We start from the raw sequence: 45,103 nt of genomic DNA on the forward strand, positions 1-45,103 counted from the left end.
AGTGCGGCTAACCCGGCGTCCTGCCGGGTTACCCACGGATTCAAGCCTGCGTTCGGCCAGCGTGGTTTAACGGGGCGCCTGAGATCAAGATCAAAAGCAGATCAAGATCAAAAGCGACTCGCTTCGCATCGTGGTTACTGTTGGGCGCTGCTGAGTTGTGTAGGTACCTATGGCCATCGGGGGCAAGCCCCCCTCCCACAATTGGATCTCATTGGCATGCGGCAATCGATCAAGCCCGCAACGACAGCGGCGGCACAAAACTCTCAAGCTCATCTTCCACTGCCTCGATGATGCGCTCGACATCGGCAGCGTTCATCACGGTGGCGCAGGGAATGCCGGCGATGGCGATCAGTGTCTCGCCGCTGGTGCGATCAAACAGGCGGGCCACCATGCTGCCGGGGGCGTCCATGCTCCCTTCGAAGCCCATCGGATGAAAATGCCAACGCATCAGTTGGCATGCATTGGGAAAGGTCACTTTGTTCATATTGCCCACCTTGTTCATTGAGCGCTTCCTTTAGCTCGCGGCAGGGGCCAGGACCGTCAATAGTCCTGGTGTCGAGCAGTAAAAATAGCATTCGTTCGCAAGGGGAACGCGACTTTTTCAAGTCCGTTCGGCGGTTCTTTGATCTGGATCATGTCCTGCCGGTCGCCAGGCTGGCGAGAGGCGCCACGGCATGGGCGACACGTCGTTGCAAATCAACTGAACGTCATGACTCATCCGCTAACTGAATCAGCTCTGGGGAAGCGGGAGGGCCTAGAGTGAGCAGGCGTTGCAGGTAATGTCCCAGGCGCGGTGGCACGATGAATTGTTCGGTGTGATTGATTTCCTCGACGCTCCACCAGCGCATCTCCTTGACCACGGCTTTCTCTTCGTCGGTCTGATGCTGTGTCGTGAAGTCGACGCGGGTAGCCCGATAGAGCAGAAAGGACTCATCCAGAAGAACCGGCGTGCCATTACGCATCAATGTATGTTTTCCCGTCCACACCAGGCGCCCTTGGGACAGTTCTTCGGGGCGGTATCCCGCTTCCTCGAACAGCTCACGTTGTGCGGCGTCTTGAAGGCTTTCGTCCGGCTTGATTCCGCCACCCAGGGTGCACCAGAAGGTCCGGTCAGGCAGGGTCACCTGCATCAGTAGAATTTGATCATGTGGATTGAGCAGAAGGGCCCGGACATTCTTTCGGCAGGGCAGATCACAGGGGGCCATGCAGGTGTTCCTTTTTGATCTCGGCGTTCAACCCTAATGGAGCGTTCGCTGATATACGAGGTATACCTGACATTGATTATCTTCAATCCCCGTCAAGTTGGCCCGTGTCCCGGCATCCGGGGGCAGACCAGTGCTACTTTAATCTGCAGGTAGTGGCTCATTAATATTGCTTATGCCACGGTGTCAATATATTGGATCCATTATTCAAGTACGGCGCTGAGTTAAAGCGCTTTAGCGCTATTTAATATTTAAATAACGCTGGGCTTAGATTAGGCGTGCAATCAGCAAGCGCGCCCAATAAATGCTGCGCGAGACTTCCTGATGTTGAACCTGCATCACCTTTTCATCAGTGAAATATGTGTAGACGAAAGATTTCAAGTTGTGTCAGTTTTCTTACGCCTTCAAAAGAGGTGAGTGATAGGACTATCCTCGCCCGCGAGGTTCCTATCGAACAAAGACTGATGCACTTGCAAACAAGGAAGTACGTTTATGTCAAAAGTAAAAGACAAGGCTATTGTATCTGCCGCGCAAGCCAGCACTGCTTACTCGCAAATCGATAGCTTCAGCCATTTGTATGACCGTGGCGGCAACCTCACGGTCAATGGCAAACCGTCCTACAGCGTGGACCAGGCAGCCACCCAACTGCTGCGGGATGGCGCCGCGTACCGGGACTTTGATGGCAACGGCAAGATCGATCTGACCTACACCTTCCTCACCTCGGCTACCCAGAGCACCATGAACAAACATGGCATCTCGGGCTTCAGCCAATTCAACGCCCAGCAGAAAGCACAGGCCGCGCTGGCCATGCAATCCTGGTCGGATGTGGCCAACGTGACCTTTACCGAAAAGGCCTCCGGCGGCGACGGGCATATGACCTTCGGCAACTACAGCGGTGGCCAGGACGGCGCGGCGGCGTTCGCTTACCTGCCCGGCACCGGCGCAGGCTACGATGGCACCTCGTGGTACCTGACCAACAACAGCTACACGCAGAACAAGGCGCCGGACCTGAACAACTATGGCCGGCAGACCCTGACCCACGAAATCGGTCACACCCTGGGCCTGGCTCACCCTGGCGACTACAACGCCGGGAACGGCAACCCAAGCTATAAAGACGCGACCTATGGACAGGACACGCGTGGCTATAGCCTCATGAGTTACTGGAGCGAGAGCAACACCAACCAGAACTTCAGCAAGGGCGGGGTCGAGGCTTATGCTTCCGGTCCGCTGATCGACGACATTGCCGCGATCCAGAAGCTCTACGGTGCCAACCTCAACACCCGCGCCGGTGACACCACCTACGGTTTCAACTCCAACACCGGGCGTGATTTCCTCAGCGCCACATCCAATGCCGACAAGCTGGTGTTCTCGGTATGGGACGGTGGCGGCAACGACACCCTGGACTTCTCCGGCTTTACTCAGAACCAGAAGATCAACCTCAATGCGACCTCGTTCTCCGACGTTGGCGGCCTGGTGGGCAACGTGTCCATTGCCAAGGGCGTTACCATCGAGAACGCGTTCGGCGGCGCGGGCAATGACCTGATCATTGGTAACCAGGCGGCCAACCTGATCAAGGGCGGGGCCGGCAACGACCTCATCTACGGCGGTGGCGGTGCGGACCAACTGTGGGGCGGCGCGGGCAGCGATACATTCGTGTACGGTGCCAGTTCCGACTCCAAGCCAGGGGCCGCAGACAAGATCTTTGACTTCACCTCGGGTTCGGACAAGATCGACCTGTCCGGTATCACCAAGGGTGCGGGCGTGACCTTCGTCAATGCGTTTACCGGGCATGTCGGCGACGCAGTTCTGTCCTACGCCTCAGGTACCAACCTGGGTACGTTGGCGGTGGACTTCTCCGGGCACGGCGTGGCGGATTTCCTCGTCACCACCGTTGGCCAGGCGGCTGCCAGCGACATCGTGGCGTGATGTAAAGCGCGGCGCGCAGGCGCCGCGTTCCAGGATGGAGCCAGACGATGCAGCGTTTTTCCAAGTGGTTGACCCTTTTGATCGTGTCGGCAGGAGCCCATGTAATGGCGAGCAGTCTTGTTTTACCCAGCACCGCGCAATTGGCGGGGCATTGGCAGTTGCACCAGGGTGACCAGGTGTGCGCGCTGGACCTGCAAGAGCAGGCCAACCGCCTGGGCGGCGATGTAGCGTGCGTAGCGCAATGGCTGGGTGAAAAGCCCCTGACCTGGTCGCCCACTCCGGACGGTATCTGGCTGATGAATGCCGAAGGCAGCGGGATCACGCACTTGAACCGCCAAGCGGAAGGCGAGTATGAGGGGCGCACTAAATCCGGTGCGGTAGTTGCATTGCGACGCACGCCTTAGTTTCCAGTTATAAGCTTATAACTTCATTTGTTAGTTGGCCGCGCCTTAATCAGGGGTTGGGCAACTATTGCGCGTTATCCGGGTTCAGGGAAGATAAGAAGATATGGCCAAGCCCCAAGCTGTTGCGCCCTTGTTCAAGGCGCTGGGTGAATACAAGAGCATCTTGATCAGCATTGGCTGTTTTACCGCCTTGATTAACCTGTTGATGCTGGTGCCATCGATTTATATGCTGCAAGTGTACGACCGCGTGCTGTCCTCCCAGAATGAAACGACGCTGGTGATGTTGACGCTGATGGTCGTCGGGTTCTTTGCCTTTATTGGCCTGTTGGAAGTGATCCGCAGTTTTGTGGTGATCCGCATCGGCAGCCAATTGGAGCGACGTTTCAACTTGCGCGTCTACCAGGCCGCGTTCGAACGCAACCTGCAACGCGGGCAGGGGCATGCAGGGCAATCCCTGGGCGATCTGACCCACATTCGCCAGTTCATTACGGGGCCTGCGCTGTTCGCGTTTTTCGACGCGCCCTGGTTTCCCATCTACCTGTTCGTGATTTTCCTGTTCAACGTGTGGCTTGGCGTACTGGCCACGGCGGGCGCGGTGCTGCTGATCGGCCTGGCCTGCCTGAATGAGTACCTGACCAAAAAGCCGCTGGGTGACGCCAGCGGTTTTTCCCAGCAGTCGACGCAGTTGGCCACCAGCCATTTGCACAATGCCGAAACCATCCAGGCCATGGGCATGCTCGGTGCGCTGCGCCAGCGCTGGTTCGCGGTGCATTCGCAGTTCCTCGGCTTGCAGAACCAGGCCAGCGACACCGGCTCGGTGATCACCTCCCTGAGCAAATCCTTGCGGCTGTGCCTGCAGTCCCTGGTATTGGGGTTGGGCGCCTTTTTGGTGATCAAGGGCGATATGACTGCCGGGATGATGATCGCCGGCTCCATTCTGATGGGCCGGGTCCTCAGCCCCATCGACCAGTTGATCGCGGTATGGAAACAATGGAGCTCGGCCAAGCTGGCCTACCAGCGCCTTGACGAATTGCTGCGTGAGTTCCCCCCGGAAGGCGAGCAGATGGCCTTGCCTGCGCCCAAGGGCCAGGTCAGTTTCGAGCAGGTCAGCGCCGGCCCGCCCGGTCGACGCCTGGCGACCCTGCACCACGTCAGCTTCAACCTGGGCGCCGGCGAAGTGCTGGGCGTGCTGGGCGCTTCGGGCTCGGGCAAGTCCACCCTGGCCCGGGTGCTGGTGGGGGTATGGCCGACCCTGGCCGGCACCGTGCGCCTGGACGGCGCGGATATTCACCGCTGGGACCGCAATGACCTTGGCCCCCATATCGGCTACCTGCCCCAGGACATCGAACTGTTCAGCGGCAGCATCGCCGACAACATCGCGCGCTTTCGCGAAGCCGACCCGGAACAGGTAGTGAAGGCGGCGCAACAGGCCGGCGTGCATGAATTGATCCTGCGCCTGCCCCAGGGCTACGACACCGTACTGGGCGACAACGGCGGCGGCCTGTCCGGCGGGCAGAAGCAACGCGTGGCCCTGGCGCGCGCCTTGTACGGCGGGCCGCGCCTGATCGTGCTGGATGAGCCCAACTCCAACCTCGACACCGTCGGCGAAGCGGCACTGGCCAGCGCCATCATGCAGTTGAAGGCCCAGGGCAGCAGCGTGGTGCTGGTGACGCACCGTTCCTCCGCCTTGGCCCAGGCCGACAAGTTGCTGGTGCTCAGCGAAGGCCAGCTGCAGGCGTTCGGACCGAGCCAGGACGTGCTGCGCGCGTTGTCCGGCCAGCACGAGGCACCGAGGGAAAAAACCGGCGGTAGGAGCGAGCTGGCTCGCGAAAGTCGTCAACGATGACGCGCTCCGATTGGATACCCACAGTGCCTGTGCGCTTTTCGCGAGCAAGCTCGCTCCTACACGTTTTGCGTCAAGCAGTAAGGATACGTGCATGATTTACGAACAACACGACGCGCGCTTCTTCGTGCGCATGGGCTGGCTGCTGACCGTGGTCGGCGCCGGCGGGTTTTTCCTCTGGGCCAGCCTGGCGCCGCTGGATCAAGGCATTCCGGTGCAGGGCACGGTGGTGGTGTCGGGCAAGCGCAAGGCCGTGCAGACCCTCAGCCCCGGCGTGGTCAGCCGGATTCTGGTGCGCGAAGGCGAGGTGGTGAAACAAGGCCAGCCGCTGTTTCGCCTCGACCAGACCCAGCACCAGGCCGACGTGCAATCGCTGCAAGCCCAGTACCGTATGGCCTGGGCCAGCGCCGCACGCTGGCAGAGTGAACGTGACAATCTGCCCGGCGTCAGCTTCCCCGCGCAACTGAGCGACAACCCCGACCCGGCCCTGGCGCTGGTACTTGAAGGCCAGCGCCAACTGTTCAGCAGCCGCCGCGAAGCCTTTGCCCGTGAGCAGGCCGGCATTCGGGCGAGCATCGACGGCGCCACGTCGCAGTTGGGCGGCATGCGCCGTGCCCGCAGCGACCTGACCGCCCAGGCGCAATCCCTGCGTGACCAACTGAGCAACCTGCAACCGCTGGCCGACAACGGCTACATCCCGCGTAACCGCCTGATGGACTACCAGCGCCAGTTGTCCCAGGTGCAGCAGGACCTGGCGCAGAACGCCGGCGAGAGTGGCCGCATCGAGCAGGGTATTGTCGAGTCGCGCCTCAAATTGCAGCAGCACAGCGAGGAATACCAGAAGGAAGTGCGCAGCCAATTGGCCGACGCGCAGCTGCGCAGCCTGACCCTGGAGCAGCAACTCACCTCCGCCGGGTTCGACCTGCAGCACAGCGAAATCAACGCGCCGGCCGATGGCATCGCGGTCAACCTCGGCGTACACACCGAGGGCGCCGTGGTGCGGGCGGGGGAAACGTTGCTGGAGATCGTGCCGCAAGGCACGCGCCTGGAGGTGGAAGGGCATTTGCCGGTGCACCTGGTGGACAAGGTCGGCACGCACTTGCCGGTGGACATCCTCTTCACCGCCTTCAACCAGAGCCGCACCCCGCGCGTGCCGGGGGAGGTGAGCCTGATTTCCGCCGACCAGATGCTCGATGAAAAGACTGGTGCGCCTTATTACGTGCTGCGCACCACCGTCAGCGAGGCGGCGCTGGAAACACTCCACGGCCTGGTGATCAAGCCGGGCATGCCCGCCGAGATGTTCGTGCGCACCGGCGAGCGCTCGTTGCTCAATTATCTGTTCAAGCCGCTGCTGGACCGCGCCGGCTCCGCGTTGACCGAGGAATGAACATGAAGCCTGTGTTCATCGCCTTGCTGTTCACTTGCGCCAGTGCCCACGCCGCCATGGGCCCGTTCGATGTGTACGAGCAGGCCCTGCGCAATGACCCGGTGTTCCTCGGCGCGATCAAGGAGCGCGATGCCGGCCTGGAAAACCGCACCATCGGCCGCGCCGGCTTGCTGCCGAGGCTGTCGTACAACTACAACAAGGGCCGCAACAATTCCGAAGCGCACCTGCCCGACGGCCGTGGCGGCAGCTATCGCGACGACCGCAACTACAACAGCTACGGTTCCACCTTCAGCCTGCAACAGCCGCTGTTCGACTACGAAGCCTACGCCAACTACCGCAAGGGCGTGGCCCAGGCGCTGTTCGCCGACGAGAGCTTTCGCGACAAGAGCCAGGCCCTGCTGGTGCGGGTGTTGAGCTATTACACCCAGGCGTTGTTCGCCCAGGACCAGATCGACATCGCCCGCGCCAAGAAGAAAGCGTTCGAGCAGCAGTTCCAGCAGAACGAACACTTGTTCAAGGCGGGCGAGGGCACGCGCACGGACATCCTGGAAGCTGAATCGCGCTATGAACTGGCCACCGCCGAAGAGATCCAGGCCCTGGATGAGCAGGATGCTTCCCTGCGCGAACTGGGCGCGCTGATCGGTGTGCAAAGCGTCAATATCGACGACCTCGCACCGCTGAACCAGAGCTTCGCCGCATTCAGCCTGAGCCCGGCCAACTACGCCACCTGGCACGAACTGGCATTGACCAACAACCCGGTGCTGGCCTCGCAGCGCCAGTCCCTGGAAGTGGCGCGCTATGAAGTGGAGCGCAACCGCGCCGGGCACTTGCCGAAAATTACCGCCTATGCCAGTTCGCGCAAGCAGGAATCGGACAGCGGCAACACCTACAACCAGCGCTACGACACCAACACCATCGGCGTCGAAGTCAGCCTGCCGCTGTATGCCGGCGGCGCTATTTCGGCCTCCACGCGCCAGGCCAGCCGCGCCATGGAGCAGGCCGAGTACGAACTGGAAGGCAAGACCCGCGAAACCCTGATCGAACTGCGCCGCCAGTTCAGTGCGTGCCTGTCGGGGGTGAGCAAGCTGCGCGCCTATCAGAAGGCCCTGGCCTCGGCCGAGGCACTGGTGGTGTCGACCAAGCAAAGCATCCTCGGCGGCGAGCGGGTCAACCTCGATGCGTTGAACGCCGAGCAACAGCTCTACAGCACCCGCCGCGACCTGGCCCAGGCGCGGTACGACTACCTGATGGCCTGGACCAAATTGCATTACTACGCGGGCAACCTGCGCGACACCGACCTGGCCAAGGTGGACGAAGCCTTCGGCCCGGAGCGAACGCGGTAGAGGCACGACATAACAATAAAACAGGAGTGTACGGATGATCACCGATTCACCACGGTTCAAACCCTTCACCGCAGGCTCATTGCTGCTGTTGTCCGTTGCGGCGCAGGCGCAATACACCGAGACCGGCCAAGCGGGTAACCCCGCCAGTTGGCGTTCCGCTGAATACCAGAGCGATTGGGGCCTGGGGCGCATGAAGGCCGATGAAGCCTATGCCGCCGGAATCAGCGGCAAGGGCGTGAAAATCGGCGCGCTGGATTCGGGGTTCGATGCCAATCACCCCGAGGCGTCCAAAGAGCGCTTCCACCCGGTCACCGCCAGCGGCACGTACGTCGATGGCAGTGCCTTCAGCACCACGGGCGCGCTCAACCTGAACAACGACTCCCACGGTACGCACGTCACCGGCACCATGGGCGCGGCGCGCGACGGCGTGGGCATGCATGGGGTGGCGTACAACGCACAGGTCTATGTCGGCAACACCAACGCCAACGACAGCTTCCTGTTCGGCCCGACCCCGGACCCCAAGTATTTCAAGACGGTGTACAGCGCCCTGGTGGATTCCGGCGTGCGCGCCATCAACAACAGTTGGGGCAGCCAACCCAAGGACGTCAGCTACCAGACCCTCGGTGACCTGCACGCGGCCTACGCCCAGCACTACAACCGCGGTACCTGGCTGGACGCGGCGGCGGATGTGGCCAAGGCCGGCGTGATCAACGTGTTCAGCGCCGGCAACAGCGGCTATGCGAATGCCAGCGTGCGCTCGGCGCTGCCGTACTTCCAGCCGGAACTGGAAGGTCACTGGCTGGCGGTGTCGGGGCTGGATAAGGCCAACAACCAGAAGTACAACAAGTGCGGCATCGCCAAATACTGGTGCATCTCTACTCCGGGTGCGCTGATCAACAGCACCATCCCGGACGGTGGTTATGGGGTGAAATCCGGCACCTCGATGTCCGCGCCCCATGCCACCGGCGCCTTGGCGCTGGTGATGGAGCGCTATCCCTACATGACCAACGAACAGGCGCTGCAGGTACTGTTGACCACCGCTACGCAACTGGACGGCTCAATCACCCAGGCCCCCAACGCTATCGTCGGCTGGGGCGTGCCGGATCTGGGCCGGGCGATGCACGGGCCGGGGCAGTTGCTCGGCGCGATGAACGTGAACCTCGCGGCCGGGCAGGGCGATGTGTGGAGTAACGGCATCTCCGACCAGGCCTTGCTCCAGCGCCAGGCCGAAGACCGCGCCGAGCACAGCGCCTGGCAGCAAACCCTGCTCGACAAGGGCTGGCAGAACGGCCTGAGCGCCAGCGCCAGCCAGCAGGACCAGACCGACTACGCCGTGGGCAGCGCGCGTGATCAGGCAGCGGCGAACCGCGTGTACCAAGGCAGCCTGATCAAATCCGGCGCGGGCAGCCTGGTACTCAGCGGCGACAGCACCTATCGCGGTCCAACCCTGGTCAACGGCGGCCTGCTGGCGGTGAACGGCGCGTTGACCTCGGCCGTAACGGTCAATGACAGCGGCACCCTCGGCGGCTCCGGGCGGATCGGTGCGCTGTCGGTCAACAGCGGCGGGCGCGTGGCGCCGGGTAACTCGGTGGGCACCTTGCAGGTGGCCGGGGATGTGAACCTGGGCGCAGGCTCCACCTATGCAGTTGAACTCACCCCCACCCGTAGCGACCGCATCGTCGCCGGCGGCAAGGCCGTGCTGGGGGGCGGTACGGTCACCCTGGCCCTGGAAAACAGCCCGACATTATTAAGCCAGAGCCAGGCCCAGAGCCTGATCGGCCGGCAATACTCGATTCTCGAGGCGGCCGGCGGTATCCAGGGCCAGTTCGGCCAGGTGCTGCCGAACTATCTGTTCCTCGGCGGCACGCTGGATTACGCCGCCAACGGCGTGCAACTGGCGGTGGGGCGCAATGACGCCAGCTTCGCCAGCGTCGCCGCCACCCGCAACCAGCGCGCCGTCGCCACGGCCGCCGAGCAGTTGGGGGCCGGCAACCCGGTGTACGAAAGCCTGCTGCAGTCGGACTCCATAGCCACGGCGCAACAGGGCTTGCAGCAACTGTCCGGTGAAATCTACCCGGCCGTGGGCGCGATGTTGATCAACGATAGCCGCCAACTGCGCGACGCGGTGGGCGAGCGCCTGCGCCATGTGCCGGTGGCCGGTGAACGCAACCTGTGGTTCAAGGCCCTGGGCGCCTGGGGCAAGTCCGACACGCGCGGTGAAACGGCGGGTTCCACCACCTCCCTCGGCGGCTTGCTGGCGGGTGTCGACGGCGCACTGGACGAACAGACCCGCGTCGGTGTGGTCGCCGGCTACAGCGACAGCTCATTGAACATGGGCGGCGGCACCCATTCCTCGGCGTCCATCGACAGCTATCACTTCGGCGCCTATGCCGGGCGTGAGCTGGGCGACTGGCGCCTGAGTGTCGGCGGCGCCTACAGCTGGCATCGCGGCGATGTGAAGCGTGACCTGCAATACGGCGAGGTCAGCGGCAAGCAAAAGACCAAGCTGGAGGCGCGCACCGCCCAGCTGTTCACCGAAGCGGCGTACCGCATTCACCTGCAACCGCTGGCACTGGAACCCTTCGCCAACCTGGCCTACGTGCACCTGGACAGTGACGCGTTCCACGAAAAAGGCGCGGCCGCGGCCCTGGAGCGCGGCGATGACCGACGTGATGCGGTGCTCGGCACCCTTGGCGTGCGCGCACTGAAAACCCTGGCGTTGAACGACCACCAGCAACTGGAACTGTCCGGCTCGCTGGGCTGGCAACACAGCCTGACGGCGGTGGAGTCCGAGGAACACCTGGCGTTTGTCGCCGGCGGGCCGTCCTTTGCCGTGCGCAGCGCACCGTTGCTGCGCGACGCGGCGTTGGTGGGGCTGCAGGCGAGCCTGGCGCTGAGCCCGTCGACACGGGTCAACCTGGATTACAACGGCCAATTGGGCGGGCGCGAGAAAACCCAGGGCGTGGGGCTGAGCCTGAACTGGCAGTTCTAAAGGCACGCCACAGAACAAATGTGGGAGGGGGCTTGCCCCCGATGAGGGTGGGTCAGCCGGTACATCCGGCGACTGACACTCCGCTATCGGGGGCAAGCCCCCTCCCACAGGGAAAGTGATTCACCTACTGGCAATAAGAAAACTAAGGAAGGTCACCGTGAAAAAACGCAAGTCAGGGTTCACCATTGCCCTCCACACAGGGCCGGGCTATCCGCTCAAGGCGTTGAGCCGCGTGCCATACGGCGCGTTGCTGTGCTGCCTGGCCAGCGGCCTCGCAAGCATGCAAACCGCCCAGGCCGCACCCTATGTGGAAACCGGCAAGCCGGGCGATGCCGCCAGTTGGCGCAGCAACGAGTTCAAGGCCGACTGGGGCCTGGGCGCCGTGCACGCCGACACCGCGTATGCCGCCGGCTACACCGGCAAGGGCGTCAAGCTGGGCATTTTCGATCAGCCGGTGTACGCCCAGCATCCGGAGTTCGCTAGCCCGGGCAAAGTGGTGACGATCGTCACCGAGGGCATCCGCCAGTACACCGACCCGTACATCCCGGTGAAGGCCGGTGATGCGTTTCGCTATGACGGCACGCCGTCCCTGGGCTCCAACGGCAAGCTGGGCAACCACGGCACCCATGTCGGCGGCATTGCGGCGGGTAACCGCGACGGCGGGCCGATGCATGGCGTGGCGTTCAACGCGCAAATCATCAGCGCCGAAAACGGCGACCCGGGCCCGGAAGACGGGATCATCCTGGGCAACGATGGCGCGGTGTACAAAGCCGGTTGGGATGCGCTGGTCGCCAGCGGCGCGCGCATTATCAACAACAGCTGGGGCATCGGCATCGGCGATCAGTACGCCAAGGGCGGGCGCGATCCGGCGTTCCCCAACTTCACGGTCAATGAAGCCCAGGCGCAGTTCAACAACATCCGGCCGATCCTCGGCACGATTGCCGGTGGTGCCTATCAAGGTGCGATCGACGCGGCCCGCAGCGGTGTACTGACCATCTTTGCCGCCGGTAACGACTACAACCGCAACAACCCGGATGCGATCTCGGGCCTGGCGTATTTCGTGCCGCAGATTGCGCCGAACTGGCTGTCGGTGGCGGCCCTGCAGCAGAACCCGGACACCACGAGCGCCAACCCCTACGTGATCAGCACCTTCTCCTCGCGCTGTGGCTATGCGGCGAGTTTCTGCGTAGCGGCGCCGGGTACGAAGATTTTCAGTTCGATCATCAACGGCACCAACCTGGACAACCTCACCAACGACTACGCCAACTTCAACGGCACCTCCATGGCCGCGCCCCATGTGGCCGGCAGTGCGGCGGTGCTGATGGAGCGCTTCCCGTACATGAGTGGCGACCAGATATCCACGCTGCTCAAGACCACCGCCACCGACCTTGGCGCGCCGGGCATCGACTCGCTGTATGGCTGGGGCATGATCAACCTGGGCAAGGCGGTCAACGGTCCGGGGATGTTCGTTACCGCCGAGGATATTCCGGCCGAGTTCCGCATCGACGGCGCCTATGGCAGTGGCCAGTTCGTCGCCGACCTGCCGGGCATTGGCGCGGTGGTGGATGCCGGCAAACCGACCCAGCGCGTGTGCAACGACATCCATTGCGGGCTGGATGTGTGGAGCAATGACATCGCCGGGCATGGCGGCCTGACCAAGCAGGGCGTTGGCACCCTGGTGCTGACCGGCGCCAACACCTACAGCGGCCCGACCCTGGTCAACCAGGGCTTGCTGGCGATCAACGGCTCGCTCACCTCCGACGTGACCGTCAGCCAGAGCGGCGTGGTCGGTGGCTCGGGGCGTATCGGCTCGCTGACCGCGAGAAGCGGCGGCACTGTGGCGCCGGGCAACTCCATCGGCACGCTGAACGTAGCGGGCAATGTCACCTTCGATGCAGGCTCGACTTATGCGGTGGAATTGTCGCCCACCCGCAGCGACCGCATCGTCGCCGGCGGCACCGCCACGCTCAATGGCGGTACCGTGACCCTGGCCCTGGAAAACAGCCCGACCTTGCTCAGCGCGACCCAGGCGCAAAGCCTGATCGGTCGCCAGTACAACATCCTGCAAGCGGCGGGCGGTGTCACCGGCCGCTTCGGTGCGGTACTGCCGGACTACCTGTTCATCGGCGGCACGTTGAACTATGCGGCGGGCGGTGTGCAGCTGGATGTGGCTCGCACCAACAGCTTCGCCAGCGTGGCCGCGACGCCGAACCAGCGCGCCGTCGCCGCAGCCGCCGAGCAATTGGGCGCGGGCAACGGCGTGTATGAAAGCCTGCTGCTGGCCCCGACGGCGGCCTCGGCACAGGGCGCGTTCCAGCAACTGAGTGGCGAAGTCTATCCAGCCCTGGAGACTGCATTGGTCAATGACAGCCGCTACGTGCGCGAAGCGGTCGGCGAGCGCCTGCGCAACGGTGAAATGGGCGCGACCAGCCAGGCCATCGACAGCCGTGGCAATGTGTGGGTAAAAGCGCTGGGGGCCTGGGGCAAGACCGACAGCCGCAGCGACACGGCCGGCTACACCACGTCCATCGGCGGCATGCTGGCCGGCGTGGACGGTGCCCTCGACGACGCAACGCGCATCGGCCTGGTGGCCGGCTACAGCGATACGTCGCTGAACATGGGCAGCGACACCCATAGTCGTGCCTCGGTCGACAGCTACCACTTCGGCGCCTATGCCGGGCATGAAATCGGCGCCTGGCGCCTGAGTGGCGGCGCAACCTACAGCTGGCACCGCGCCGATGTGAAGCGTGATCTGCAATACGGCGACGTCAGCGGCAAGCAGAAAGCCAAGGTCGATGCCCACAGCACCCAGATGTTCACCGAGGCGGCGTACCGCATCAACCTGCAACCCCTGGCGCTTGAGCCATTCGCCAACCTGGCCTACGTGCACCTGGACACCGACAGCTTCAAAGAGAAGGGCGATGCCGCTGCGCTGAAAAGTGGCGACGACAGCCGCGACCTGGTGCTGAGCACCCTGGGTGTGCGTGCCTTGAAAACCTTCAACGTCAATGATCATCAGCAACTGGAAGTGTCCGGCACCCTGGGCTGGCAGCACAACCTGAGCAGCACGGACGCCGAGCAGCACCTGGCGTTTGCCTCCGGCGGCCCTTCGTTCGCGGTGGAAAGCGCGCCGATGGTGCGCGATGCCGCCCTGGTCGGGGCACGGGTGAGCCTGGCGTTGAGCAAGGATGCGCGGGTGAACTTCGACTACAACGGTTTGCTGGCCAGCAAGGAGAAAGTGCATGGCGTCGGTTTGAGCCTGGACTGGGCGTTCTGACGCGTTAAAAACCACTGTAGGAGCGAGCTTGCTCGCGAAAAACTCAAGTGCGGCGCGGTTGTTCAGGTAGAGCGCGTCATCGTTGACGATCTTCGCGAGCAAGCTCGCTCCTACAGGTGGTAATGGACAAAAGGTGTTTTCGCTTTCTCGACAAATCCAACAACAGAGAGGCAGTGCCATGGGTATCTTTGACTATAAAAACCTCGGGACCGAGGGCTCCAAGACGTTGTTCGCCGATGCGATGGCGATCACGCTGTATGCTTATCACAACCTGGATAATGGCTACGCCGTGGGGTATCAGCACAACGGCCTGGGCCTGGGTTTACCGGCCACGCTGGTGCAGGCCCTGCTGGGCAGTACCGATTCCCAAGGGGTCATTCCCGGCATTCCGTGGAACCCGGACTCGGAAAAAGCCGCCCTCGACGCGGTGCAGCAAGCCGGCTGGACGCCGATCAGCGCCAGCAGCCTCGGCTACACCGGCAAGGTCGACGCCCGGGGGACGTTTTTCGGCGAAAAGCCCGGCTACACCACGGCCCAGGTCGAAGTGCTGGGCAAGTACGATGACGCAGGCAAATTGCTGGAAATCGGTATCGGTTTTCGCGGCACGTCCGGGCCGCGGGAACACCTGATCAGCGATTCAATCGGCGATGTCATCAGCGACCTGCTCGCCGCGTTCGGTCCCAAGGACTACGCGAAAAACTACGTCGGCGAAGCCTTCGGCGGCTTGCTCAAGAACGTTGCCGAGTTTGCCGGTGCCCACGGCCTCAGCGGCCAGGATGTGCTGGTCAGCGGTCACAGCCTCGGAGGGCTGGCGGTCAACAGCATGGCCGACTTGAGCGACAGCAAATGGTCGGGCTTCTACAAGGACGCCAACTATGTGGCCTATGCCTCGCCAACCCAGAGTGGCGGTGACAAGGTGCTGAACGTGGGCTACGAAAATGACCCGGTGTTCCGTGCGCTGGATGGCGCATCGTTCAACCTGTCGTCCCTGGGCGTGCACGACAAACCCCATGAGTCCACCACCGACAATATCGTCAGCTTCAACGACCACTACGCGTCATCGCTGTGGAACGTGCTGCCGTTTTCCATCCTCAACCTGCCGACCTGGGTGTCACACTTGCCCACCGGCTACGGCGATGGCATGACGCGCATTCTCGACTCCGGCTTCTATGAGCAGATGACCCGCGACTCCACAGTGATCGTCGCCAATCTGTCCGACCCCGCGCGGGCCACCACCTGGGTGCAAGACCTCAACCGTAATGCCGAGGCGCACAAGGGCGACACATTCATCATCGGCAGTCACGGCGACGACCTGATCCAGGGCGGCAAGGGCGCGGACTTTATCGAGGGCGGCAAAGGCAATGACACGATCCGCGACAGCAGCGGGCATAACACCTTCCTGTTCAGCGGGCACTTTGGCAATGATCGCGTGGTGGGCTACCAGGCGACGGACAAGCTGGTCTTCACGGACGTGCAGGGCAGCGCGGATTATCGCGATCATGCCAAGCTGGTCGGCGGGGATACCGTGATCAGCTTCGGTGCCGACTCGGTGACGCTGGTGGGGGTGAGCAGTGTGTCGGGGGAGGGGATTATGATCGGCTGACTATTGGAACGCGGTTAAAACTGTGGGAGGGGCGGTGCGACGATTCGACTTGCCCCCGATAGCGGTGGGTCAGCTACCTATAAGCAGGCTGATACACCGCTATCGGGGGCAAGCCCCCTCCCACATTTGATATAGGCCAGCCTGAAATTATTGTTCCTTGCGCACCGTCGCCACATCATCGGCCTTGATACGAATACGCTTGCCGGCGATGTCGGTGAATTCGTAGAAGCCGTCGGCGGTCTTGGCGTTGGGTGTGTCCTTGGTCAGATACTGTGTGCCGTTTTGCAACGTGACCACCGTTTGCGTGGAGCAACCGGCCAATACCAGAAAAGTGAGTGCAACCAGCGGAAGACCCAAATTCTTCATGTTCATTACCCTTACCTTTAACCCTGAAAAGTCCCGCAGCGTCTGGCTGCGAGGCATAAATGTTACGCGATCAGCTCCCTCATCTGATCGCTTTTTTTCAAAAAGTTGCAGGCGCCATTTATCTATTACTGATTGCAACAAACCGTTTGCAGCGTCACTCTGTATGCATAACCAGTAGTTGGCCGCGTTGTGCCATGAGCCACCCCCTCGAAGACCCCTTGTATTACCTGCACAACTTCCGCCAAGTGCTGATGTGGTTGGAGCAGCGCTATGCCGATCTGCTCGACCCTGACGAATTGCAGTTCATTCAGCAATTCGACAGGTTGCCCCAGGCGTCACAAGCGTTATTGGTGCGCATGGTCATGCGCAAGGGCGTGCATTTTCGTGGGGCAAAGCTCAACTACCTGGAAATCGGCTGTCCGCACGCGGCCATGCAACCACTGCTGGCGTCCGGTTGGGTCGAGGACCAATGCCCGTTGGGCTTTGAAGAGCTGTTCGGCGTGCTGCAAAAAGGCGAGCTGCTCGCGGCGTTCAAGCCCTGGATCGAGCACCCCAGGGGCCGCAAAACCGACTGGCTGGCGCCATTGGCGGCGCAGTTCAATGAAAGCCGCAGCTTCGCCCTTTGGTGCCCCGACCTGCAAGACGTGCTCTACAGCCTGACGGTGATGCCGTTGTGCGACCGCTTGCGCCTGATGTTTTTCGGCAACCTGTATCAGGACTGGTCGGAGTTCGTGCTGGCGGACCTGGGGATCTACACCTACGAGAAGGTCGCGTTCTGCGCCGAGTCCCGAGGGTTGCGCAGCCGCGCCGACGTCGAGGGCTTCTTGTTCCTGCACCAGTGCCAGCAGGCTTTCGAGGCGGGCCAGGCGCTGGAAACGGTGTTGGCGCACATCGCCACGCTGCACACCGACAACCCCTGGCTGGAAAAACGCCGCGCCAAACTGCTGTTCCAGATCGGCCAATACTGCGAGCGCAGCGCTGAGTTGAGCGTGGCCGAGCAGATCTATCGTGGCTGCGCCTATCCCGGCGCGCGTGCGCGGCTGATCCGCGTGCTGGAGCGCCAGGAGGCCTATGCACAGGCCCTGGCGTTGGCCGTGGCGGCGCAACAGGCACCGCAAAGCGCCGCCGAGCAGCAACACCTTCTGCGCGTAGTGCCGCGTCTGCGGCGCAAGCTGGGTGAGCCCAAAGTGCCCAAGGCCAAGCCGCGAGCCGTCACGCGCCTGGACCTGGCACTGACGCCGCCGCAACCGCTGATGTCGGTGGAATATTGTGTGCAGGCCCACCTGAGCGAGCCCGACGCGCCGGTGCATTACGTGGAAAACGGCCTGATCAATTCGCTGTTCGGCCTGCTGTGCTGGGACGTGATCTTCGCGCCGCTGCCGGGCGCGTTTTTCCACCCGTTCCAGCGCGGGCCTGCCGACTTGCACAGTGAGGACTTTCATCAGCGCCGAACCGAGTTATTCAGCACGTGCTTTGAGCAACTGCGGGACGAGCGCTACAAGACCACCATTCGCCAGCGTTACGTGGACAAATGGGGCATTCAATCGCCCTTTGTGTTCTGGAACCTGCTCAGCGAAGAGCTGCTGGAGCAGGCCCTGACGTGCCTGCCGGCCGAACACTTGCGCTACTGGTTCGAGCGGCTGCTGCTGGATATCCGCGCCAACCGCACCGGGATGCCCGACCTGATCCAGTTCTGGCCGGCGCAGAAGACCTACCGCATGATCGAGGTCAAGGGCCCTGGCGACCGCCTGCAGGACAACCAACTGCGCTGGCTGGAGTTCTGCGGCGAGTACCAGATGCCGGTCACGGTCTGCTATGTGCGCTGGGCAGAGCCCGCTTGAGCTACAGCGTCGCGGTGCGCGCGTTGTGCGAATTTACCGCCAAGGTCGGTGACCTGGACCTGCGCTTTACCCCGTCGCCCAGTGCCCAGGAAGGCATCGTCGGCCATCGCACGGTGGCGTCGCGGCGCAGCGCGCATTACCAGAACGAAGTCGCGCTCGAGGGCGAGTACGAGCAACTCAAGGTGCGGGGCAGGGCGGACGGCTATGACCCGGACAGCAACCGCCTCGAAGAGGTAAAAACCTATCGCGGCGACCTTAAGGCCCAGCCGGCCAACCATCGGCAATTGCATTGGGCCCAGGTCAAGGTCTATGGCTGGCTGATGTGCCAGAAGCTGGGGCTTGATGAGATCGAGCTGGCGCTGGTGTATTTCGATATCGTCGGCGAGGGCGAGACCCTGCTCAAGCAGCGCTTTGCCGCGCCGGACCTGGAGCGCTTCTTCAAGCAGCAATGCGCGCTGTTTCTCGACTGGGCCCACCAGCAGATGCAACACCGTGAGGCGCGCAACCGCGACGCGCAAGGCCTGGCGTTTCCCCATGCCGAGTTTCGCAGCGGTCAGCGTTCGTTGGCCGAATCGGTCTACAAGGCGGTGAGCACCGGCCGTTGCCTGATGGCCCAGGCGCCGACCGGCATCGGCAAGACCGTCGGCACGCTGTTTCCGATGCTCAAGGCCCTGGCGCCGCAGCAGTTGGACAAGGTATTTTTCCTCACCGCCAAGACCCCGGGCCGCAAGCTGGCGCTGGATGCCGCCCAGGTGCTGTACGACAGCAGCCCCGCGCTGTCCCTGCAGGTGCTGGAACTGGTGGCCCGGGACAAGGCCTGCGAACACCTGGACAAAGCCTGCCACGGCGACTCGTGCCCGCTGGCCAGGGGCTTTTACGATCGCTTGCCCGCCGCCCGCCAGGCGGCAGCCAGGGTGCGGCTGCTCGATCAGCGTCACCTGCGGGAGGTGGCCCTGGCCCACGACGTCTGCCCGTATTACCTGAGCCAGGAAATGGCGCGCTGGACCGACGTGGTGGTTGCCGACTACAACTACTATTTCGACTTCGGCGCCATGCTCTTCGGGCTTGCGCAGCTCAATCAGTGGCGCGTCGCGGTGCTGGTCGACGAGGCGCATAATCTGGTCGAGCGCGCGCGTTCGATGTACAGCGCCAGCCTCGACCAGTACAGCCTCAAGACGCTGCGCGACAGCGCCCCCGAGCCGTTGAAAAAGCCCTTGCAGCGCCTGAACCGTGAGTGGAATGCGCTGCACAAGGACCAACTGGCGCCGTATCAGGCATACGCGGCCAAACCCGACAAGCTGCTCCAGGCCCTGAGCCAGTGTGCCAGCGCCATGGGCGAGTATTTCAACGACCATCCCGAAGCCCTCAGTGGCGACTTGCAGGCCTTTTACTTCGAGGCGCTGCAATTTAACAAGGTGGCCGAGCTGTTCAATGAACACTTCATCTTCGATATCAGCAAACGCCAGTTCAGCGCCAAGCGCAGCAGCTCGACCCTGTGCCTGCGCAACGTGGTGCCGGCCGAGTTCATTCGCCCCAGGTTGACAGCCGCGCGCAGCAGCGTGCTGTTCTCCGCGACCCTCAGCCCGCGCCACTACTACGCCGACTTGCTCGGGTTGCCGCCGGACACCGCCTGGGTTGACGTCGAATCGCCGTTCAAGGCCGAGCAACTGCAGGTGAGCATCGTCGACCGCATCTCCACGCGGTTCGTGCACCGCCAGGCGTCGCTGGAACCCATCGTGGAACTGATCGCCCGGCAGTTCGCCACGCAGCCGGGCAACTACCTGGCGTTTTTCTCCAGCTTCGATTACCTGCAACAAGTCGCGCAGCTGCTGGCCGAGCGGCACCCGCAGATTGCGCTGTGGCTGCAGTCGCGAGGCATGGCCGAAGCTGAACGCCAGGCCTTTCTGGACCAGTTCACCCCGCACAGCCAGGGCGTGGGGTTTGCGGTACTGGGTGGCGCCTTTGGCGAAGGCATCGACTTGCCCGGTGCACGCCTGATCGGCGCGTTCATCGCCACCCTGGGCCTGCCGCAGCTCAATCCGGTGAATGAACAGATGAAAGCGCGCATGGGCGCGATCTTCGGCGCGGGCTATGACTACACCTATTTTTATCCCGGTATCCAGAAAGTGGTGCAGGCAGCGGGGAGGGTGATCCGCAGTCAACATGATCGGGGTGTGGTGATGTTGATCGATGATCGCTTTGGTGAGGCGCGGGTGAGGCAGTTGCTGCCCAAATGGTGGTCGCCAACGACCTGAGGGACTCACCGCCATTCAAATGTGGGAGGGCTTGCCCTGATACCCGCTGTAGGAGCGAGCTTGCTCGCGAAAAACTCACAGGCACCGCGTTCATTCAGGAAGCACGCGTTATCGTTGACGTTTTTCGCGAGCAAGCTCGCTCCTACAGACGGCGGTACTGGGTTGAGTGTCAGACCACTTCCAGGTAGGAGCTTTGTATCGCCCGTGCCAGTTCGCGCACGGTGTCGATAAAGTCGGTCAGCCGGGTGTGCAGCCCGTCTTCCAGAATCTCATCGATCCCGGTGTACCGCAGGCGTGCCTCGAATTCGGCGGCCAGGCGCTGCGCCGTGCGGCCGTAACTGCCGGGCAGGTCGGCGAGGATGTGGCTCAGTTCCTCGATGCACGCATGCAGTGAACGCGGCACGTCGCTGCGCAACAGCAGCAGCTCGGACACCGAACGGGCGTTCAAGGCATTCGGGTACAGCTCGGTATAGGCTTCGAACGAGGACAGCGCGCGCAACAGGGCGCTCCACTGGTAATAGCCGCGTGCCGACACGTCGCTGACTTCTTCGGACTCTTCACCAAACATCTCATAGCGCGCATCCAGCAGGCGCAGGGTGTTGTCCGCACGTTCGACGAAGGTGCCCAGGCGAATGAATCGGTAGGCGTCATTGCGCATGATGGTGCCGGAGGTTGCGCCGCGAAACAGGTGCGAGCGTTGCTTGACCCAGTCACAGAAATGGCTGATGCCATGCCGCGCCAGGCCGCCGGCGGCGATGCTGCGCATTTCCAGCCAGGTGGCGTTGAGGTTTTCCCACATGTCGGCGGTGATGCGTCCGCGCACGGCATGGGCATTGCCCCTGGCAGCGCGCAGGCAGTTGTAGATACTGGCCGGGTTTTCTTCATCCAGGGCGAAAAAGTGCAGCATGCGCCCGGCGTCCAGTTGCTGATGGCGCTCAAGGTAACTGTCCAACGTGCCGCTGCTGAGCAGCGACATCGCCAGTTCATCGAGCCCATCGCTGCGCCCGGCCTGGGGCATCAACGACAGCGAATAACTGACTTCCAGCATGCGCGCCAGGTTCTCGGCGCGCTCAAGATAGCGGGACATCCAATACAGATCTGCGGCGGTTCTACTCAACATACTCAGCCCTCCACCACCCAGGTGTCCTTGGTTCCGCCGCCTTGCGACGAGTTGACGATCAGCGAGCCTTCCTTGAGCGCTACACGGGTCAGGCCGCCGGGCACCAGGCGGGTTTCCTTGCCCGAGAGCACGAACGGGCGCAGGTCGATATGCCGCGGCGCGATGCCGTTTTCGACGAAGGTCGGGCAGGTGGACAGGCTCAGGGTCGGTTGCGCGATATAGGCATGGGGACGCGACTTGATGCGCTGGCGAAAGTCCTCGATCTCGGCAGCGCTGGACGCCGGGCCCACCAGCATGCCGTAGCCGCCCGAGCCCTGGGTTTCCTTGACCACCAGTTGCGCAAGGTTGGCCAGCACATGGGACAGTTCATCCGGCTTGCGGCACTGGAAGGTCGGGACGTTCTGCAGGATGGGTTCTTCATCCAGGTAAAAACGGATCATGGCCGGCACATAGGGGTAGATCGACTTGTCGTCGGCCACGCCGGTGCCGATGGCGTTGGCCAGTACCACGTTGCCCGCGCAATAGGCGGCCACCAGGCCGGGCACGCCGAGCATCGAGTCGGGGTTGAACGCCTGCGGGTCGAGGAAGGCGTCATCGATGCGCCGGTAGATCACATCAACCGCCTTGGGGCCGTCGGTGGTGCGCATGAATACCTTGAGTTCGTGCACGAACAGGTCGGCGCCTTCCACCAGCTCCACGCCCATTTCCCGAGCCAGGAAGGCATGCTCGAAGAAGGCGCTGTTGAAGCGCCCTGGGGTGAGGACCACCACGTTGGGGTTGTCCAGGCGGCTGGCGCTTTTCAGGGTCTTGAGCAGCAGGTTGGGGTAGTGGTCCACCGGCGCGATGCGCTGCCTGGCGAACACTTCCGGGAACAGGCGCATCATCATCTTGCGGTCTTCGAGCATGTAGCTGACGCCGCTGGGGGTGCGCAGGTTGTCTTCGAGTACGTAGTAGGTGCCGTCGCCGTCGCGTACCAGGTCGACGCCGGAGATGTGCGAGTAAATGTCGCGGTGCAGGTCCAGCCCGACCATTGACTTCTGATAGCCCTCATTGCCCAGCACCTGGTCTGCCGGGATGATGCCGGCCTTGATGATGCGCTGGCCGTGGTAGATATCGGCGAGAAACATGTTCAACGCGGTGACCCGCTGGATACAGCCGCGCTCGATCACGCTCCATTCGCTGGCGGGAATGCTGCGCGGGATGATGTCGAAGGGGATCAGGCGCTCGGTGTCTTGCTCGTCGCCGTACAGGGTGAAGGTGATCCCGGCGCGGTGGAACAGCAAATCCGCTTCACGGCGACGCTGGGCCAGCAGTTCCGGCGGCGTATTGGCCAGCCAGCGGGAGAAATCCTGATAATGCGCACGGCAGGCGCCGTCTGCATCATTCATTTCATCGAAGAAAGATCGAGCCATTCCAGTACCTTGTCAGTGCCCAGCCTTGCTTGGTTGGCAGCTTGCTTGGGTGGCACTGCCGCTAAAAACGCTTTTCTTATGAGCCTGTGGCTAAGGGTGCCAACAGGCCTGGTCCTTACTTTCTTATGGAGTCGGCTCTGGGTCGGGGGGTAACGAATGCTCCTGTTTACCGGCGGATGAATGGATTAAGCAAGGCTTGTGCCGGAAACGGCAGTCACTACCGGTAAATCCTCTGTAGGAGCGAGCTCGCTCGCGAAGAACGCACGGGCAATGGGTTCAAGCAGACTGGCGCGTCATCGTTGAAGATCTTCGCGAGCAAGCTCGCTCCTACGGGGGTCGGGGGGTGCTCTGATTTGGTGCGCGACGAACTTGAACTTCACCCAGGTCCGCTTCTTCTAATGAGCCTTGAAACCGGATGGAGCCGCATCGTGCCCAGAATCATTTCGCCCAACACCCCGGAAGCGGCGTTGACCGACCACAGCGAGCACAACGCCAAGATCTTCGGTTCGCCCAAGGACCGTCTCGACTTCTATCGTCGCGAGATCCAGTACGAAACCAGCATCCTGGCCAACCGCACCGACGCCTACCTCACCGCCCAGTCATTCCTGGTGATTGCCTTCGTCTCCGGCATGGGCAATCTGAACCCGGAGTGGGGCAAGTTGTTCACCCTGGTGGTGCCGGCGATTCTCGCCGCCCTGGGCATTCTCAGCTCACTCAACGCCTGGCCCGGCATCCGCGCCGCGTACGAGATCATCGATCACTGGCACTACAAGCAAAGCGAGTTGCTGCGCAGTGAGCCGGTGATGGGCCTGGCCTATGACGAGTCGCCGCTGTTTTCCGAAATGGAGTCCACCCACAAGGGCTATCGCAAGTCCCTGCTGTTCTCCATGCGCGCGCCGTGGTTGTTCATGGGGTTCTGGCTGGTGTTGGGCATTTATGCCTTTTACATCCAGGTCGACAACCCATTGCGCTGAGCAATCGGACGGAACTTCACCCGTTAACCCAGCGCCTTAGCTTTACGGGGTACAGATTCCCCGCAAGCCTGCAATGAGGTGCGCCATGACCACAGATCACGATCCCCAGACCACTGACCGCAACGACCCGGCGATCGACGCCGGCAAGCCGGCCCCCGGCACCGCCGCCGATGCACCCAAGGACCCGACGCCGGCCAGCGACCCGGACGCCCAGGAAAACGACTACAGTCCGGACTTCAAGCCTGAGCCTGAGCACAAGCCTGAAACCGATGCCGATATCGATACGCAGGGCGGTTAGAGGAGACAGTCATGTCAAAAGAACTGGACGAAGAACTCAACGATCCGGGCAATGAAGACCCGGGCTCATTGATGGACGATGCCGAGGTGCCGCTCAACGATCTGGATGAAGCGGCGGACGTCGGCAATAGCGAAGATCAGCACTGATCCGGCGGCGCGCCCCAGGTTTCACTGTTTCTGCGCGGTGCGCCGTTCGTACCACACCAGCATCGGCTGGGTGCTCAAGCCATGCACCATGATGCTCAACGCAATCACCGAAAGCGTGAGGTTCACCGCCACGGCGCTGCTGGTGCCGATCAGCCCGTGGTTGAGGGCATAGAACAGATAGTAGATGCTGCCGATTCCGCGAATGCCGAACCAACTGACCAAGCTACGTTGGCGACGGTCCATCAGGCTGCCCCACGGCATGGCGAACACGCTGAGCGGGCGAATTACGCAAAACAGCAGCGCGGCCAGCGCCAGTGCGCGCCAATCCCAATGGCTGACCAGCACGATGCCCAGCACGGTCACCAGGAACACTTCCATGGAACGCTCCACCAGGCTGCCGAAGGCGAGCATGTCGCCCATCATTACGCCGGCCGCGATTTGCGTATCCTGCAATTGACTCACATCGCCATGCAGGGCCCGTTCAGGCTCGATCTCCAGGTGACCGACCACCGGTTGCGCCAGATGCTCGGCGGGTGTCTGGGCGTAACCGGTGGACTTGAACTCCGCCTGGCGCAGCCCCAGGCCCGCCGCGAATACCGACAGGAAGCCATAACCACCGATGGCTTCAGCGCTGACATAGGCCAGGGCGATCAGCGCCAGGGTCAGGTAGTCATTGGGTGACAAGGTGCTGTCGGCATTGATCAGGCGCAGGCGCAAGGTCAAACGACCGATACCACGCCCCATCCAGTAACCCGTCAACAGCCCGGCCGGCACTGCCCACAGCAGGTTTTTCAGCACCCAGCCACCGAACCAGTCGCCATCGAAACCGCCATGCTGCATGAACAGCAGGCCGAAGATCACAAAGGGAAACGCGGTGCCGTCGTTCAAGCCGGCTTCGCCGGACAGGCCGAAACGCAGGGGGTCGTAGTCCTGGGCATTATTGACCTGAACCAGGCCGGCCAGTACCGGGTCGGTGGGCGCCAGCATCGCGCCCACCAACAGCGACACGCCCCACGACAGCTGGAACAGGTAATGCAGCGCCAGGCAGGCGCCGAAGATGGTCAGCAGCATCACCGGCCCGGCCATGCCAAAGGCGATGCGCCAAGTGCGGTGCCTGAGCGGCAGGCGCAGTTTCAAGCCGCTGACGAACAGCGAAAACAGCACCGCGACTTCAGTCAGGTGCTCCATCCAGCGGGCTGAGCCCTTGATGTCCAGGTCCAGCAGGTCCACACCCAGCGGGCCGATGGCGACGCCCAACAGCAGGCACACCGCCGAGGTGGTCACCGGCATCCAGCGCAGGTAGGAGGACGTGAGGGCGAGGGTCAGCAATACGGCGCCCAGTACGGCCAACCATAGAATAAATGTCATCGAACGAGCACCGGGGGCCGTGGTTTGTGCAGGTTTTGAGGGCCGCGGCAGGGTGCAGGTTCAATGTGATTGCATCGCGTTGCCACTCACGCCGGCCACGGTTTCACGCTGATTTGATCCGATCCTGCAACAAGCGCTCCAGCGTCTCCACCGGCAATGGTCGGCTGAACAGATAGCCCTGGATCTGATCGCAGCCGGCTTCTTTCAGGAAGGCCAGCTGCGCCTGGGTTTCCACCCCTTCGGCGACGACGCGCAGCTTCAAGCTGTGAGCCAGTTCGATGATCGTGCGGGTAATCGCCGCATCCTGCGGGTTGGTGGTGACTTCGCGGATAAATGCGATGTCGATCTTCAACGTGTCGATGGGGAAGCGACGCAGGTACGCCAGGCTCGAATAACCGGTGCCGAAATCGTCGATGGCGATCTTCACGCCCATGGCGCGCAGGCGTTGCAGGGCGGCGATAGTGTGTTCAGTGTTTTCCATCAGCGAGCCTTCGGTGAGTTCCACCTCCAGCCAGTGGGCGTCAACGCCGGTTTCGACCAGGATGTGCTCGATGTCGGCAATCAGGTCGCCCTCGATCAACTGATGCCCCGAGACGTTGACCGACACTTCAATCGCACCGAGGCCGTTCAATTGCCAGGCGGCGATCTGTCGGCACACGCTCTCAATTACGCAGCGTCCCACGGGCACGATCAGGCCGAGGTTTTCCAGGATCGGCACGAACACCGCCGGCGATACCGCGCCATACCCTGGCCGATCCCAGCGCAGCAAGACTTCCAGGCCGCAGACTTCGCCGTTGGCCAGTTCGACCTTGGGCTGGTAGTGCAGGGCAAACGCGTGTTGTTCGACCGCCTCGCGCAGGTCGTTCTCCAGGTCTTGCCGGGCCAGGTCGTGCACGTTCATCTGGGTGTGATCGCTGCCGCGTTGTTGCAATTGCTGCTCCAGCCTCAGGCTGTGTTGCTTGAGCTCATCGCCATGGGCCTTGAGCCGCAGCAGGTTGCGCACCCGCAGCCACAGTTCGACGCGTTCGACCGGCTTGCTGATGAACTCCTCGGCGCCGGTTTCCAGGCCGCTGACCCGCGCGCTGGATTCGCTCAAGGCCGAGAGCATGATGATCGGGATGTTCGCCGTGACGGGGTTGGCCTTGAGCTGGGTGGCCACTTCGTAGCCGTCCATGCCGGGCATCATGATGTCCAGCAGGATCAGGTCGGGCGGCTGCTGCGCCACCAACTGCAAGGCTTCTTCGCCGTTGCTCGCGCTCAGGGTCTGGTAACCCTCATGCTGCAGCAGGGTTTCCAGGAGTTTGCGGACCTGGGGTTCATCGTCAACGATCAACAGGGTTGCGGGTGAGCTGGCCATGGAGAGAACTCATGCGGGAGGTGTGATGGTCGGGTTCAGCAGGGTGTCGATCACCTGGTACAGCTCCTTGTAGCGCAGGGGCTTGGTGACGTAGGCGTCGCAACCGGCCAGGCGGGTTTTTTCCCGATCTTCCTTCATGGCCATGGCGGTGAGGGCGATCACCGGGATATGCGCGGTGAGCGGGTCTTGCTTGAGCAAGCGGGTCGCGGCCAGGCCGTCCATGCCTGGCAACTGGATGTCCATCAGGATCAGCGCCGGTTGTTGTACGCGGGCCAGGGTCAGCCCGCTTTCGGCATCCGCCGCCCACTGCACGTTGTGCCCGGCGCTGACCAGCAGCAGGCGCGCCAGGCGCATATTCGCTTCGTTGTCTTCGATGATCAGGATATCGGCCATGCGGCCTCCGGAATGCGGTGCAGCGGCAGCCACGCCACGAAACGCGCGCCCAGGCCTTCGCGGCTGGCCACGGCCACGCTGCCGCCGTGCAGTTCGGTCAACTGCTTGACCATCGCCAGCCCCAGGCCGGTGCCTTCGAATTTGCGCGCCAGGCTGCTGTCGATCTGGCTGAAGGCCTTGAACAACTTGCCCATGTCATCCGGGGCGATGCCGATACCGGTGTCGCTCACGCTCAGCTCGAGGAATGCCGGGTGACTGCCGGGCGGCAGGGCAAAACCCTGCACCGGCCAATCGCCGGGGACCCGGCCGACCTGGTCACGCCCGACTTCACGCACCACCAGGGTCACGGTGCTGCCGTGCTCACTGAACTTCACCGCATTGGCCAGCAGGTTGTAGACGATCTGCTTGGTCTTGCGCAGGTCCAGTTGCAGCCAGCCAAAATCCTGCGGGTTGTCCAGCGTCAACTGGATGCGCTGCAGGGCGGCCTTTTCACGCACGATCAACAGGCTGTTGGCCAACAGGCCGGCCAGTTCCACGGGTTCCAGTTCGAGGTCCATCATCCCGGCCTCGACCTTGGACAGGTCGAGGATGTCGTTGATCAACGCCAGCAGATGCTGGCCGCTGGTGAAGATATCGCCGATGTATTCGCGCTGGATCTCGCTCATGTCGCCCACCAGCCCGTCCTTGAGCGCCTCGGAAAAACCGATCACCGCGTTCAGCGGTGTGCGCAGTTCATGGGACATGGTGGCGAGAAATTCCGACTTCATGTGGTTGGCATGCTCCAACTCCAGGTTCTTTTCTTCCAGGGCACGTTCGAAGCCTTTGCGCTCGGCCTCTTCCTGCTTGCGCGCGGTGTTATCGGTGCCGATCAGCAGGTAACCGATGATCGTGTCATGCCGATTGCGCAGGGCCGTTACCGAGACCATGGCCGACAAGCGACTGCCGTCCTTGCGGATGTAGGTCAGCTCGTAGATGTCTTCGATGCCGCGGGAGGCCTTGAAGACCAGGGCTTCGAACCCCGGCGTGATCGGCGTATCGAGTTCCAGGCTCAGAGCGGCGGCGCGGGTAATCAGTTCGGCTGGGTCGGAGATGTCGGCGGGGGTGATGCGGTTGAGCACATCGGCGGCGGCGTAACCGAGCATGCGTTCGGCGCCGACGTTGAAGATCTGGATCACGCCCTTTTCGTCAGTGGCGATGCTGGAGAAATAGGCGCTGTTGAAGATCGCATCCTGCAGCGCGCCGGTCTTGAGCAAGGTTTTCTGGCGCTTGAACTCGACGATTTTTTCGGCGCGTGATTGGGGCGGGTCGGGTAGGGGGGTGTCCATTGCCAGGTAATCCGTGAACGTCAGGCCTGCCATCGGCACAGGGCGATGGCGCAGAACATGTTCACAGAAGACCGCGCGAACGCGACGATGAGGACATGAGTTTGTTGGACAATAGCAGAGATTGTGGCGTTTTGATGGCCGAGGCCGGCCTTTTGACGCAATAGCGTCCGCATTTCAATGATTTACGTGTTTCTTCGCTGATGAAACGTTTCACCTTACGGATAATTGGCAACGCAAGCGCTTGCGTAAGCAAATGTATCTAAACTAGAGTCGGCAGCACTCGACAACAAAAACAATAAATCCAGGAGCTCATCCATGAGCCTTGAACCCTTGCTTGAGATGCAGGGCATCAGCAAAACCTTCAACGGTTTGCGCGTGCTCAAAAGTGTCGGCCTGAAGGTCTACCCCGGCGAAATTCACGCCTTGATGGGGGAGAACGGCGCCGGCAAGTCCACGCTGATGAAAATCCTCTCCGGCGCCTACCAAGCCGATCCCGGCGGCGTTATCCGCATCGACGGCCAACCCGTCGCCAGCTTCACTCCCGCTACCGCCAAGGCCCTGGGCATCGCCGTGATCTACCAGGAACTGAGCCTGTGCCCGAACCTGAGCGTGGCCGAGAATATCTACCTGGGCCGCGAACTGCGCCGAGGCTGGACCATCGACCGCAAGGGCATGCAGGCCGGTTGCGTGGAGGTGCTGCAACGCCTGGGCGCCGAATTCACCGGCGCCACCCAGGTCAGCAGCCTGTCGATTGCCGAGCGCCAGTTGGTCGAAATCGCCCGCGCCCTGCATGCCCACGCCAGGATCCTGGTGATGGACGAACCGACCACGCCGTTGTCGTCCCGTGAAACCGACCGTCTGTTCGCGCTGATCAAACAACTGCGCAGCCAGGGCCTGGCAATCATCTACATCAGCCATCGCATGGCCGAAATCTACGAGCTGTCGGACCGCGTCTCGGTGCTTCGCGACGGCCAATACATCGGCGAGTTGACCCGCGCGGCGCTGTCGGCCGACGTGCTGGTGAAAATGATGGTGGGTCGCGACCTGTCCGGCTTCTACAAGAAGGAACACGCTGCCTATAACCCCGGCAACGTAGTGATGCGCGTGCGCGACATGGCCGATGGCAAGCGCGTGCGCCACTGCAGTTTCGATCTGCATGCCGGTGAAGTGCTGGGCATTGCCGGGCTGGTGGGGGCAGGGCGCACGGAGCTGGCGCGGCTGATCTTCGGCGCCGACCCGCGCACCAGCGGCACCCTGGAAGTGGTGGGCAAGACGGTGACGCACCTGCGCACCCCGGCAGACGCCATTGGTGCCGGCGTGGTGTACCTCACCGAAGACCGCAAGGCCCAGGGCCTGTTCCTGGACATGAGCGTGGCCGACAACATCAATGTGTGCGCCTGCGTGCCGGATGCGCGGGCCGGTGGCGTGCTCGATCGCGCCCATGGCGCACAGCGCGCCAATGACGCGATCAAGTCGCTGTCGATTCGCGTGGCCTCGGGCAAGGTCACTGTGGGCGCGCTGTCCGGCGGCAACCAGCAGAAGGTGTTGCTCGCGCGGCTGCTGGAGGTCAAGCCCCATGTACTGATTCTGGATGAGCCCACCCGTGGCGTGGACATCGGCTCCAAATCCGAGATTTACCGCATCATCAATCAATTGGCCCAGGCGGGTGTCGGCATTGTGGTGATCTCCAGCGAACTGCCGGAAATCATCGGCACCTGCGACCGTGTGCTGATCATGCGCGAAGGCCAGTTGGTGGCTGAAGTCGGCGGGGCCTCCGGTCACGTCATCTCCCAGGAACGTATTATCGACCTCGCCACCGGTGGCGATCAGGTGGCTGCCAATGGCTGAATTCAATAGCGCAACAACCGTGGGCAAGGCGGAACGCGTGCGTGAGCTGATGCGCACGGTGGGCATGTTGCCGGTGCTGGTGTTGCTGCTGGTGGGCTTCGCCCTGGCCAGCGAGAACTTCATGACCCTGCAGAACCTGTCGATCATCACCCAGCAGGCCTCGGTGAATGTGGTGCTGGCGGCCGGCATGACCTTCGTGATTCTCACGGCGGGCATCGACCTGTCGGTGGGCGCGATCCTGGCGGCGTCGGCGGTGGTGGCATTGCAGGCGTCGATGTCGCCGCAGTTCGGCATGTTCGGCATCGCCGCCGGGATTGGCTTTGGCCTGTTGCTGGGCTTGGTCAACGGCGGGTTGATCGCTTTCATGCGGTTGCCGCCGTTCATCGTCACCCTCGGCGCGCTCACCGCCATGCGTGGCCTGGCAAGGCTTTTGGCCGACGACAAGACCGTGTTCAACCCCGACTTGCCGTTTGCTTTCATCGGCAATGACTCCATCCTCGGTGTGCCCTGGCTGGTGGTGATTGCCGTGGCGGTGGTGGCGCTGTCGTGGTTCATCCTGCGTCGCACGGTGATGGGCGTGCAGATCTATTCGGTGGGTGGCAACCCGGAAGCGGCGCGACTGTCGGGGATCAAGGTGTGGAAGGTGCTGTTGTTCGTCTACGCCATGTCCGGCGCGCTGGCCGGGCTCGGCGCGGTGATGAGCGCCTCGCGCCTGTTCGCCGCCAACGGCCTGCAACTGGGGCAGTCCTATGAACTGGATGCGATTGCCGCCGTGATTCTCGGTGGCACCAGCTTTACCGGCGGCGTCGGCACCATCGGCGGCACCCTGATCGGTGCGCTGATCATTGCGGTGCTCACCAATGGCCTGGTGCTGCTGGGGGTGTCGGATATCTGGCAGTACATCATCAAGGGCATCGTGATCATCGGCGCGGTGGCGCTGGATCGCTATCGCCAGTCCGGCGCGCGTACCTGAGTTGGCTCATACAACAATCACAAGAGAGAGACCCGCATGAACGTCAAACGTATTTTCCCGCTGATTGCCTTGGCTGCCCTGATGTCCCAGGCCGTGCAAGCCCGTGAACTCAAGGCCCTGGGCATCAGCATGGGTTCGCTGGGCAACCCGTATTTCGTCACGCTGGCCGATGGCGCCACGGCGCGGGCCAAGGCGTTGAACCCCAACGTCAAGGTCACTTCGGTGTCGGCCGACTATGACTTGAGCAAGCAGTTTTCGCAGATCGACAACTTTATTTCCTCCAAGGTCGACCTGATCCTGATCAATGCCGTCGACCCGTCCGCCATGGCCTCGGCGATCAAGAAAGCGCGGGATGCCGGGATTGTCGTGGTGGCGGTGGATGTGGATGCCAAGGGCGTGAACGCCACGGTGCAGACCGACAACGTCGAAGCCGGCAAGCTGGCCTGCCAATACCTGGTGGATAAACTCTCGGGCAAAGGCAATGTGATTATCCAGAACGGCCCGCAAGTGACCGCCGTGACCGACCGCGTCAAAGGCTGCAAGGCCGCGCTGGCCACCGCGCCGGATATCAAGCTGCTGTCCGACGACCAGGACGCCAAGGGCTCGCGCGAAGGCGGCCTGAACGCGATGCAGGGTTACCTTACGCGCTTCCCGAAAATCGACGGGCTGTTCGCGATCAACGACCCGCAAGCCATTGGCAGCGACCTGGCGGCCAAGCAACTCAAGCGCAGCGGCATCATTATCACCTCGGTGGACGGCGCGCCGGATATCGAAAACGCGCTGAAGACCGACACCCAGATCCAGGCCTCCGCCAGCCAGGACCCGTGGGCCATGGCCCAGACCGCCGTGGACGTGGGCAATGACCTGCTCAACGACAAAGCTCCCTCGCAAGCGGTGACCTTGCTCACGCCCAAGCTGATCACCCGCGACAACGTGGGCAGCTACAGCGGCTGGTCGAGCAAACACTGAAGTCTTGACCCGAGGGGATAGCGCCATGGTCACCATGGATGACGTGGCACGCAGGGCCGGGGTGTCGACATCGACGGTGTCCCATGTGCTCAACGGTACGCGCAAGGTCAGCCCGGCCACGGTGCAGGCGGTGCAACAAGCGATCCAGGTGCTGGGCTACGCGCCCAACACCCTGGCGCGTTCACTGGCGCGGTCGAGCACCAATACGATTGGCGTGGCGATCTCGGCGCTGTCTAACCATTACTTCAGCGAGACCGTGCACGCGATTGAAACCGCGTGTGCCAGGCACGGCTACATGATGCTGTTCGTCGACACCCACGACGACCCGGAGCAGGAATTGCGGGTCGTCACCGCGCTGCATCAGCGGCGGGTCGACGGCATTGTGCTGGCGCCGTCGAACGGCTCGCTGGCCCTGGATTACCTACGCGCCAATGCAATTCCCGCGGTGCTGGTGGATCGCATGATGAGTGAGCAGTTCGATCAGGTCGGGGTGGAGAATGCGCAGCCGACCCAGGCCCTTATTGAACACCTGATTGCCCATGGGCATCGCCGTATTGCTTTCATTGCTGGGCGTGCCGGGTTCAGTACCACGGATGAGCGTGTGGCCGGGTACAAAGCTGCGTTGCAGGCGGCGGGGCTGGTGTTTGATCCGCAGTTGCTGGTCAATGGCGGCTCCAACACCGAGCCGGCACGCCAGGCCACCGTGCAGTTGCTGAGCCTGGCCGCGCCGCCGACCGCCATCATGGCCGGCAACAACCTGATGACCCTGGGCGCCATGCAGGCTCTGCGTGACGCCCACATCGATGTGCCGGAGCAAATGGCCCTGGTCGGGTTCGATGATTTCGAATGGGCGGATTTTTTCCTGCCGCGCCTGAGCCTGATCGCACAGCCGGTGCAGGCCCTCGGCGCACGTGCGGTGGACTTATTGCTGCAACGCATGGCTTCTCCCAGCTCGCCGCCCCAGAGCGTACGACTGGCGCCGACCCTGCAATTACGTAATTCCTGCGGCTGTGATTGATTGGAATAACCCACGTATGAACGGTCCTGTTTCCCTCGGTATTGATCTTGGCACCTCTGAACTCAAGGCCATCCTCATGGATCTCGACGGCAGGGTGCTGGCCCATGCCGGCGTGCGCTTGAGCGTATCGCGTCGCCATGAAGGCTGGTCCGAACAGGCGCCCCAAGACTGGTGGCACGCGTGTTTACAGGCGCTGGAACAGCTGCGCGAGCATGCGGCGTTTGCCCGTGTGGCCTGTATCGGCCTGTCGGGGCAGATGCACGGCGCGGTATTGCTCGGGGATGACAACCGCGTGTTGTACCCGGCCATCCTGTGGGACGACTCACGCGCGGTAGTACAGGCGCAGCAACTGGGCGTCGAGCATGCCGAGGTCACGGGCAGCTTGCCGATGGCCGGGTTGACCGCGCCCAAGCTCCTATGGCTGCAACAGCATGAACCTGAGGTGTTCAACGCGATTGATTGCGTGCTGTCGCCCAAGGATTACCTGCGCCTGTGCCTGAGTGGCGAGCGCATCAGCGAGATGTCGGATGCCGCCGGCACCCTGTGGCTGAATGTGGCGCAGCGTGAATGGTTTACCCCGATGCTGCGCGCCACCGGCCTAGCGCCTGCGCAAATGCCCAGGCTGGTGGAGGGCGGCAGCGCGAGTGCCTGTGTAACGGCGGTCGGGCTCGGCTTGTCGCCGCAGGTGGTCATCGCCGGTGGCGGCGGGGATAACCCGGCGGCGGCGGTGGGTATCGGTGCAATCAATGCCGGTGACGGCTTTATCACCCTGGGCACCAGCGCGGCGATTGTCGCGATTACCGACCACGCCGCCGGCAACCCGGCCAGTGCGGTGCACAGCTTCTGCCACGCGCTGCCCGAGCGCTGGTACACCATGGGCGCGATGTTGGCCGGTGCCAGTTGCCTGCGCTGGGTAACACGCCTGACGGGCCTGCCGGATGAGCAAACGCTGTTGGACCAGGTGCAGGCGCAATTGCCCATCGAGCAGGGGGTACCGTTGTCCACGCCGTTGTTCCTGCCGTACCTGGCGGGTGAGCGCACGCCCCATAACGACCCCTTGCTGCGCGGAGGCTTCATGGGCCTCGGCCACGACTGCACGCCGGCGATGCTCGGCTACGCGGTGATGGAAGGCGTGGGTTTCGGCCTGCTCGACGCCTGGCGCGCGGTGCAATCGACCGGTGCCGAGGTCAAGTCCTTTGCGCTCGTAGGCGGAGGGGCGCGCAGTGAGTATTGGGCGCAATTGCTGGCCAATATTCTGCAAAGGGAAGTCTTTACGTTGCACGGCAGCGAATTGAGTGCGTGCATTGGGGCGGCGAAATTGGGGTATATGGCCATCGTGCAGGGCGCGGATCTGCTGGCGGCGGGTATGCCGGTGAAGATGCGGTATGTGCCTGATGAGCGGCATCAGCCTGTGTTGGCGGCGCGCTATCGCAAATTCCAGGGGTTGCTCGCGGCAGCGAAAGCCCTTCAGGATTAAACAGAACTAATGTGGGAGGGGGCTTGCTCCCGATGGCAGTGTGTCAGTCTCAGATATGCTGACTGACACTCCGCTATCGGGGGCAAGCCCCCTCCCACATTTGGATCGCAGCGCATCAGATTAGATAGCTGTCGGCTGTGAGACTGCCAACTGCAGCGCCACAGCTCAGGAGCCATACCGCAATTTACTGTGGGAGGGGGCTTGCCCCCGATAGCAGTGTGTCAGTCTCCGATGTGTTGACTGACACTCCGCCATCGGGAGCAAGCCCCCTCCCACATTTGGATCGCAGCGCATCAGTTAGATAGCTGTCGGCTGTGAGACTGCCATCTGCAGCGCCATAGGTCCGGAGCTATACCGCAATTTACTGTGGGAGGGGGCTTGCCCCCGATGGCAGTGTGTCAGTCTCCGATGTGTTGACTGACACTCCGCTATCGGGGGCAAGCCCCCTCCCACAGGTTTGTGCGGTGTGCCGTCGGTCAGTCGGTCAACGGCGGCAACCGCCGCTTCACCGGGGTTTTCTTGACGATGGCGGTGTTGGTTTCGGCGTACCCGTTGATTCGGTCCAACAGGCTGTCCAACTGATCCATGGTGCGCACATGCAGGCGGGCGATGAAGCAGTCTTCGCCGGTGACTTTGTCGCATTCAGTGAATTCGGGAATCGCCTGGATCTGGCGTTCCACTTCCTGCAACTTGCCGGGCAGGGGACGGATGCGCACGATGGCTTGCAGCAGGTAACCGAAGTGTTTGGGGTCGATGTCGACGGTGTAGTGGGTCAGCACGCCGCGTTCCTCCAAGCGTCGCAAGCGTTCGCCGACACTCGGCGAAGACAGCCCGGTAATGCCGGCCAGGGCCTTGAGGGACAGGCGTGAGTCATCCATCAAAGCGGCGATCAGTTGCTGGTCGATGGTATCAATCATGGATTTTGCCTAATAAATGAAGGTGATTCGAGGCTGCGGCCTTTTTTAGTCGCTGGAGCGGCTATGTGTCAGATTGCCATAATTGAGCCTCACTTGAGGAGCGTCAATTATGGATACCGCTGTCCGTCGCGGAATGTGGGAAATGATCGCCGCCATGCTGATTTCCGGCACCATCGGCTGGTTTGTACTGGTGTCCGGCGTGTCGGTGATCGAGGTGGTGTTCTGGCGCTGCGTTATCGGTGCGCTGGCGTTGTTGCTGGTGTGCGCCTGGTTCGGTTACCTGAGGCTGGACCTGCTCAGTTGGGCCAGGTTCGGGCTGGCCGTGCTCAGTGGCGTGGCCATTGTGGGCAACTGGTTGCTGCTGTTCGAATCCTACTCGCGCGCTTCAATCGCTATCAGTACGGCGGTGTACAACGTGCAACCGTTCATGTTGGTGATGCTGGCGGCGGTGTTTCTCGGTGAGCCGATCACCCTGCGCAAAATCACCTGGCTGAGCGTGGCGTTTCTGGGCATGTTGGCTATTGTCACGGCCCATGGTGCGCAGCCAGGCGGCGGCGACTATCTGGCAGGCGTCGCACTGGCCCTGGGCGCGGCTTTTTTGTACGCGGTCGCCGCGCTGATCATCAAGCGGCTCAAGGCGGTGCCGCCGCATTTGATGGCGTTGATCCAGGTGACCACCGGTGCCGTGCTGCTGGCGCCGCTGGTGCCCTGGGACAGTTTGCCCGCGTCGACCAATGCCTGGGCGGCGCTGGCGACCCTGGGTCTGGTGCACACGGGGTTGATGTATGTGTTGTTGTACGGGGCGATACAGAAGCTGCCGACCGCAATGACCGGCGCGTTGTCGTTCATCTACCCGATTGCGGCGATTTTCGTCGACTGGATCGCGTTCGGGCATCGCCTTGGGTGGCTGCAATGGCTGGGTGTGGCGGCGATTCTGCTGGCGGCGGCGGGGTTGCAGCGGGGCTGGTGGTGGCCCCGTAACCTCGGTAGGAGCGAGGGGGACGCCTAGTTCTTGCTCGTAGTTCTTGCTCGCGAAGAACGTTAACGATAACGCGGCGCATCGGTTTAACACGCGGCGTCCTTACGTTTTTCGCGAGCAGGCTCGCTCCTACAGAGGGTCAGTGCGTGCCCTGAAAGATGATGTTTTCCGGGTTGAAGTGCTCCACGGCGCTGCCCGGCTGCGGCAATCCGAGGATGTGCCCCTTGATCTTGCCGACCACGTGCATCTCGCACGGTTTGCAGTCGAACTTCAGCGTCAGTACTTCGTCGCCATGGATCAACTGCATCGGTGCCACTTTGGTTTTCACGCCCGTCACACCCTTGGCCTGTTTGGGGCACAGGTTGAACGAGAACCGCAGGCAGTGCTTGGTGATCATCACCGGCACTTCGCCGGTTTCTTCGTGGGCTTCGAAGGCCGCATCGATCAGCTTCACCCCGTGACGGTGATAGAAGTCGCGGGCCTTCTGGTTGTAGACGTTGGCCAGGAACGACAGGTGCGCATCCGGGTACACCGGCGGCGGCGAGGTCTCGGCCTTGCGCCCGCCACGTGGGTGTGCGGCCACGCGAGCGGCGGTCAGTGCCTCGATCACTTCACGACGCAGCGCCTTGAGTTGCGAGTTGGGGATGAAGTACGCCTGCGGCGCATCCAGCTCGATGCGGGTGGCGTGGTACTCGGTGGTGCCGAGCTGGCCCAGCAGGTCGCGCAGGGTGTCCAGGGCCTGTTCCGGCTTGTTGGCCACGCCGAACGGGCCGGGCAGGGTGACACTGGCGCTGATGCCTTCTTCGCTGGTGGCGGTGACGTCCAACTGTGCTTCACGCAGGCGCGCCACCCAGGACAGGCCGATACGGCGCTCGGCCGAGGTCTTGAGCAGTGCCTGTTGCCAGTTATGGTCCAGGTTGCGGTTGAGCGGGTGGTTCGGGCGCAGTTGATGCAGGCCGGCGGGCATTTCGTTGGGTTCGACGCGGTAGCGATAGCGCTTCTCGCCGTCTTCCTCGAATTCGCCCTTGGGTTCTGCGATGTTGGCGCGAAACCCCACCACTTCACGCTTGACCAGCACATTCAGGCCGTCGCCGTTGGACAGCGGCTCGTGGGTGACCACTTGCAAGTCGCGCTTGCCGGCCTTTTCCACCACACCTACCGGCAGGCCGGTGAAGGTTGGGGTATCGAAGGCACCGATATCGATCTTGCGGTCGCTGACAAAGTAGTCGGTACTGCCACGGTGGAAGGTTTTTTCCGGATCGGGCAGGAAGAAGTGCGCGGTACGCCCGCTGGAAGCGCGAGCCAGGTCCGGGCGGTCTTCGAGGATTTCGTCCAGACGCTGGCGGTAGTAGGCGGTGATGTTCTTCACATAGCCCATGTCCTTGTAGCGGCCTTCGATCTTGAACGAACGCACGCCGGCTTCGACCAGCGCGCGCAGGTTGGCGCTCTGGTTGTTGTCCTTCATCGACAGCAGGTGTTTTTCAAAGGCGACGACGCGGCCCTGATCGTCTTTCAAGGTGTACGGCAAGCGGCACGCCTGGGAGCAGTCGCCGCGGTTGGCGCTGCGGCCGTTCTGCGCGTGGGAGATATTGCACTGCCCGGAGAACGCCACGCACAGGGCGCCATGGATGAAGAACTCGATGGCGGCGTCGGTCTCATCGGCGATGGCGCGGATCTCTTGCAGGTTCAGCTCGCGGGCCAGCACCAACTGCGAGAAACCGGCCTGGTCGAGAAACTTTGCCCGGCCCAGGGTGCGAATATCGGTCTGGGTGCTGGCGTGCAGCTCGATGGGCGGAATATCCAGCTCCATCACGCCCAGGTCTTGCACGATCAGCGCATCCACACCGGCGTCATAGAGTTGGTGGATCAGCTTGCGGGCCGGCTCCAGTTCGTTGTCATGCAGGATAGTGTTGAGGGTGGTGAACACGCGGGCATGGTAACGACGGGCGAATTCCACCAGTTGAGCGATATCGCTCACCTCGTTACACGCATTGTGACGGGCGCCGAAGCTCGGCCCGCCGATATAAATGGCGTCGGCGCCATGCAAGATAGCCTCGCGCGCGATGGCCACGTCGCGGGCAGGGCTGAGCAATTCCAGGTGATGCTTGGGCAAGGACATAGTTTTTTTAGTCAGGCTTGTCACGGTCGAGGCGCGCATTGTAGCTGTGAAATGCCTGAGCGGCATCTACCACAGGGCTGTGAGGGCAGCATGTCACCAATGTGGGAGGGGGCTTGCCCCCGATAGCGGTGCGTCAGTCGAAAACTGTTCAGCTGAAACACCCCCATCGGGGCATAGGTATCTACACAACGCAGCCGCGCCCAACCGTAACCACGATGCGAAGCGAGCCGCTCTTGATCTTGATCTGCTTTTGATCCTAGGCGCCCCGTTAAACCACGCTGGCCGAACGCAGGCTTGAATCCGTGGGCAACCCGGCAGGACGCCGGGTTAGCCGCACTGGGCCAAGGATGGCCCATTGCGGCGGCCCACGGATTCAAGCCGGAGAGAGGGCACACCGAGCCTAAGCGAGGTGCCGAGTGGTGGGGCAAGAGCGTTTTGCTTACTTTTGCGCTTTTCAAAAGTGAGCCGCTGTAAAAGCGGAACCATTAGCAGCCGTGACCGCAGAAACGGATATGTACTCGGTCTGATCCAACATCCTGGTCGGCCCAGAGGCCGCCATTGGGGGCAAGCCCCCTCCCACATTTTGTCGGCGGGACGCGGAGCGTCCCAGGCGGCATTCCCACGCAGAGCATGGGAACGATCAACAGTATCCCCGGGTATCAGGCCTTGGCGGCCATCGCGGTGACTTCAACCCGCATGCCTTTGACCGCCAGTTCGGCAACGCCCACCGCAGCTCGTACCGGCCAGGGCTTGGCGAAAAAGCGCGTGTACACGTCGTTGAACGCGGCGCGGTCAGCCATGTCGGTGAGATAGATGGTCAGGTGCATCACCCGGTCCATGGAGCTGCCGGCTTTTTCCAGGGCGACTTTCAGGGCTTGCAGGGTGCATTCGCTTTGCGCCGTGATATCGCCCAGTTCCAGGCTGCCGTCGGCGTGGGTGGGGATCTGGGTGGACACCAGGATGCCGTTGAAACCAATCACGTCGGATGAGATGGACCCTGCATCCGGATCAGGGGTGAACTGCAGATCGTGGTTTGCCATGAAAACCTCTCGCGTAGGGCGTAAACGTTGCCGCGCAGTCTACCCATTGAGGACCTGCGGGTCACGGTAGCCTCCAACAGTTTTTTTGACGTCAAAAAAGAAAATTCCGTACCGGGTAAAGTCGCTCAAAGCCGCGCCGATAGCGTGTTAGAGACTGATTCTCTGCACGTTGAGGGCGACATCATGTTCAACACGAAACTCAAACAAGAACTGGCGGCCAGGACGGTCGAAGTCGATGAGTACAAAGGACTGATTGCTGCACTCGAACGCTCCATGGCCGTCGTCGAGTTCGACCTCAACGGCAAGGTGTTGCGTGCTAACGATAACTTTCTGAATACCCTGGGCTATACCCGCGACCAATTGGCCGGCAAGACCCATCGCGATTTTTGCTTTCCAGCCCTCACCGGCAGCCCGGCCTACGCTCAGTTGTGGAGCGACCTGCGCGCCGGCAAGTTTGTCTCCGGCACCTTCAAACGCATGCATAGCAGCGGCGCGACCATTTGGCTGGAGGCCAGCTATAACCCGCTGTTGGATGAGCGCGGGCAGGTGCTGAAGGTGGTCAAATACGCGCTGGATGTCACCGCCAAGGTCGAGCAGGAAGCCGCCACCCGCAGCAAACTCGTTGCACTGGACCGGGCGATGGCAGTTATCGAGTTCGATTTGAGCGGCCAGGTACTGGACGCCAATGCCAACTTCCAGCAGGTGATGGGCTATTCGCTGGCGGAACTCAAAGGCAAGCACCACCGTTTGTTTTGCGAGCCGAGCCTGATCAGCAGCAGTGAATACGCCGATTTCTGGCGACGTTTGAACAACGGTGAGTTTTTCACCGGTCAGTTCAAACGACTCGGCAAACACGGCCGGGTCGTGTGGCTGGAGGCCAGTTACAACCCGGTCTACGACGGTGACGGCAAGTTGATCAAGATCGTCAAGTTCGCCAGCGATATCACCGAGCGCGTCGAGAAGTTCGAGGAGGACTCGCGGGGAGCGTCGCGGGCTTATCATATTTCGTCGGAGACCGAACGCTTTGCCGAGCACGGCACTCAGGTCATCCAGGACACTGCCACCGAGATGCGCCGCATTGCCGATAATATCGGCGCCTCGGCGCGCCTGGTAGGGCAGTTGGGCGACCGCTCCGAGCAAATCACCGCGATCGTCAACACCATTCGCGGGATTGCCGACCAGACCAACCTGTTGGCGCTTAACGCGGCCATCGAGGCTGCACGCGCCGGTGATCAGGGGCGCGGCTTTGCGGTGGTGGCCGATGAGGTCAGGCAACTGGCGGGGCGTACCAGCCGCTCCACTGCGGAAATCGCTGAGATGATCGGCATGATCCTGACCGAAACCCGGGATGCCGTGAGCAGTATGAACGCCACCCAGGAAGGCGCGCAGCGCGGCGTGAACCTGGCCGATCAGGCCGGATCGGTGATTTTGCAGATCCGCACCAGCACCAGCGATGCGGTGCAGGCGGTGAGCATGTTTGCGTCCAAGCTGGACGAGTCGGAGGTTATTCCCAAGGCCGCAGTGGGCTGGGTGGGTTGATGCTGATCCATTAAAAGCGCGCCCCGATGCTGATCGCCAGGACCAGCACCGGCGCGGTGGTTACTCTTTCACATCCATGAACTCTTCAGCCCACGCCACATAGCTTTCCGGCAATGTGTAGGTGTGGGTCAACTCCGTGGCACTGAGGTTCGAGGTGCTGTGGGTAAGCTGGCGTTGCGCACGCAGGCTGTCGTAAGTGGCCTTGATCGCGGCAAAGTAGGCGCCATGCCCGGCCACCACGATGCGCACGCCCAGGCTGGCCAGGCGCTCGCTGTCATGCAACTGCGGGTTGCCGTAGGTCACCAGCATCAGCGGTACCGTGAGCTTTTCGGCGATTTTTTCCAGGTGGTCGAAGTCTTTGACGCCGACCATGCAGATCCCGTCGGCACCGGCCTTTTCATAGGCCCGGGTGCGGGCGATCACGTCTTCGGTGGGCAATACGCCGGCGTTGGTGCGGGCAATGATCGACAGTTCAGGGTCGACACGCGCTTCGAGGGCCGCCTTGACCTTGCCGATGCCTTCCTCGACGGAGATCAAATCCGTGGATTTACGCCCGAATTGCGCAGGCAACAGGGTGTCTTCGATGGTCAGCGCCGCAACGCCGGCGCGTTCCAGTTCTTCAACCGTGCGCATCACGTTGAGGGCGTTGCCGTAGCCGTGGTCGGCATCGGCAATGAACGGCAACTGCGCGACACGGCCGATACGGGTGGCCTGCTCGACGAACTCACTCAGGGTAATCAACGCGAAATCGGGTGCCGCCAGTACCTGCAGGGAGGCGACGGAGCCGCCGAGGATACCGACCTCAAAGCCCAGGTCAGCCGCGATACGCGCGGACATGGGGTCGAAAACCGAGGCGGTTTCGACACAGATTGGCTTGGCAAGCAGTTCGCGAAAGTTGCGGCGCAGCGCTGAGTGAGAAATCTTGGGCATGTTCTTTCCTGGCTTTGGTCATCGTCAAGTGACGATCAATGTCTATTCGTGGTGGCGCGAGATTACCACGGGACGGGCAGGGGTTTATGACGTTTGCGGGCATGGGATGTGGTTTGGATGTGGTTTGACTGCCCCGTTTTGCACAACTGCTGTGCGGCGTTGGCGATTCATTCACTGGCGCGCGATGCCTATAGTTCATCCACCGGCGCAGTGCTCGACCGTGCTGTGCACACCAGCCCAAGACTGAGGTAAGCCTGATGAACCGTGAATTGGATCCCGCCCTGAGTGCCATCAACCAACTGGACGCCGAGTACTTCGAGTACAGCAAGGCGGCCAATCCCATCAGTGCCAATCTCATCACGCGCATTCCCTACCACAGCTTTCCCGCCGCGCTGTACGACAGCGGCCCATCGCGCGTAGTCCCGCTGGACCTCAGTGACGCCCTGGGTTGTGAAGGCCCGGCGACCGGTCCGGGGCTGTGCGCGAACTTCATGCGGCTTAATCGCGGCGATACGCTCACCTTGCAGCCCAACGCCACTTCGCAGGTGTTCTACGTGATCGCCGGAGCGGGCCGTACGGTTCAGGGCGAGTCCACGATTGAATGGTCCAAGGGCTGCTTTATCGCGCTGCCCGGCCGGCAGGAGGCGCAGTTCAGCGCCAGCCAGGATGCGCGTCTCTACTATGTGCACGATGAACCGTTGTTGCGTTACCTGGGCGTGACAGCCGGCGCCGATCGCTTCACGCCCACCTTGTACCCGGCGGCACTGGCCAACGCCAAGCTGCGTGAAGCCGCCGACGATCCACGCGCCCAGGACCGCAGTCGCATCAGCATCCTGCTGGGCAACCGCAACTTTCCCCAGACACGCACCGTGACCCACGTGCTGTGGGCGATGTATGGAATCCTGCCGGCCGGGTCGGTGCAAAAGCCCCACCGCCATCAGTCGATAGCCCTGGATTTCATCATTGACTGCCCGCCGGGTTGCTACTCCCTGGTGGGCACCGAGCTGGAGCCGGACGGGCAGATTCGCAACCCGGTGCGGGTCGACTGGGCGCCTAGCCTGGCCTTCGTGACGCCGCCAGGGTATTGGCATGCGCACTTCAACGAATCCGACACCGAGGCGTTCCTGATTCCGATCCAGGACGCGGGGCTGCAAACCTACCTGCGTGCCCTGGATATTCGCTTCAGTTGAGTCAGTGCCAGTCCGGCGTCTCGCCCAGGCGCTCGACGATAAAGTCGATAAAACAGCGGACCTTGGACGACACGATGCGCTTGGGCGGGTAGACGAACCACACGGCAAACGCTTGTTCGACGCTCTGGACGCGCCATTGCGGCAGCCACATCACCAACTCGCCGGCCTTGAGGCTGCGGGCCACCAGCCAGTCCGGCAACAGCGCGAACCCCAACCCCTGGCGCGCGGCGATCAATTGCGCGTCCAGGTCATTGATCCGGATGCAGTCGCCATGCACCAACGACGCTACGCGGCTGTCGGCGACGAAGGTGATATCGCTCATGGCCTGTATGCCCAGTACCGCAGGCACACTGGCAAGATCGGTCGGCGTCGAGGGCGGCGGGTGCTGCATGGCGAATGCCGGACTGACCACCAGGCGGTAGTGGCCGTCGCAGAGTTTGCGCGCTTTCAGCGTGGAATCGGCCAGCGCGCCAATGCGGATGGCCAGATCGACGCCGGTATGAATCAGGTTGACCTGGGCGTTATCCAGCACCAGCTCGACGCCGATCTGCGGGTAGCGCAGGCGAAAGTCGTTCAAGGCCGGAAGGATATGGTGACGGGCAAAGGCCGGCGGCAGGTTGAGCTTCAATAACCCGCGCGGCTGCTGGTTCAGCGCCGACGTCGCCGCTTTGGCGTGTTCCAGTTCATCGAGCACCCTGCGGGCGTGCATCAGGAACGTCTGGCCCCCTTCGGTCAGGTGCAGGGTGCGTGTGGAGCGGTTGAACAGCGCGATGCCCAGGTCCTGCTCAAGGTCCTTCACGTAGCGTGAAACGGTGGAGGCCTTGATGCCCAGGCGTTCGGCTGCGCGGGAAAAGTTGTTGCCTTCGGCGGCTTCGACGAAGGCGGTCAGGGCGGCGAAATAATCCAAGGTCGGCCTCAGGGGCAGGGCGGGCAGAGGTGCAGGTTGTGGAGGTTTGCCGCGTGCTGTCAACAGCCAACTGACAGTGGAGATACCCTGTGGGAGGGGGCTTGCCCTAATGCCAGTCAGTTAAGCGAACGAAATGCTTAAAGCAGCGAAGATCCCCTGTGGGAGGGGGCTTGCCCCCGATGACGGCCTCAGGGCCGACCAGGATGCTGGATCAGACCGAGTACATATCCGTTTCTTCGGTCACGGCTGCTAATGGTTCCGCTTTTACAGCGGCTCACTTTTGAAAAGCGCAAAAGTAAGCAAAACGCTCTTGCCCCACCACTCGGCACCTCGCCTAGGCTCGGTGTGCCCTCTCTCCGGCTTGA

The 45,103-nt window shown here is 62.3% G+C and carries 34 protein-coding genes and 2 pseudogenes; 22 read left to right on the top strand and 14 right to left on the bottom strand.

Annotated features, from left to right (window positions below; all coding sequences use genetic code 11):
• Positions 1-229: 229 nt before the first annotated feature.
• Both J1G34_RS23275 and J1G34_RS23280 read right to left on the bottom strand, forming a co-directional pair.
• Positions 230-502 carry a DUF1652 domain-containing protein gene (locus J1G34_RS23275; RefSeq protein WP_065888111.1) on the bottom strand — a complete coding sequence of 91 codons (273 nt, stop codon included), beginning with the start codon at positions 500-502 and terminating at the stop codon, positions 230-232.
• Between the two features lie 205 nt (positions 503-707).
• Positions 708-1,205, bottom strand: coding sequence for an NUDIX hydrolase (locus J1G34_RS23280; RefSeq protein ID WP_065893105.1), 498 nt, complete (start codon positions 1,203-1,205; stop codon positions 708-710).
• Positions 1,206-1,694: 489 nt separating this feature from the next.
• Here J1G34_RS23280 and J1G34_RS23285 point away from each other — a divergent pair, with 489 nt between their 5' ends.
• The 8 genes from J1G34_RS23285 to J1G34_RS23320 all read left to right on the top strand — a co-directional run bounded on the left by J1G34_RS23285 (position 1,695) and on the right by J1G34_RS23320 (position 15,977).
• Entirely contained in the window at positions 1,695-3,128 is a 1,434-nt protein-coding gene (locus J1G34_RS23285; RefSeq protein WP_065897204.1) for a serralysin family metalloprotease, read from the top strand.
• 47 nt (positions 3,129-3,175) lie between these two features.
• Positions 3,176-3,532: a protease inhibitor Inh/omp19 family protein gene (locus J1G34_RS23290; protein WP_065897203.1), complete on the top strand. Its 357-nt coding sequence runs from the start codon at positions 3,176-3,178 to the stop codon at positions 3,530-3,532.
• Positions 3,533-3,635: 103 nt separating this feature from the next.
• Entirely contained in the window at positions 3,636-5,378 is a 1,743-nt protein-coding gene (locus J1G34_RS23295; RefSeq protein ID WP_065897201.1) for a type I secretion system permease/ATPase, read from the top strand.
• A gap of 91 nt (positions 5,379-5,469) precedes the next feature.
• Positions 5,470-6,762 carry an HlyD family type I secretion periplasmic adaptor subunit gene (locus tag J1G34_RS23300; RefSeq protein ID WP_065897200.1) on the top strand — a complete coding sequence of 431 codons (1,293 nt, stop codon included), beginning with the start codon at positions 5,470-5,472 and terminating at the stop codon, positions 6,760-6,762.
• A gap of 2 nt (positions 6,763-6,764) precedes the next feature.
• Positions 6,765-8,105, top strand: coding sequence for a TolC family outer membrane protein (locus J1G34_RS23305; protein ID WP_065897199.1), 1,341 nt, complete (start codon positions 6,765-6,767; stop codon positions 8,103-8,105).
• Between the two features lie 34 nt (positions 8,106-8,139).
• Positions 8,140-11,097 carry an autotransporter serine peptidase EprS gene (eprS, locus tag J1G34_RS23310; protein ID WP_122464127.1) on the top strand — a complete coding sequence of 986 codons (2,958 nt, stop codon included), beginning with the start codon at positions 8,140-8,142 and terminating at the stop codon, positions 11,095-11,097.
• Between the two features lie 157 nt (positions 11,098-11,254).
• Positions 11,255-14,374: an autotransporter domain-containing protein gene (locus J1G34_RS23315; RefSeq protein ID WP_222994691.1), complete on the top strand. Its 3,120-nt coding sequence runs from the start codon at positions 11,255-11,257 to the stop codon at positions 14,372-14,374.
• Between the two features lie 178 nt (positions 14,375-14,552).
• On the top strand, positions 14,553-15,977 hold the full coding sequence (locus J1G34_RS23320; RefSeq protein WP_065937291.1) for a polyurethane esterase: 1,425 nt from the start codon (positions 14,553-14,555) through the stop codon (positions 15,975-15,977).
• A gap of 147 nt (positions 15,978-16,124) precedes the next feature.
• Here J1G34_RS23320 and J1G34_RS23325 read toward each other — a convergent pair whose 3' ends face one another.
• Complete coding sequence (locus tag J1G34_RS23325) at positions 16,125-16,349, bottom strand: YgdI/YgdR family lipoprotein (protein WP_057722473.1); 225 nt, start codon at positions 16,347-16,349, stop codon at positions 16,125-16,127.
• Between the two features lie 188 nt (positions 16,350-16,537).
• Between J1G34_RS23325 and J1G34_RS23330 the strand changes: the two genes are divergently transcribed.
• Positions 16,538-18,184 (top strand): VRR-NUC domain-containing protein, encoded by a 1,647-nt coding sequence (locus J1G34_RS23330; protein WP_122464125.1) that lies wholly within the window; start codon positions 16,538-16,540, stop codon positions 18,182-18,184.
• Positions 18,181-20,439, top strand: coding sequence for an ATP-dependent DNA helicase (locus J1G34_RS23335; protein WP_222994692.1), 2,259 nt, complete (start codon positions 18,181-18,183; stop codon positions 20,437-20,439). Before J1G34_RS23330 ends, J1G34_RS23335 begins: the two co-directional genes overlap by 4 nt.
• Before the next feature lie 169 nt (positions 20,440-20,608).
• Here J1G34_RS23335 and J1G34_RS23340 read toward each other — a convergent pair whose 3' ends face one another.
• Both J1G34_RS23340 and J1G34_RS23345 read right to left on the bottom strand, forming a co-directional pair.
• Positions 20,609-21,559, bottom strand: a complete 951-nt coding sequence (locus J1G34_RS23340; RefSeq protein ID WP_065893115.1) for an alpha-E domain-containing protein — start codon at positions 21,557-21,559, stop codon at positions 20,609-20,611.
• A 2-nt stretch (positions 21,560-21,561) separates the two neighbouring features.
• On the bottom strand, positions 21,562-22,971 hold the full coding sequence (locus J1G34_RS23345) for a circularly permuted type 2 ATP-grasp protein (protein ID WP_222994693.1): 1,410 nt from the start codon (positions 22,969-22,971) through the stop codon (positions 21,562-21,564).
• Between the two features lie 428 nt (positions 22,972-23,399).
• On the opposite strand from J1G34_RS23345, the gene J1G34_RS23350 reads away from it, so the two are divergent.
• The 3 genes from J1G34_RS23350 (at position 23,400) to J1G34_RS27340 (ending at position 24,389) form a co-directional block, all read left to right on the top strand.
• Positions 23,400-23,945, top strand: coding sequence for a hypothetical protein (locus tag J1G34_RS23350; protein ID WP_065893129.1), 546 nt, complete (start codon positions 23,400-23,402; stop codon positions 23,943-23,945).
• Positions 23,946-24,030: 85 nt separating this feature from the next.
• Entirely contained in the window at positions 24,031-24,243 is a 213-nt protein-coding gene (locus J1G34_RS23355; RefSeq protein WP_122464121.1) for a hypothetical protein, read from the top strand.
• An 11-nt stretch (positions 24,244-24,254) separates the two neighbouring features.
• Positions 24,255-24,389, top strand: a complete 135-nt coding sequence (locus J1G34_RS27340) for a hypothetical protein (RefSeq protein ID WP_262411931.1) — start codon at positions 24,255-24,257, stop codon at positions 24,387-24,389.
• Positions 24,390-24,410: 21 nt separating this feature from the next.
• Here the strand turns inward: J1G34_RS27340 and J1G34_RS23360 are convergent, their stop codons facing one another.
• From J1G34_RS23360 to J1G34_RS23375, 4 genes are all read right to left on the bottom strand, one after another.
• Positions 24,411-25,757 (bottom strand): cation:proton antiporter, encoded by a 1,347-nt coding sequence (locus J1G34_RS23360; protein ID WP_065893118.1) that lies wholly within the window; start codon positions 25,755-25,757, stop codon positions 24,411-24,413.
• 103 nt (positions 25,758-25,860) lie between these two features.
• Positions 25,861-27,114 carry an EAL domain-containing response regulator gene (locus tag J1G34_RS23365; protein ID WP_065893119.1) on the bottom strand — a complete coding sequence of 418 codons (1,254 nt, stop codon included), beginning with the start codon at positions 27,112-27,114 and terminating at the stop codon, positions 25,861-25,863.
• 9 nt (positions 27,115-27,123) lie between these two features.
• The gene (locus J1G34_RS23370; RefSeq protein WP_065888128.1) at positions 27,124-27,507 is read right to left on the bottom strand and encodes a response regulator; all 384 of its coding nucleotides are present in this window, start codon (positions 27,505-27,507) and stop codon (positions 27,124-27,126) included.
• Complete coding sequence (locus tag J1G34_RS23375) at positions 27,492-28,832, bottom strand: sensor histidine kinase (RefSeq protein ID WP_222994694.1); 1,341 nt, start codon at positions 28,830-28,832, stop codon at positions 27,492-27,494. Before J1G34_RS23375 ends, J1G34_RS23370 begins: the two co-directional genes overlap by 16 nt.
• 315 nt (positions 28,833-29,147) lie before the next feature.
• Here J1G34_RS23375 and J1G34_RS23380 point away from each other — a divergent pair, with 315 nt between their 5' ends.
• From J1G34_RS23380 to xylB, 5 genes are read left to right on the top strand one after another with little or no spacing between them, the layout of a single operon-like run.
• Positions 29,148-30,680, top strand: a complete 1,533-nt coding sequence (locus J1G34_RS23380) for a sugar ABC transporter ATP-binding protein (RefSeq protein WP_065897421.1) — start codon at positions 29,148-29,150, stop codon at positions 30,678-30,680.
• Positions 30,673-31,653: an ABC transporter permease subunit gene (locus J1G34_RS23385; RefSeq protein ID WP_065888130.1), complete on the top strand. Its 981-nt coding sequence runs from the start codon at positions 30,673-30,675 to the stop codon at positions 31,651-31,653. The genes J1G34_RS23380 and J1G34_RS23385 overlap by 8 nt, the downstream gene beginning before the upstream one ends.
• Positions 31,654-31,689: 36 nt before the next feature.
• Entirely contained in the window at positions 31,690-32,622 is a 933-nt protein-coding gene (locus tag J1G34_RS23390) for an ABC transporter substrate-binding protein (protein ID WP_065937285.1), read from the top strand.
• A gap of 25 nt (positions 32,623-32,647) precedes the next feature.
• Positions 32,648-33,640 (top strand): LacI family DNA-binding transcriptional regulator, encoded by a 993-nt coding sequence (locus J1G34_RS23395; RefSeq protein WP_065897418.1) that lies wholly within the window; start codon positions 32,648-32,650, stop codon positions 33,638-33,640.
• 16 nt (positions 33,641-33,656) lie between these two features.
• Positions 33,657-35,117 carry a xylulokinase gene (xylB, locus tag J1G34_RS23400; protein WP_222994695.1) on the top strand — a complete coding sequence of 487 codons (1,461 nt, stop codon included), beginning with the start codon at positions 33,657-33,659 and terminating at the stop codon, positions 35,115-35,117.
• A gap of 476 nt (positions 35,118-35,593) precedes the next feature.
• On the opposite strand, the gene J1G34_RS23405 is transcribed toward xylB, so the two are convergent.
• Entirely contained in the window at positions 35,594-36,034 is a 441-nt protein-coding gene (locus tag J1G34_RS23405) for an Lrp/AsnC family transcriptional regulator (protein ID WP_057722456.1), read from the bottom strand.
• 109 nt (positions 36,035-36,143) lie between these two features.
• Here J1G34_RS23405 and J1G34_RS23410 point away from each other — a divergent pair, with 109 nt between their 5' ends.
• Positions 36,144-37,043 (top strand): DMT family transporter, encoded by a 900-nt coding sequence (locus J1G34_RS23410; protein WP_122582685.1) that lies wholly within the window; start codon positions 36,144-36,146, stop codon positions 37,041-37,043.
• 109 nt (positions 37,044-37,152) lie between these two features.
• Here J1G34_RS23410 and J1G34_RS23415 read toward each other — a convergent pair whose 3' ends face one another.
• Together J1G34_RS23415 and J1G34_RS23420 are read right to left on the bottom strand one after the other, a co-directional pair.
• On the bottom strand, positions 37,153-39,132 hold the full coding sequence (locus J1G34_RS23415) for a peptidase U32 family protein (RefSeq protein ID WP_122560987.1): 1,980 nt from the start codon (positions 39,130-39,132) through the stop codon (positions 37,153-37,155).
• 659 nt (positions 39,133-39,791) lie between these two features.
• Complete coding sequence (locus tag J1G34_RS23420) at positions 39,792-40,172, bottom strand: RidA family protein (RefSeq protein WP_065893125.1); 381 nt, start codon at positions 40,170-40,172, stop codon at positions 39,792-39,794.
• A 183-nt stretch (positions 40,173-40,355) separates the two neighbouring features.
• Here J1G34_RS23420 and J1G34_RS27730 point away from each other — a divergent pair.
• Positions 40,356-41,123, top strand: a pseudogene (locus tag J1G34_RS27730) (PAS domain-containing protein); the annotation flags it as partial.
• Between the two features lie 111 nt (positions 41,124-41,234).
• Positions 41,235-41,711, top strand: a pseudogene (locus J1G34_RS27735) (methyl-accepting chemotaxis protein); the annotation flags it as partial.
• A gap of 60 nt (positions 41,712-41,771) precedes the next feature.
• Here the strand turns inward: J1G34_RS27735 and J1G34_RS23430 are convergent.
• Positions 41,772-42,641: an isocitrate lyase/PEP mutase family protein gene (locus J1G34_RS23430; protein WP_065888139.1), complete on the bottom strand. Its 870-nt coding sequence runs from the start codon at positions 42,639-42,641 to the stop codon at positions 41,772-41,774.
• 257 nt (positions 42,642-42,898) lie between these two features.
• On the opposite strand from J1G34_RS23430, the gene J1G34_RS23435 reads away from it, so the two are divergent.
• Positions 42,899-43,831: a cupin domain-containing protein gene (locus J1G34_RS23435; RefSeq protein ID WP_222994696.1), complete on the top strand. Its 933-nt coding sequence runs from the start codon at positions 42,899-42,901 to the stop codon at positions 43,829-43,831.
• Between the two features lies 1 nt (position 43,832).
• On the opposite strand, the gene J1G34_RS23440 is transcribed toward J1G34_RS23435, so the two are convergent.
• The gene (locus J1G34_RS23440; protein WP_065893128.1) at positions 43,833-44,738 is read right to left on the bottom strand and encodes a LysR family transcriptional regulator; all 906 of its coding nucleotides are present in this window, start codon (positions 44,736-44,738) and stop codon (positions 43,833-43,835) included.
• Positions 44,739-45,103 lie beyond the last annotated feature (365 nt).

Origin of the sequence: Pseudomonas sp. Wu6, from assembly GCF_019891515.1 — a bacterium.
Lineage (GTDB): Bacteria > Pseudomonadota > Gammaproteobacteria > Pseudomonadales > Pseudomonadaceae > Aquipseudomonas > Aquipseudomonas orientalis_A.

What these genes read in the sequence shown, in the direction of transcription:
- J1G34_RS23365 (WP_065893119.1), bottom strand. Translation starts at nt 27,114, where the DNA reads ATGGCCAGCTCACCCGCAACCCTGTTGATCGTTGACGATGAACCCCAG.
- J1G34_RS27340 (WP_262411931.1), top strand. Translation starts at nt 24,255, where the DNA reads ATGTCAAAAGAACTGGACGAAGAACTCAACGATCCGGGCAATGAAGAC.
- J1G34_RS23370 (WP_065888128.1), bottom strand. Translation starts at nt 27,507, where the DNA reads ATGGCCGATATCCTGATCATCGAAGACAACGAAGCGAATATGCGCCTG.
- J1G34_RS23405 (WP_057722456.1), bottom strand. Translation starts at nt 36,034, where the DNA reads ATGATTGATACCATCGACCAGCAACTGATCGCCGCTTTGATGGATGAC.
- J1G34_RS23360 (WP_065893118.1), bottom strand. Translation starts at nt 25,757, where the DNA reads ATGACATTTATTCTATGGTTGGCCGTACTGGGCGCCGTATTGCTGACC.
- xylB (WP_222994695.1), top strand. Translation starts at nt 33,657, where the DNA reads ATGAACGGTCCTGTTTCCCTCGGTATTGATCTTGGCACCTCTGAACTC.
- J1G34_RS23285 (WP_065897204.1), top strand. Translation starts at nt 1,695, where the DNA reads ATGTCAAAAGTAAAAGACAAGGCTATTGTATCTGCCGCGCAAGCCAGC.
- J1G34_RS23300 (WP_065897200.1), top strand. Translation starts at nt 5,470, where the DNA reads ATGATTTACGAACAACACGACGCGCGCTTCTTCGTGCGCATGGGCTGG.
- J1G34_RS23395 (WP_065897418.1), top strand. Translation starts at nt 32,648, where the DNA reads ATGGTCACCATGGATGACGTGGCACGCAGGGCCGGGGTGTCGACATCG.
- J1G34_RS23280 (WP_065893105.1), bottom strand. Translation starts at nt 1,205, where the DNA reads ATGGCCCCCTGTGATCTGCCCTGCCGAAAGAATGTCCGGGCCCTTCTG.
- J1G34_RS23415 (WP_122560987.1), bottom strand. Translation starts at nt 39,132, where the DNA reads ATGTCCTTGCCCAAGCATCACCTGGAATTGCTCAGCCCTGCCCGCGAC.
- J1G34_RS23390 (WP_065937285.1), top strand. Translation starts at nt 31,690, where the DNA reads ATGAACGTCAAACGTATTTTCCCGCTGATTGCCTTGGCTGCCCTGATG.
- eprS (WP_122464127.1), top strand. Translation starts at nt 8,140, where the DNA reads ATGATCACCGATTCACCACGGTTCAAACCCTTCACCGCAGGCTCATTG.
- J1G34_RS23375 (WP_222994694.1), bottom strand. Translation starts at nt 28,832, where the DNA reads ATGGACACCCCCCTACCCGACCCGCCCCAATCACGCGCCGAAAAAATC.
- J1G34_RS23345 (WP_222994693.1), bottom strand. Translation starts at nt 22,971, where the DNA reads ATGGCTCGATCTTTCTTCGATGAAATGAATGATGCAGACGGCGCCTGC.
- J1G34_RS23325 (WP_057722473.1), bottom strand. Translation starts at nt 16,349, where the DNA reads ATGAACATGAAGAATTTGGGTCTTCCGCTGGTTGCACTCACTTTTCTG.
- J1G34_RS23340 (WP_065893115.1), bottom strand. Translation starts at nt 21,559, where the DNA reads ATGTTGAGTAGAACCGCCGCAGATCTGTATTGGATGTCCCGCTATCTT.
- J1G34_RS23420 (WP_065893125.1), bottom strand. Translation starts at nt 40,172, where the DNA reads ATGGCAAACCACGATCTGCAGTTCACCCCTGATCCGGATGCAGGGTCC.
- J1G34_RS23295 (WP_065897201.1), top strand. Translation starts at nt 3,636, where the DNA reads ATGGCCAAGCCCCAAGCTGTTGCGCCCTTGTTCAAGGCGCTGGGTGAA.
- J1G34_RS23275 (WP_065888111.1), bottom strand. Translation starts at nt 502, where the DNA reads ATGAACAAGGTGGGCAATATGAACAAAGTGACCTTTCCCAATGCATGC.
- J1G34_RS23305 (WP_065897199.1), top strand. Translation starts at nt 6,765, where the DNA reads ATGAAGCCTGTGTTCATCGCCTTGCTGTTCACTTGCGCCAGTGCCCAC.
- J1G34_RS23330 (WP_122464125.1), top strand. Translation starts at nt 16,538, where the DNA reads ATGAGCCACCCCCTCGAAGACCCCTTGTATTACCTGCACAACTTCCGC.
- J1G34_RS23380 (WP_065897421.1), top strand. Translation starts at nt 29,148, where the DNA reads ATGAGCCTTGAACCCTTGCTTGAGATGCAGGGCATCAGCAAAACCTTC.
- J1G34_RS23385 (WP_065888130.1), top strand. Translation starts at nt 30,673, where the DNA reads ATGGCTGAATTCAATAGCGCAACAACCGTGGGCAAGGCGGAACGCGTG.
- J1G34_RS23435 (WP_222994696.1), top strand. Translation starts at nt 42,899, where the DNA reads ATGAACCGTGAATTGGATCCCGCCCTGAGTGCCATCAACCAACTGGAC.
- J1G34_RS23290 (WP_065897203.1), top strand. Translation starts at nt 3,176, where the DNA reads ATGCAGCGTTTTTCCAAGTGGTTGACCCTTTTGATCGTGTCGGCAGGA.
- J1G34_RS23355 (WP_122464121.1), top strand. Translation starts at nt 24,031, where the DNA reads ATGACCACAGATCACGATCCCCAGACCACTGACCGCAACGACCCGGCG.
- J1G34_RS23430 (WP_065888139.1), bottom strand. Translation starts at nt 42,641, where the DNA reads ATGCCCAAGATTTCTCACTCAGCGCTGCGCCGCAACTTTCGCGAACTG.
- J1G34_RS23410 (WP_122582685.1), top strand. Translation starts at nt 36,144, where the DNA reads ATGGATACCGCTGTCCGTCGCGGAATGTGGGAAATGATCGCCGCCATG.
- J1G34_RS23320 (WP_065937291.1), top strand. Translation starts at nt 14,553, where the DNA reads ATGGGTATCTTTGACTATAAAAACCTCGGGACCGAGGGCTCCAAGACG.